Here is a 54,955-nt window from a genome sequence, read left to right as displayed (position 1 = left end):
CATGTAATCGTATTATCGCAACTCAACTTTCGATCAGCCAGAAAACCGTTGAAACCCACCGCCTTAATATGATGAAAAAACTGGATGCACATAAAGTCGCTGAACTGATTCACTGGTCATATCGCTTAGGTTTAAATGAATAATGTCCACGAATTAACTACATGCTCATCTTTGGTCGGAACGCCCAATAAAAACCCCCCTGTTAGTCTCGCTCCAACAGGGGGGTTTTAACTGATAAGTAATTTATGATAGGTAGCTATTTTGGGCTGCTAGCTATTTTTGACAAATAATAAAGGGCTTAACCGCTAGCTTTGAACCGGTATCTGTTTCGGCGCAAACAATGCCTTCTCATAAGCCAGGGCTTTCTTATCATCAAACTGATTTTCCCACTTGGCGATTACCAGCACCGCTAATGCATTCCCTACCACATTCAGTGCGGTACGTGCCATATCCAGAATACGATCAACGCCAGCAATAAAGGCCAAACCTTCCAATGGAATACCGACACTGCCTAATGTCGCGAGTAAGACAACAAAAGAGACGCCCGGAACACCGGCGATGCCCTTTGAGGTCACCATCAAGGTCAACACCAGAATAATCTCTTGCCCAAGGGACAGCTCAATACCGTAAAGTTGGGCAATAAATATCGCCGCAATACTTTGGTATAACGTGGAGCCATCTAGATTAAATGAATAACCGGTCGGTACCACAAAACTGGTAATCGCTTTTGGCGCACCATACGCTTCCATTTTTTCGATAATTCGTGGCAATACAGTCTCAGAACTGGCCGTGGAATAGGCCAGAATCAACTCATCCTTCAGAATTCGAATTAATGTCCAAATGCGCAACTTACATAATCGGGCTACGGTACCTAGCACCACCAATGCAAAGAACAGGATGGCGGCGTAAACCAGAACAACTAACTTGGCGAGTGGAATAAGCGATGCAAAACCAAAGTTGGCGACGGTCACCGAGATCAAACCAAACACCCCGATAGGCGCATAACGCATAATCATGTGTGTGACTTTGAACATGCTTTCAGATACAGCTTTAAACACATTCAACAGTGGTTCTTTGGTTTCTTTTGGCAATGAAGACAGCCCTAAACCAAACAACACTGAGAAGAAAATAATTGGCAACATATCGCCTTTTGCCATAGAGGCAAAGACATTGGCAGGGATCAGCGACAAGATAGTACTAACCAAACTGTGGCTACCACTTTGCACTTGTTCAGTGGTTTTTTCATATTGGGAGATATCAACCACGGTCAACGCAGACATATCAATACCGTGCCCTGGCTGGAACACATTCGCCAAGGTGATCCCGACAATAATAGCAACAGTAGTGATCACTTCGAAATAGATGATGGTTTTTAGGCCAATTCGCCCAAGCTTCTTCGCATCACCAACACCTGCGATGCCCACTATCAAGGTTGAAATAACAATCGGCACTACAATCATTTTAATTAAGCGGATAAAAATATCGCCCGCTGGACTTAAAATATTACTAACTAACCACTCTCTTGATTCAATTTGGCTATGCAGAATTGCACCAACCAAAATACCCAACACCAGTGCAATGAGTATTTGCCAGGCCAGACTTATTTTTAAACTTTTCATACCCTAAAAATTCCTCAAAGCATTCAATAAAAGGCAAGTTACCAAGCACCTCAAATAGAATACTTAATCATTAAATACGGGGCTATAGTTGATGAAACCTGTGGTTCAGCCTCCCGCCAGCCGTCCACGTTATAAATCAGTATCATTTCTAGGCACTCCTCTGCAAGCCTTGTTTACACTAAGCCTACATCAGACCTGCGCCGAGTTTCGGTGAAAATAATCATTAATTCCCAGTAAATATTTGTTATTTAAAAAGTAAAATTCATCAATAGCAAATAACAGCTTAACTGGGTAGTAGGAAAAATGAGCGAAATTAAATTACTGTATAATCCATTATTATGTTTGGTTTTATGCTTTATTTTGTTTGTATTTTGTTAAAACCGATTGCAGTAATTCTCCGCCTATTTGGGATATTACACAACCAAATCTGGCTGTTATTAAGAAAATTCTCAAAAGAGAATTAGAAAAATAAAGATATTAAAATGCATATTTATGCCATTCATAATTTTATTTTTAATGGCATATTTCAATCTGAAATATATATAATTTTTTAATTACAGAAAAGTATTAGAATAATATTTCTCATTCAGATGTAAATTAATACATTATTTTCTAGTTAACCATTAATACCATATCGTGTTAATCACGCTGCGTTAATATCCCTGATCAGGTAAGCCTATCAATATCCCCTTTTCATACTGAAAATGAGCCGATGAGCACATTTTCTTTCCTTTATAGCATGTCCAGATAGTGCCTCTTCTATCATTAAGATATCGATTCACCACTCAGCGCATTAAGTAAGTCTCTAAATCAACATCTTTTATGCGTGATCTGCCGCCCAAAAAAGAAACAAAACATCTATTCACACTATAACTAACTATTTATTGACATATTATTAACAATCTCAAGGAGAATGATAATGAGCCAAATACATAAACACCCTATTCCAGCTGCAATTGCAGAGCATGCCCTGATAAATCCAGAACAATATCATCAATACTATCAACAATCAGTGCAGAACCCAGATCAATTCTGGGGTGAACATGGCAAGATTATTGATTGGATTAAACCGTATAAAACGGTGAAGAATACCTCTTTTGACCCCGGTCATGTCAGTATCCGCTGGTTTGAAGACGGCACATTGAACCTTGCGGCAAACTGTCTAGACCGCCACTTGGCAGAGCGCGGTGATCAGACCGCGATTATCTGGGAAGGCGATGATCCTAATCAGTCTAAAACCGTTACCTACAAACAACTTCACCATGATGTTTGCCAGTTCGCCAATGTGCTGAAAAAGCTGGGAATCAAAAAAGGTGATGTTGTCGCTATCTATATGCCAATGGTGCCAGAAGCTGCTGTTGCGATGCTGGCTTGTGCTCGTATTGGTGCCGTTCACTCAGTGATTTTTGGTGGGTTCTCACCTGATGCTGTCGCTGGCCGTATTATCGACTCTAACTCAAAACTGGTGATTACTGCCGATGAAGGCATCCGTGCTGGCCGTGCAATTCCACTGAAAAAAAATGTCGATGAAGCACTGAAAAACCCTGCCATTACCAGTATCAAGAATGTTGTTGTATTCCAACGTACCGGTAATACCGGTTATTGGAAAGATGGACGAGACCTATGGTGGCATGACCTGATTAAAGACGCCTCGCCCGACTGCCCGCCTGAAGAAATGAATGCAGAAGATCCGCTGTTCATCCTTTATACCTCCGGGTCAACCGGTAAACCGAAAGGGGTATTACATACCACTGGCGGTTATTTGGTTTACGCCGCACTCACTTTTAAATACGTTTTTGATTATCACCCTGGCGATATCTACTGGTGTACCGCAGACGTTGGCTGGGTTACTGGCCATAGCTATTTACTGTATGGCCCACTGGCCTGTGGTGCTATTACCTTAATGTTTGAAGGTGTACCGAACTATCCCGGTGTCAACCGCTTGGGTCAGGTCATTGATAAACATCAAGTTAATATTCTGTATACCGCACCAACCGCTATCCGCGCTTTAATGGCCGAAGGTGACAAAGCCATCGAGGGGACTAAACGTACTTCGCTGCGCATCATGGGGTCAGTTGGCGAGCCTATCAACCCAGAAGCATGGGAATGGTATTACAACAAAATCGGTAACAGCAAATGCCCGATAGTTGATACCTGGTGGCAGACTGAAACCGGTGGTTTCATGATAACGCCGCTCCCCGGTGCTACGGAGCTGAAAGCAGGTTCCGCTACTCGCCCATTCTTTGGGGTTCAACCGGCGCTGGTAGACAATTTGGGTAATCCACAAGAAGGTGCAGCCGAAGGTAATTTGGTCATCACCGACTCGTGGCCGGGCCAGGCCCGAACTTTGTTTGGCGATCATGACCGCTTTGAACAAACCTACTTTTCAACCTTCAAAGGCATGTATTTCAGTGGTGATGGCGCGCGTCGTGATGAAGATGGCTATTACTGGATAACTGGCCGGGTTGATGATGTTCTGAACGTTTCAGGCCACCGTCTGGGCACCGCCGAAATTGAATCAGCGCTAGTTTCGCACCCAAAAATTGCCGAAGCCGCTGTTGTGGGTGTTCCGCACAATATTAAGGGACAGGCAATTTATGCCTATATCACCTTGAATCATGGCGAAGAACCCACGCCAGAGCTGTATACCGAGGTACGCAATTGGGTGCGGAAAGAAATTGGCCCAATCGCCACACCTGATATCTTGCACTGGACTGACTCACTGCCAAAAACGCGTTCGGGAAAAATCATGCGCCGGATTCTGCGCAAAATCGCGGCTGGCGATACCAGCAACTTAGGGGATACCTCAACGCTCGCCGATCCGGGTGTCGTAGAAAAATTACTGGAAGAAAAACAATCAATGCAAGCACCGTCGTAAATTATGCCGCCTGCGGGCGGCACCTTATTTAATGCCTCAAAGGAGAGACTCTGATGAATGACAACATTTATCAAGAGATTGAAAATAACCCGCGTTTCAAAGAGTTGGTGCACAAGCGCAGCCGCTTTGCCTGGCTACTGTCGCTGATTACCTTGGCGCTGTATGTCGGTTTCATTTTCCTTATAGCTTTCGAACCACAATGGCTCGGCACCCCGCTATATGCAGGTGCGACCATTACTCGCGGTATTCCTGTGGGCGTGGGCTTGATTATTATTTCTTTTGTTCTTACAGGTATTTACGTTATTCGTGCTAATGGCGAGTTTGACCGTCTGACGGCAGAAATTCTTCGTGAGGTGAAGCAATGAAGACTCGCCATTGGTCCGTACTTTCCCTATTAGCTCTGCCAGCGCTGTCACAGGCAGAGGCAATTACCGGCGAAGTTCAACGCCAACCACTTAATATTGAAGCAATTGTGATGTTCGTGCTGTTTGTCGGCGCAACACTCTATATCACCTACTGGGCATCAAAACGCACCCGTTCACGTGGCGATTATTACACTGCGGGTGGGCGTATAACGGGTTTCCAAAATGGTTTGGCGATTGCCGGTGACTTTATGTCTGCGGCCTCATTCCTCGGTATTTCCGCATTGGTCTATACCTCCGGTTACGATGGTCTGATTTACTCCATCGGGTTCCTCATCGGGTGGCCAATCATTCTATTTCTAATCGCTGAACGCCTGCGTAACCTGGGCCGCTATACTTTTGCCGACGTAGCATCTTACCGGTTAAAACAAAGACCTATCCGGACATTATCTGCCTGTGGCTCATTAGTCGTCGTGGCTTTATACCTGATCGCACAAATGGTTGGCGCAGGTAAGTTAATTGAGTTGCTATTTGGTTTGAACTATCACGTAGCCGTAGTGTTGGTGGGCCTGCTGATGGTGCTGTACGTCCTGTTTGGTGGCATGCTGGCCACAACATGGGTACAGATAATCAAAGCGGTATTGCTACTGGCTGGTGCATCATTTATGGCTATCATGGTCATGAAATCGGTTAACTTTAACTTCAATACATTATTCAGCGAAGCCGTTAAAGTTCACCCTAAAGGTCTATCAATCATGAGCCCTGGGGGATTGGTATCTGACCCGATATCGGCCTTGTCCCTTGGACTGGCATTGATGTTTGGTACTGCCGGTTTACCACATATTTTGATGAGATTCTTCACCGTAAGTGATGCCAAAGAGGCCCGTAAAAGTGTGTTCTATGCAACAGGCTTTATCGGTTACTTCTACATATTGACCTTCATTATTGGTTTTGGCGCAATCCTGTTAGTCGGCCCAAATCCAGCCTTTAAAGATGCCGCTGGCGCATTGTTGGGCGGCAACAATATGGCCGCAGTTCATCTGGCTGATGCTGTAGGCGGTAGCTTCTTCTTAGGCTTTATCTCAGCAGTGGCTTTTGCAACTATCCTGGCAGTCGTCGCCGGCCTGACATTGGCGGGTGCATCTGCGGTTTCTCATGACCTTTATGCCAGCGTCATCAAGAAAGGCAAAGCAAATGAGCGCGATGAGTTGAAAGTGTCTAAAATCACCGTCGTGGTTTTAGGGCTTGTCGCAATCGGCTTAGGCATTCTGTTTGAAAAACAAAATATTGCCTTCATGGTCGGTTTGGCATTCTCCATTGCAGCCAGCTGTAACTTCCCCATTATTTTCATTTCGATGTATTGGGAAAAACTGACTACGCGCGGCGCAATGATTGGAGGCTGGTTAGGGTTATTGACTGCGGTGATCCTGATGATTTTAGGCCCAACTATCTGGGTCAAGATCTTAGGGCATGCAGAACCAATCTATCCATATGAATACCCAGCATTATTCTCAATGATAGTGGCATTTGTCGGGATCTGGTTCTTCTCCATCACAGATAACTCAGTTGAGGGCCAGCAAGAGCGCCTGCGCTTCAAAGCCCAGTTTGTACGGTCACAAACTGGCTTGGGCGCCTCTCAGAGTAGTTCTCACTAATCCTCATTATTCACAAAAGGCCCTAAGGGGCCTTTTTTATGGTTTTAGCCAGCAGTCCAACCATAATAAATCATATTTTTCTATTCTCGGTAAAAGGCATGCCCCAATACCAGGCAAGTCGGATATCCAACTGTGACTCTGCATTTTGTGAGCGACAAGCATGTACTTGGTTACCCAAGTATTCTGTCAGCTTAGTGATAAGCTATGGCTGAATCCCGGTATAAGTGATTCATATTTCATTAAATCGCGACCAACTTTCCGATATAAAAAAAGCCCTCTGCGCAGCAGAAGGCTTTTCTCTTTTTCTTTTCCACATAGCAAAAACCCCACGCTTTTGGCATGGGGTTTCGGCTTTATTTGATGCCTGGCAGTGTCCTACTCTCGCATGGGGAGACCCCACACTACCATCGGCGCTACGGCGTTTCACTTCTGAGTTCGGCATGGAATCAGGTGGGTCCACCGCGCTATGGCCGCCAGGCAAATTCTGTTTCAATTAACCCGCTATGTAATATCACACAGCCAGCCAATCCAATCTCGGAACTTCGCTGAAAATCTTAATTTCTCTCAAATCACCAAAACACCTTTGGTGTTGTAAGGTTAAGCCTCACGGATCATTAGTACTGGTTAGCTCAATGCATCGCTGCACTTACACACCCAGCCTATCAACGTCATAGTCTTTAACGTTCCTTCAGGGGGCTTAAAGCCCCAGGGAAGACTCATCTCGAGGCAAGTTTCCCGCTTAGATGCTTTCAGCGGTTATCTCTTCCGAATTTAGCTACCGGGCAATGCCATTGGCATGACAACCCGAACACCAGTGATTCGTCCACTCCGGTCCTCTCGTACTAGGAGCAGCCCCTCTCAATCTTCCAACGCCCACGGCAGATAGGGACCGAACTGTCTCACGACGTTCTAAACCCAGCTCGCGTACCACTTTAAATGGCGAACAGCCATACCCTTGGGACCTACTTCAGCCCCAGGATGTGATGAGCCGACATCGAGGTGCCAAACACCGCCGTCGATATGAACTCTTGGGCGGTATCAGCCTGTTATCCCCGGAGTACCTTTTATCCGTTGAGCGATGGCCCTTCCATTCAGAACCACCGGATCACTAAGACCTACTTTCGTACCTGCTCGAGCCGTCACTCTCGCAGTCAAGCTAGCTTATGCCTTTGCACTAACCTCACGATGTCCGACCGTGATTAGCTAACCTTCGTGCTCCTCCGTTACTCTTTGGGAGGAGACCGCCCCAGTCAAACTACCCACCAGACACTGTCCTCACCCCGGATTACGGGGCCGAGTTAGAACATCAAACATTAAAGGGTGGTATTTCAAGGTTGGCTCCATGCAGACTGGCGTCCACACTTCGATGCCTCCCACCTATCCTACACATCAAGGCTCAATGTTCAGTGTCAAGCTATAGTAAAGGTTCACGGGGTCTTTCCGTCTTGCCGCGGGTACACTGCATCTTCACAGCGAGTTCAATTTCACTGAGTCTCGGGTGGAGACAGCCTGGCCATCATTACGCCATTCGTGCAGGTCGGAACTTACCCGACAAGGAATTTCGCTACCTTAGGACCGTTATAGTTACGGCCGCCGTTTACTGGGGCTTCGATCAAGAGCTTCGCCTTGCGGCTGACCCCATCAATTAACCTTCCAGCACCGGGCAGGCGTCACACCGTATACGTCCACTTTCGTGTTTGCACAGTGCTGTGTTTTTATTAAACAGTTGCAGCCAGCTGGTATCTGCGACTGGCTTCGGCGCCGGGAGCAAGTCCCTTTACCTAATGCCAGCGTGCCTTCTCCCGAAGTTACGGCACCATTTTGCCTAGTTCCTTCACCCGAGTTCTCTCAAGCGCCTGAGTATTCTCTACCTGACCACCTGTGTCGGTTTGGGGTACGATTTAATGTTACCTGATGCTTAGAGGCTTTTCCTGGAAGCTTGGCATCAACTACTTCATCACCGTAGTGACTCGTCATCACACCTCAGCGTTGATAAGCAACCGGATTTACCAAGTCGCTCCGCCTACATGCTTAAACCGGGACAACCGTCGCCCGGCTAGCCTAGCCTTCTCCGTCCCCCCTTCGCAGTAACACCAAGTACAGGAATATTAACCTGTTTCCCATCGACTACGCTTTTCAGCCTCGCCTTAGGGGTCGACTCACCCTGCCCCGATTAACGTTGGACAGGAACCCTTGGTCTTCCGGCGTGCGGGTTTTTCACCCGCATTATCGTTACTTATGTCAGCATTCGCACTTCTGATACCTCCAGCAACCCTCACAGGTCACCTTCAACGGCTTACAGAACGCTCCCCTACCCAACAACACCTAAGTGTCGCTGCCGCAGCTTCGGTGCATGGTTTAGCCCCGTTACATCTTCCGCGCAGGCCGACTCGACCAGTGAGCTATTACGCTTTCTTTAAATGATGGCTGCTTCTAAGCCAACATCCTGGCTGTCTATGCCTTCCCACATCGTTTCCCACTTAACCATGACTTTGGGACCTTAGCTGGCGGTCTGGGTTGTTTCCCTCTTCACGACGGACGTTAGCACCCGCCGTGTGTCTCCCGTGATAACATTCTTCGGTATTCGGAGTTTGCATCGGTTTGGTAAGCCGGGATGGCCCCCTAGCCGAAACAGTGCTCTACCCCCGAAGATGAGTTCACGAGGCGCTACCTAAATAGCTTTCGGGGAGAACCAGCTATCTCCCGGTTTGATTGGCCTTTCACCCCCAGCCACAAGTCATCCGCTAATTTTTCAACATTAGTCGGTTCGGTCCTCCAGTTAGTGTTACCCAACCTTCAACCTGCCCATGGCTAGATCACCGGGTTTCGGGTCTATACCTTGCAACTAGACGCCCAGTTAAGACTCGGTTTCCCTACGGCTCCCCTATTCGGTTAACCTTGCTACAAAATATAAGTCGCTGACCCATTATACAAAAGGTACGCAGTCACACCACGAAGGTGCTCCCACTGCTTGTACGTACACGGTTTCAGGTTCTATTTCACTCCCCTCGCCGGGGTTCTTTTCGCCTTTCCCTCACGGTACTGGTTCACTATCGGTCAGTCAGGAGTATTTAGCCTTGGAGGATGGTCCCCCCATATTCAGACAGGATGTCACGTGTCCCGCCCTACTCATCGAGTTCACAGCAAGTGTGTTTTTGTGTACGGGAGTATCACCCTGTACCCTGCGACTTTCCAGACGCTTCCACTAACACACAAACTGATTCAGACTCTGGGCTCCTCCCCGTTCGCTCGCCGCTACTAGGGGAATCTCGGTTGATTTCTTTTCCTCGGGGTACTTAGATGTTTCAGTTCCCCCGGTTCGCCTTGCATGGCTATGTATTCACCATGCAATAGTGCAACGAATTGCACTGGGTTTCCCCATTCGGGTATCGTCGGTTATAACGGTTCATATCACCTTACCGACGCTTTTCGCAGATTAGCACGCCCTTCATCGCCTCTGACTGCCTAGGCATCCACCGTGTACGCTTAGTCGCTTAACCTCACAACCCGAAGGTGTCTTTGCAGACAACTTGTGTTGCGATTATTTGAGAGACTCTAATACAGGTTAATCCTTATCTCAGTACATCTACGGAGAGATAAGTTTCAGCTGTATTGTTTCAATTTTCAGCTTGTTCCAGATTGTTAAAGAGCAATATCTTAAACACGACTTGGTAAAGTCATCTTTAAGATATTCAGTTGATAATGTCTTTCACACATTATCGGATTGGCGTCCCCAAGGGGATTCGAACCCCTGTTACAGCCGTGAAAGGGCAGTGTCCTAGGCCTCTAGACGATGGGGACACGAAGTTCCGATTAAACCGAAATCTAACCGTTTCGCATCAGCATGAGTCGAAACTCACGACATCAACAGGTGCTCTTGCTCATTTACATTCATCAGACAATCTGTGTGGACACTACGCAATGCGTATCGTTAGGTAAGGAGGTGATCCAACCGCAGGTTCCCCTACGGTTACCTTGTTACGACTTCACCCCAGTCATGAATCACAAAGTGGTAAGCGCCCTCCCGAAGGTTAAGCTACCTACTTCTTTTGCAACCCACTCCCATGGTGTGACGGGCGGTGTGTACAAGGCCCGGGAACGTATTCACCGTAGCATTCTGATCTACGATTACTAGCGATTCCGACTTCATGGAGTCGAGTTGCAGACTCCAATCCGGACTACGACAGACTTTATGTGGTCCGCTTGCTCTCGCGAGTTCGCTTCACTTTGTATCTGCCATTGTAGCACGTGTGTAGCCCTACTCGTAAGGGCCATGATGACTTGACGTCATCCCCACCTTCCTCCGGTTTGTCACCGGCAGTCTCCCTTGAGTTCCCACCATTACGTGCTGGCAACAAAGGATAAGGGTTGCGCTCGTTGCGGGACTTAACCCAACATTTCACAACACGAGCTGACGACAGCCATGCAGCACCTGTCTCACAGTTCCCGAAGGCACCGAAGCATCTCTGCTAAGTTCTGTGGATGTCAAGAGTAGGTAAGGTTCTTCGCGTTGCATCGAATTAAACCACATGCTCCACCGCTTGTGCGGGCCCCCGTCAATTCATTTGAGTTTTAACCTTGCGGCCGTACTCCCCAGGCGGTCGACTTAACGCGTTAGCTCCGGAAGCCACGCCTCAAGGGCACAACCTCCAAGTCGACATCGTTTACAGCGTGGACTACCAGGGTATCTAATCCTGTTTGCTCCCCACGCTTTCGCACCTGAGCGTCAGTCTTTGTCCAGGGGGCCGCCTTCGCCACCGGTATTCCTCCAGATCTCTACGCATTTCACCGCTACACCTGGAATTCTACCCCCCTCTACAAGACTCTAGCTTGCCAGTTTCAAATGCAGTTCCCACGTTAAGCGCGGGGATTTCACATCTGACTTAACAAACCGCCTGCGTGCGCTTTACGCCCAGTAATTCCGATTAACGCTTGCACCCTCCGTATTACCGCGGCTGCTGGCACGGAGTTAGCCGGTGCTTCTTCTGCGAGTAACGTCAATCAATCGTGCTATTAACACGACTGCCTTCCTCCTCGCTGAAAGTGCTTTACAACCCGAAGGCCTTCTTCACACACGCGGCATGGCTGCATCAGGCTTGCGCCCATTGTGCAATATTCCCCACTGCTGCCTCCCGTAGGAGTCTGGACCGTGTCTCAGTTCCAGTGTGGCTGGTCATCCTCTCAGACCAGCTAGGGATCGTCGCCTAGGTGAGCCATTACCCCACCTACTAGCTAATCCCATCTGGGCACATCCGATGGCGTGAGGCCCGAAGGTCCCCCACTTTGCTCTTGCGAGGTCATGCGGTATTAGCTACCGTTTCCAGTAGTTATCCCCCTCCATCAGGCAGTTTCCCAGACATTACTCACCCGTCCGCCGCTCGCCGGCAAAGTAGTAAACTACTTCCCGCTGCCGCTCGACTTGCATGTGTTAGGCCTGCCGCCAGCGTTCAATCTGAGCCATGATCAAACTCTTCAATTTAAGATTTGTTTGATTTGCTATGAGTTAACATAGCGATGCTCAAAGATTACTTTCTGCAAATATGCATTCGAACCGAAGTTCAAATGTGTACTGCTTTGGTCACTCTTCAAGACTTTGATATTTCTTCTGCCTGCCGAAACAGGCTTCGATATCGTCTTGCGAGTGCCCACACAGATTGTCTGATAAATTGTTAAAGAGCAGTGCGTTAGCAACCCGTGGTTGGTAACGCGAGGTGCGCATATTACGCTTTCCTCATTCAGAGTCAACTACTAATTTCGTTGATTTTCTCTGTTCTCTTCGCCGGTCACTCAACTACTTGATTCGTTGTGTGCCGTCTCGATGGATGCGCATTATAGGGAGTCGAATTTTTTGCACAACACTTTTTTCGCGTTTTTCTTCTGTTTGAATACTTTTCACTCCTTACGTGCAGATCTTGGTCGATCCGCTGTGTTTTCATGGCGATCCCCACCGCCGATTGGTTGTAATTCCACCAGCAAAGGCTAGTATTGCCGGTAAAGTACTTTCTTATAAAGAGGCTATTATTATGTCTGATGCTATTCGCCCTTATCTTCATTACTTACCTACGCTAGGTGAACGCGTCATGATCGATAGATCCAGTGTGATCATTGGTAATGTTATTTTGGGTGATGATGTCAGTGTCTGGCCGTTAGTTGCCATTCGTGGTGATGTTAATCAGGTTAGCATTGGCGCACGTTCTAATATTCAAGACGGTAGCGTGTTACATGTTACCCATCACTCAGAACATAATCCCAAGGGGAACCCGCTGATTATTGGCGAAGATGTGACTGTCGGGCATAAAGCCATGCTCCACGGTTGTACCATTGGCAATCGGGTATTAGTGGGAATGGGCTCCATCGTATTAGATGGTGCTATTGTAGAAGATGATGTGATGATTGGAGCGGGTAGTTTAGTTTCTCCTGGAAAAAAACTGGTTAGCGGCCACCTTTATATGGGCAGCCCAGCCAGACAAGTCCGCCCTTTAACGCCCGCTGAATTAGAAGGCCTACTTTATTCTGCGGGTAACTATGTGCGCTGGAAAGATGACTATCTGGCAGAAACCAAATAGAGATTAATTTCTGATGCAGGGAATTAACCATATCTTCCCTGCATTACTCAGTGACTTTCTATTTACCTAACTCATCACGCAGCTGATTTAATACAGGGGTAACTTCAGGTATCACACCATGCCATAACTGAAAAGCATGCGCTGCCTGCCCCACCAGCATGCCCAAACCATCGGCATAGTTCGTCACCCCCAAGCGCGTACTCCAGGTTAAAAATGGCGTAATATCAGCCTGATAGAACATGTCGTAACAACGGGTTTGTGGGCTAATAATATCTATAGGCAGGTTTGGTACTTCACCATGAATGCCTGAAGCTGTCGCATTGATGATTAAATCAAACTGCTGCCCACTCAGATCTTGCATCTCGATAGCATCTATATCCCCTAAATGATGGAATACTTCTGCAAGTTGCTGCGCGCGAGCATAAGTCCGGTTAGTGATAACAACCTTACAACCATAGGAAAGTAAAGGAAGGATAACACCCCGAGCCGCCCCACCAGCCCCCACCAATAGGATACGGTCGGTTGCTTGGATCAGACCCTGTCGCTCAAGATCACTGAGCAAACCAATGCCATCGGTGTTATCACCCAACAAGCGCCCATCTTTTAATTGCTTAATAGTATTGACGGCACCGGCCAGTGACGCACGATCGGTCAATTCGTCACACTTTGCATGAGCACGTTCTTTAAACGGTGTCGTTATGTTCGCGCCTATCGCTCCGCCCGCAAAAAAAGATGTTAATGTCTCTTCAAAAGTTTCATTAGGAGCCAAAACCATACCGTAACGATGTTCAATGCCCGTTTGCTCAGCAAAGAGCGCATGGATCCTTGGTGACTTACTGTGCCCAATTGGGTTACCAAACACTGCAAACTTCTGATCCATGCTATTTCCTATCCTTGACGAAATTGTTTACCGGTTAAAGCATCTCTAATCTCAGATGGATTCAAACGCCCGCCAACTAAACCAGTGAATACGGGCAGTGAAACACCAAACTGTATTCTGACTTCTTCAGTTGTACGGCAAGGTTCTTGGCCACTTAAGTTGGCGCTGGTTGAAACCAACGGTTTGCCATACTGCGAGCAAAGCTGCTGTACAAGTGGGTGGTCACTGACTCTCACGGCTAATGAATCAAAGCTGCCCGTTAGCCAGCGCGGTGTTTCAGGACGGGCAGGAATAACCCAAGTTACCGGCCCTGGCCAACAGGAAAAAATAGCCTCTCGCTGGGCGTCACTTAGTGCCGCGTCATTCACATACGGTTTTAACTGTTCATAATTGGCGGCAATTAGAATCAGCCCTTTCTGCCATGGCCGCTGTTTTAATGCTAATAATGCATTAACAGCCTTTTCACTATCAGGATCACAGCCCAGCCCGAACACAGCCTCTGTCGGGTAGGCGATAACCTCTTCTTGTTGCAATGCCCGCAACACATCCGCCAAAACGGCACTATTCTCTGGCTTACTCACGTTGTTATTACTCACTGACTACTGCCTTCCCGCATAACTTGCTGGCGCAAAAACGTTTTACGCCTTGTGCTGTTTTCTTTTCCATTAACAATGGATAGTGGCAATAAACACACTCTCCAGTAATGGGTTGCTGATTAATTGTAAACTGGCAATCGGGATAACGATTGCAAGCATGGAAGACTTTTCCAAACCGAGATTTGCGCTGTAGCAATTTTCCTTGCCCACATTGTGGACAGTCTATTGATGTTTCATCCGGTTTATCAATAACTTCAGTATGATCGCATTGCGGATATTGGCTACAACCAATAAACATACCAAAACGCCCTTGCCGCAACACCATTTCTGAACCGCATTCAGGGCAATGTTGCCCTTCCAGAACTTTCACGATATGGCCGTCAGATTGCGCTTTCAGCGGGCGCATGTACTGGCAACCTGGATAATGTGAGCAACCAAGGAATGGGCCATGACCGCCGCTGCGAATGACTAACGCCGCTCCGCATTCCGGACACGACCCATTATCCTTAGCAGTAACTGTTTTTGTCATAACGCCTTCTATATAAAGTTATTTGCCAGTGATATTACCACTTAGTGCAAATAACCTTCATTGACTTCAAAAAGTAACTCTTCCATCTGCTGATAGGCGCTTTCATAACCCGGAATGTTAAACAGCACCATTAACACAACCCATTTGAGATCCTCTAGGTCAATCTCATTCGAGTCCAATGCCATAATACGGTCGATAACCATCTCACGGGTATCAAGGTGTAATACCTGAATTTGTTCAAGAAACAGGATAAAACCACGGCAAGTGGCATCCAGACGTTGACACTCTTCCGCCGTATAAATACGCAGTGCTTGCGGATCAGCAGCATAGAGATAAGGTGCTTTCTGCCCCTCTTGTAGGTCGGCGAGAGCCTCTAACCAGTTCAGGGCGTTGTTGATATCCTCACGATAGAAACCTGCTTGTGCAAGATCATCAGTAATCCTGTCTTGATCAACAAGCATTTCCGACTCGTTATGCATATAAGTTTCAAATAAGTAAATTAGAACGTCGAACATGGCCTGCCCTCCTTAATCGGACATAGCCGCCGGGTACAGCTGCGATCCACCCTGCTAACTCCAGTTCGAGCAATTTGCTAACGATATCTGGCACAGGTTGGCCGGCACGTTCGGCGACGACATCAACGGGTGTCACCTCATCTCCTACGTTAGCCAACACATCGGCAAATGGCAATTCAACTTGCCCCTCAGATGAAGAAATAATTACTTTGTCGGGCAATGATATCCATTGCAGCGAACCGCCAACCTGTTCGGCAACCTCATGAGCAGATTTGGCCAAGTATGCCCCCTGCTGAATTAGCCAGTGAACCCCCTCACTGGTTGCGCTGCCGAGTGGCCCCGGAAGTGCAAAAACATCTCGGCCTTGATCCATAGCATAGCGGGCAGTAATTAAAGAGCCACTTTTCATTGTTGCTTCAACAACTAACACTGCGGAACTTAATCCGCTGATAATACGGTTTCTTCGAGGAAAATGAGCGGCGATAGGTAATGCTGTTGTCAGAAACTCGGAGACTAAAGCCCCACCTTGATACTCAATTTCGCGCGCTAATTGACTGTGACGACGTGGGTATATGTGCTCCAATCCACTACCTAATACAGCAATGGTTTTTCCTTTAGCATTCAGGGCCGCCTTATGGCAGATTCCGTCAATCCCCACAGCCAGACCACTGGTAATGACTAACCCAGTTTGAGCCAATTCTGAAGCGAAATATCGCCCCCACTGTTCGCCATAATGGCTAAAATGGCGACTGCCCACCATGGCAATTTGTGGCCGATAAAGGGCATCAAGTTCACCGGAAACAAAAATCATCAGGGGAGCAGTAGAAATATGAGCTAAACGCGGTGGATAGCCAGGCTCGCCGTATGTGAATAAGTAATGCGAGGGGTGATCCAGCCAGGTCAGGGTGGCGTCAATATAATGGGGATCGACCTGAGTAAATTGCTGACATTGCTGGGGATCTAACCCATAGGCGGCTAACCTCCCAAGGTGAACATCACCGCTGGCCAGTAACCGCCTTACCAATGCGCTGCTTTTTATTGCCCCGAGCCCTTTGACGTAGCTCATCCTGAGCCATAATTCTGCCGCTAGCATATCGCCTCCCTGGCATATTTCCTAAACTGACGCCGATTTGTTCAATTGGTAGACGATGCTGTCAATCATGGCCGGAAATGTCTAGAATAGAGATTGAATATCATTCACTACTCGGACGCAGATCTAGATATTTATGTCAGTATTACAAGTATTACATTACCCAGACGAGCGGCTGCGCAAAATTGCAGCGCCGGTAAAAGAAGTCAATGGTGAAATCCAGCGTATCGTGGACGACATGTTCGAAACCATGTACGCAGAGGAAGGTATTGGCCTTGCTGCAACACAAGTGGATGTTCACCTGCAAATTATCGTCATCGATGTCTCGGAAAATCGTGACCAACGTTTAGTGTTGATTAACCCTGAACTGTTGGAAAAAAGCGGTGAAACCGGTATTGAAGAAGGTTGCTTATCCATTCCAGAGCAACGCGCGTTAGTTCCTCGGGCTGAAAAAGTCAAAATCAGGGCGCTGGATCGTGACGGTAAACCGTTCGAGCTAGAAGCTGATGACTTATTGGCGATTTGTATCCAGCATGAAATGGATCATTTGGTGGGCAAACTGTTTGTGGATTATTTATCTCCACTGAAACGTCAGCGTATCCGCCAGAAGCTGGAGAAAATGGCCAAGCTAAATGCTCGAGCCGACTAACTGACTCTAATACAGGAAACCTATTAATTGCAGGAAACCAATGTGTCTGACTCTTTGCGGATTATTTTTGCCGGAACTCCTGACTTTGCAGCGCGCCATTTAGGCGCGTTGTTGTCTTCTCAACATCAGATTGTGGGGGTTTTCACACAACCTGACCGCCCAGCAGGCCGAGGAAATAAGCTTACCCCAAGCCCGGTGAAGGTATTAGCTGAACAACACAACATTCCCGTTTTTCAGCCAAAATCATTACGCCCGGAAGAAAATCAGCACTTAGTTGCCGATCTTAACGCGGATATTATGGTGGTGGTTGCTTATGGCTTGATTCTGCCGGCATCTGTTTTAACCATGCCGCGATTAGGCTGTATTAATGTCCATGGTTCCCTGTTGCCGCGCTGGCGTGGTGCTGCTCCGATCCAACGCTCATTATGGGCTGGCGATGCAAAAACCGGTGTGACTATCATGCAGATGGATGTCGGGCTAGATACCGGCGATATGTTGCATAAGATTGAGTGTGATATTCAGCCAGAAGACACCAGTGCGACACTGTACGATAAATTGGCGCAACTTGGCCCTCAGGGCTTATTAGTCACACTGCAACAGTTGGCCGAAGGCCGTGCACAGCCCGAAGTACAGGACGAAGCGCAAGTTACCTATGCAGAAAAACTGAGCAAAGAGGAAGCCAAACTAGATTGGTCACTTTCTGCTGTTCAGTTAGAGCGTTGTATTCGCGCCTTCAATCCTTGGCCAGTCAGCTATTTCGTTGTTGATGCGCAGCCGATCAAAGTTTGGCAAGCACAAGTGCTCGCGACTATTGACAATGCCGCACCTGGAACAATCATTCAGGCCGATAAGCATGGCATTCAAATTGCCACCGCTGATGGTGTTTTGAATATCACGCAACTGCAACCGGCTGGAAAGAAAGCGATGTCAGCAGCAGATTTGTTAAATTCGCGGCGCGAATGGTTTACTCCCGGTAACCAGTTAGCATAAAAGATCTATTTAATCATATACCCAACGGGTATAAGTTTCATCGCCCGATACTTCATCATCGGGCTACTTTCCCTTTATTTGCTGACGTTTGTCGGCTTTTTTGGTTATGAAAAACACATATAATCTCCGCAGCATCGCTGCCAAAGCAATTAGCCAGGTATTGGATCAGGGGCAATCGCTCAGTACCGTTTTACCTGGGCTACATAAAAATATTTCCGATAAAGATCGCGCATTGCTGCAGGAGTTGTGTTTTGGCACTTTGCGTGTTTTACCGCAGCTCGAATGGTGTATCAAGCAATTAATGGCACGCCCGATGACGGGCAAACAGCGCGTTTTTCATTATTTGATTATGGTTGGACTTTATCAGCTGATATACACGCGCATTCCCCCTCATGCAGCGCTGGCGGAAACAGTTGAGGGGGCTACCGCACTGAAACGCCCCCAATTAAAAGGGTTAATTAATGGGGTACTGCGCCAATTCCAGCGCCAGCAAGTGGAATTATTAGAGCGAGCTGCAAATAACGAGAGTCACTACCTGCATCCAAGCTGGCTACTGGCGCGGATTAAACACGCCTATCCGGATCAATGGCAGCAGATTTTGGACGCAAATAATCAAAAACCGCCAATGTGGCTGCGCGTAAGCCGGCTACATCATTCACGTAGTGAATACCTTGAGCTGTTGAAGCAAGCTAATATTGATGCTCTACCTCATGATCTTTATCCTGATGCTGTTCGCCTTATTACACCTTGTGCTGTCGGTGCTCTCCCCGGTTTTGAACTCGGCTGGGTAACAGTGCAAGATGCATCCGCACAAGGCTGTGTTGATCTGCTTGATCCCCAAAATGGTGAACAGATCCTCGATTTGTGTGCCGCTCCAGGGGGTAAAACAACTCATATATTGGAAGCAGCGCCAAAGGCCCATGTATTAGCTATCGATATAGATGAACAGCGTCTCAGCCGAGTTAAAGAGAACTTACAACGTCTGAAATTACATGCGGACGTGCGAGTCGGTGATGGCCGAACCCCGGATGAATGGTGCGGTGATCAGCAATTCGACCGAATTCTATTAGATGCCCCTTGCTCTGCAACCGGGGTTATTCGCCGGCATCCCGATATCAAATGGTTGCGCCGAGACAGCGATATTGCCGACCTGGCCCAACTTCAATCTGAGATACTTGAAGCTATCTGGCCTAAACTAAAACAAGGTGGCGTAATGGTTTATGCTACCTGCTCTATATTGCCAGAAGAGAATCAGCAGCAGATAGCCGCTTTCCTGCAACGGCACAGTGAAGCAGAATTGGTCGAAACCGGTACAACTTCAGCACCCGGTAGACAAAACCTGCCACATCCTGAGGATGGCGATGGTTTTTATTATGCAAAGTTGATCAAAAGATAGTCGTGGCCTTTGCTGCCTCAAACCTAATTTCAGTGTGAAACAGAGAGCGCTATGAAAATAATTATTCTTGGGGCGGGGCAAGTCGGCGGTACCCTGGCAGAAAATCTGGTAGGTGAGAACAATGACATCACGGTCGTTGATGTCGACTCTGGTCGGCTACGCCAGCTACAAGATAAATTTGATCTTCGAGTCGTGCAAGGGCATGGGTCGCACCCGCGTATTTTGCGGGAAGCTGGGGCAGAAGATGCCGATATGTTGGTAGCAGTGACTAACTCCGATGAAACTAATATGGTTGCCTGCCAAATAGCTTACTCGCTATTTAACACACCAAATCGTATCGCTCGCATTCGTTCGGCTGAATATATTCGTGAAGCAGATAAACTATTTCTACCGGAAGCGGTTCCTATTGACCATTTAATCTCACCGGAACAGTTAGTTATAGATTACATCTATAAACTTATCGAATATCCGGGTGCTTTGCAGGTGGTGAATTTTGCTGAAGGTAAAGTCAGCATTGCGGCGGTCAAAGCCTATTATGGCGGGCCATTAGTCGGGAATGCATTATCATCTTTACGTGAACATATGCCGCATATTGATACCCGAGTCGCGGCGATATTTCGTCAAGACCGGCCAATTCGCCCGCAGGGTTCGACAATTATTGAAGCGGGTGATGAAGTCTTCTTTGTTGCTGCCTCTCAGCATATCCGGGCCGTAATGAGTGAATTGCAACGGCTGGAAAAACCCTATAAGCGCATCATGATTGTTGGTGGTGGGAATGTAGGAGCGGGTTTAGCGTTACGATTGGAAAAAGATTACAGCGTAAAGTTAATCGAACGCGACCAGCAGCGAGCGGCCGAATTAGCAGAAATGCTGCATGATACTATTGTATTTTATGGCGATGCATCAGATCAGGAATTGTTAGCAGAAGAACATATTGAACAGGTTGATGTTTTTATCGCCATTACCAATGATGATGAAGCAAATATTATGTCAGCTATGTTGGCAAAACGTATGGGCGCTAAAAAGGCAATGGTATTAATCCAGCGCAGTGCCTATGTCGACCTGGTTCAGGGAAGTGTTATTGATATTGTTATATCGCCACAACAAGCTACTATTTCCGCATTATTAGGCCATGTCCGCAAAGCCGATATTGTCAGTGTCTCGTCATTAAGACGAGGTGTTGCTGAAGCAATAGAAGCTATTGCCCACGGTGATGAAACAACATCAAAAGTGGTAGGCCGAATGGTTGAAGATATAAAGCTGCCGCCGGGTACAACTATTGGGGCAATTGTTCGTGGTGACGAAGTTATTATTGCGAATGGTAACTCCGTTATTAAGCAGGGCGATCATGTAATAATGTTTATTACTCACAAAAAATTCGTCCCTGATGTGGAGCGGCTGTTCCAGCCAAGTCCGTTCTTCTTGTAATTAATGATGATTAAATTAAAACTATTCCCATTGAGAATGGAAAAATTTTCCTATAATTATGGCTGTATCCAGTTTTATTTAGCTAAGATTAAGTAGTTCATTTTAAAGGGGGGTGTTAGTTATGAGTTTTATGAAGGAATTTCGTGAATTTGCCATGCGTGGCAATGTGGTCGACTTGGCTGTCGGGGTAATTATTGGAGCTGCATTTGGCAGAATTGTCTCCTCACTTGTTGCCGATATCATTATGCCACCATTAGGTTTATTGCTCGGTGGGGTCGATTTCAAACAATTCCATTTCGTATTACGTGCCGCCGAAGGAACTATACCTGCTGTTGTAATGAATTATGGTAGTTTTATTCAAAGCGTTTTTGATTTCGTCATTGTCGCACTCGCTATTTTCTCAGCCGTTAAACTAATGAATAAACTACGTCGCGAAAAAGCGGAAGAACCTGCAGCGCCGCCAGCACCAACAACAGAAGAAAAACTGCTTGCTGAAATTCGTGACCTACTGAAAGCGCAACAACCAAAATAATTTCAGCTTTATTCAATGTAGAAAGCCATCAATATTGATGGCTTTTTTATTGCTTTCAAATCAGGAGGCCAGTGGTAATAAATCTATTGATTGCTTACCACTGGCCTCCCAGTTACCGCCTTTACCGTGTTTTTCTTTACGCTGGTAGCTTCCTTTGCCTTTAGCATTCTTCTCAATACGTTGCCTAAATAGTGGATCATGGAGCAGGGCTTCCAGCGCATTGTCTTTAATTTTTCCTTTAGTATGCCGATATGTCGTCATAGTAGTACCTCACCAATGAAATATTGATCAAAAAACACACGAATAATACTGCCTATAAATACGGATTAAAACCCATCCTCTAAAAAAATTTAGTCTCTAGCTAACTCTTCAGTTGCCCCTTGCTCCAGTGCCTCCAAAATTGAGCAATAAGTCGTGGCGTGCGTACTACCACAACACGCATTACTAAGCCGTTTTAAAGACTCCCGCATCTTTTTCAACTCTATGATCTTGCTTTCCACATCATGTAGCCGAGAATCTACAATCGCCTTAGACTCTTGGCAGGTGTGATGTTCCGGATCAACACGGATCGACAATAACTCAGCAATTGTTTCTAATGTAAAACCAAGCTGCTTTGCATAACGAATGAAACGTAAACGCTGCAAATCTTGTTCAGTGTAAAGTCTGTAGCCACCTTCCGTACGTTCGCCATGCTCCATCATGCCTTGCTTTTCGTAATAGCGAATAGTATCTGGCGTGACATCTGCAAGTTTAGCGAGTTGCCCAATCTTTAGCATGCATTACTCCTCTTTGGACAGCTTATCTGCCACTTTGTGCTGATACTCTTTGTGTAAAAAGTCCGTGCTAAACCCCGCTTGCTTTAATCTTAGTTCCAGTAGAACCAGTCTTTTATGCAAGTTAGGGTAATCTTGGTGTTGTTTATCCAGTTGCGATAATAAATCAGTGATAGTCAGTGCTTCCTGACGATCCTGCAATTCAGGAGGAAGATATCCGGCATTCTTCAATAATCTATAGCCAGCTCTTAGTTCAGGAGGAACAAGGCGGTCATCATCAAGCAACAAGGGTTTGCCATTTCCCGAAAGATTATCCAGCTCTCCATTCTCTTGAGCATTAATAATGTGTCTTTCAGCCCATTCATCGACTAATCCCATATATCCTCCAATCAGCCCCATAAAATGGAGTGCTAGCTAAGATTAATGGATTGGCAGATAAATAATAAGTGGCACGGTGTAAAGAGATGAAGAATGGAAACCATGTTGCTGAATTCTGGACGTAAAAAAACCGGGCAAGCCCGGTTTTTTTACGCGTTTACAGATTACTCTGCAGCAACTACTTCTGCTTGCGATGCAGCACGATCAACTAACTCGATGTAAGCCATCGGTGCGTTGTCGCCTGCACGGAAGCCACACTTCAGAATGCGAGTGTAACCACCGGCGCGGCTCGCGAAACGCGGGCCTAGCTCGTTAAACAGTTTTGCCACGATCTCGTTATCACGAGTGCGGGCGAATGCCAGACGACGATTAGCTACGCTGTCGGTCTTGGCAAGAGTAATCAGCGGCTCAACAACGCGACGCAGCTCTTTCGCTTTCGGCAGGGTCGTCTTGATTATCTCATGACGAACCAAAGAGCCGGCCATGTTACGGAACATAGCCTGGCGATGGCTGCTGTTACGGTTCAGTTGACGACCACTCTTACGATGGCGCATGACCTTATCCTTCTCAGTAAAACCTTAACCTGTGATCCGGTTACTCGTTATCAGCAATGCTAGCCGGCGGCCAATTTTCTAGGCGCATGCCTAAAGAAAGACCACGTGATGCAAGCACGTCTTTAATCTCAGTAAGAGATTTTTTACCCAGGTTAGGCGTTTTCAGCAACTCAACCTCGGTACGCTGTACCAGATCACCGATGTAGTGGATAGCTTCTGCCTTGAGGCAGTTAGCAGAGCGGACAGTCAATTCCAGATCGTCAACAGGGCGCAGCAGGATCGGATCAAACTCTGGCTTCTCTTCTTTAACTTCCGGCTGACGTACATCACGTAGGTCAACGAAAGCTTCAAGCTGTTCAGCCAAGATAGTTGCCGCACGGCGGATCGCCTCTTCAGGATCGATCGTACCATTGGTTTCCATCTCGATAACCAACTTGTCCAGGTCGGTACGCTGTTCTACACGCGCTGCTTCAACATTGTAGGCAATTCGCTCTACAGGGCTATAGCATGCGTCTACTAACAGACGACCAATCGGGCGCTCATCTTCTTCCGAATGAATTCGGGCAGAAGCCGGCACATAACCACGACCACGTTGAACTTTGATACGCATACTAATAGATGCGTTTTCATCGGTCAGGTGGCAGATAACGTGCTGCGGCTTGACGATTTCGACATCACCATCATGGGTGATATCGGCTGCAGTCACAGGGCCAATGCCAGACTTATTCAGGGTAAGAATAACTTCATCTTTGCCCTGAACTCTCACCGCCAGCCCTTTCAGGTTGAGCAGGATCTCCAGGATATCTTCCTGTACGCCTTCTTTGGTGCTGTACTCATGTAGTACACCATCAATCTCAACCTCGGTCACAGCGCAACCCGGCATAGATGAAAGCAGAATACGGCGCAGTGCGTTGCCGAGAGTATGGCCAAAGCCACGCTCTAACGGCTCAAGGGTCACCTTGGCATGCGTCGAACTCACTTGCTCGATATCTACCAGGCGCGGTTTTAGAAACTCTGTCACAGAACCCTGCATTGTGTCCTCTCTTTGGTACTAAGCTTTACTTGGAGTAAAGCTCGACGATCAGGTGTTCGTTAATGTCCGCAGACAGATCAGTACGTTCAGGAATACGTTTGAACACACCTTCCATCTTGACAGCATCAACTTCCAGCCAAGTCGGCTTTTCACGCTGCTCAGCCAGCTCCAAAGCTGCCTTAACACGAGACTGCTTTTTAGCTTTCTCACGGATGCTGACTACGTCATTCGGAGATACCTGATAAGAAGCGATGTTAACAACGCGACCATTTACCATGATAGCTTTATGACTAACCAGCTGACGTGATTCAGCACGAGTTGCGCCAAAGCCCATACGGTAAACTACGTTATCCAGACGGCCTTCCAGCAATTGCAACAGGTTTGCACCGGTGTTGCCTTTCAGACGTGCTGCTTCTTTATAGTAGTTACGGAATTGACGTTCTAGAACACCATAGATACGGCGAACTTTTTGTTTTTCACGTAACTGCACACCGTAGTCAGACAGACGCGGTTTACGCGCACCGTGCTGGCCAGGTGGTTGTTCAATCTTACACTTGGTGTCAATCGCGCGAACGCCAGACTTAAGGAACAGGTCTGTGCCCTCACGACGGCTCAGCTTGAGCTTAGGACCCAAATATCTTGCCATTTTCTCTCTCCAACAAACCTAAAAGCAGCGTTATACGCGGCGCTTTTTCGGCGGACGACAACCGTTATGAGGGATCGGAGTCACATCAGTAATATTAGTGATGCGAAAACCAGCCGCGTTTAACGCACGGATAGTAGACTCACGGCCCGGACCAGGTCCTTTAACCATAACTTCCAGATTCTTGATACCGTATTCTTTCACTGCGTCAGCGCAGCGCTCTGCTGCAACTTGCGCTGCAAACGGAGTAGACTTACGAGATCCACGGAAACCGGAACCACCTGCTGTTGCCCAACCCAATGCGTTACCTTGACGATCTGTAATGGTAACGATGGTGTTGTTGAAAGAAGCATGGATATGAGCCACACCGTCAGAGACTGTCTTTCTTACACGCTTGCGTGCACGAATAGGTGCCTTTGCCATTATTCAATCACCCCGATTATTTCTTGATCGGTTTACGCGGACCCTTACGGGTACGTGCGTTGGTCTTAGTACGCTGACCGCGAACTGGTAGACCACGACGATGACGCAAACCACGATAAGTCCCAAGGTCCATCAGACGCTTGATGCTCAGGGTCACCTCACGACGCAGATCACCTTCTACAACGTACTTGGCAACTTCGTCACGCAGCTTCTCGATTTGCTCTTCAGACAGCTCACTGATCTTAACATTTTCAGCAATACCCGCAGCAACACAGATAGCCTGTGAACGGGTCTTACCGATGCCGAAGATCGCTGTTAAAGCGATAACGGTATGTTTCTGATCAGGAATGTTAATGCCTGCTATACGGGCCACTATGCACTCCTACTATTTTATACAGCAATACCATTCTGAAAAGCCCGTTTTCAGGATACTCAAATAGCATTGCAGTCACATACAAAAGATTGGCTGGCTAATCTAGCCAGCTCAACCCAACTTTGCAAGAAAAATATGCAAGATAAATCAGCCTTGACGCTGTTTATGCTTTGGTTCGGCACTGCAGATTACGCGAACGACACCGTTACGCTTAACAATTTTGCAGTTACGACATAATTTCTTGACGGAAGCACGAACTTTCATTTTTACTCTCCGTAACTTCTCAAACATCCCTGAATTAGCGGTTATAGCCTTTCAGGTTTGCTTTCTTCAATGCAGACTCGTACTGACTAGACATCATCAGAGTTTGCACTTGAGCCATAAAGTCCATGATGACCACCACTACGATAAGTAGGGAGGTACCACCAAAGTAAAATGGTACTTTCATCGCGTCACGCATGAACTCCGGGATCAGGCAGATGAAAGTAATATACATCGCACCAATTAAGGTTAGACGCGTCATTACTTTATCGATGTACTTCGCCGTTTGCTCTCCCGGACGAATTCCTGGCACGAATGCACCGGACTTCTTCAGGTTATCTGCTGTTTCACGTGGGTTAAACACCAACGCCGTGTAGAAGAAACAGAAGAAGATGATTGCAGACGCATAGAGTAACACATAAAGCGGCTGTCCTGGCTGCAAATACATCGAAATAGTCGTCAGCCAGTTCCAACCTGTTCCGCCCCCGAACCATGATGCAATCGTGGCAGGGAACAGAATTATGCTGGAAGCAAAGATTGCAGGGATAACCCCGGCCATATTCACTTTCAACGGTAAATGTGTGCTCTGTGCTGCATAAACACGACGACCTTGTTGACGTTTAGCATAGTTAACGACGATACGACGTTGACCACGTTCAATGAAAACAACGAAGAAGGTTACTGCAAACACTAATACTGCAACCAACAGCAACAGGAGGAAGTGCAGGTCGCCTTGCCGAGCTTGCTCGATGGTATGGGCTATTGCAGGTGGAAGACCGGCAACAATACCAGCAAAGATTATGATTGAAATACCGTTACCGATACCACGCTCAGTAATCTGTTCGCCAAGCCACATTAGGAACATCGTCCCTGTGACCAAGCTAACAACAGCGGTAAAATAGAAAGCAAAGCCTGGATTGATTACCAGACCTTGCATCCCAGGCATATTCGGCAGACCGGTAGCAATACCGATCGATTGGAATATAGCCAATACCAACGTGCCATAGCGGGTGTACTGACTAATCTTACGACGGCCAGCTTCCCCTTCTTTCTTTATTTCTGCCAACGCTGGATGAACCACAGTTAGCAGTTGGATAATAATCGATGCCGAAATATACGGCATGATACCCAAGGCAAAGATAGAAGCACGACTGAGAGCACCACCAGAGAACATGTTAAACATTTCAATGATGGTCCCTCTCTGCTGCTCGAGCAATTTAGCAAGCACAGTGGCATCGATACCAGGAATCGGAATAAAAGAGCCGATACGGAAAACAATAAGCGCACCGATAACAAACAAAAGTCTGCGCTTCAGTTCGCCTAATCCGCCTTTAGCACTTTGAAAATCTAATCCTGGTTGCTTAGCCATCTGCTACTTATTCCTCAATTTTACCGCCAGCAGCTTCGATAGCAGCACGAGCGCCTTTGGTGACACGCAGACCACGCAGAGTTACCGCACGAGTGATTTCGCCTGAAAGCATAACTTTCGCGAACTCAATCTGGGTACCAACAACGTTAGCGGCTTTCAGCGTGTTCAGGTCGATTACGTCGCCTTCCACTAAAGCCAGTTCAGACAGACGAACTTCTGCCGTGATCATAGCTTTGCGAGAGGTGAAGCCGAATTTCGGCAAACGACGATATAAAGGCATCTGACCACCTTCAAAACCACGACGTACGCCACCACCAGAACGTGAGTTCTGACCTTTGTGACCACGACCAGCGGTTTTACCCAGGCCAGAACCGATACCACGACCTACACGCTTCGGCGCATGCTTGGCACCTTCAGCCGGAGACAGAGTATTTAAACGCATCTGTTACTCCTCAACTTTAACCATGTAGGAAACCAAGTTGACCATACCACGCACAGCAGGAGTATCCTCACGCTCTACAGTATGACCAATACGACGCAGACCTAAACCGATCAGAGTTGCCTTGTGTTTCGGCAAACGACCGATACTGCTTTTTGTTTGAGTTACTTTAATAGTCTTTGCCATGGTTATTTCCCTAGAATTTCTTCGACGGACTTACCACGCTTAGCAGCGACCATTTCTGGGGATTTCATATCTTCTAAAGCTGCGATAGTTGCACGAACCACGTTAATCGGGTTAGTAGAACCATATGCTTTAGCTAAAACGTTATGAACCCCTGCAACTTCCAAGACGGCGCGCATTGCACCACCGGCGATGATACCGGTACCTTCAGAAGCTGGTTGCATGAATACACGGGAACCTGTGTGAGCACCTTTAACAGGGTGCTGCAGAGTGCCGTTATTCAAAGCAACATTAATCATAGCGCGACGGGCTTTTTCCATCGCTTTTTGGATCGCTGCCGGAACTTCGCGTGCTTTGCCGTAGCCAAAACCAACGCGACCGTTACCATCACCAACTACTGTCAGTGCGGTAAAGCTGAAAATACGGCCACCTTTTACGGTTTTAGATACGCGGTTTACCGCGATCAGCTTTTCCTGCAGTTCGCCAGCTTGTTTTTCGATGTGAGACATCTTACACCTCTACCTTAGAACTGAAGGCCAGCTTCACGGGCAGCATCTGCCAGTGCCTGGACTCGACCATGATATTGGAAACCGGAACGGTCAAAGGATACTTTCGTGATCCCTTTTTCCAATGCGCGCTCTGCAACAGCTTTACCTACAGCTGCGGCGGCATCTTTGTTGCCGGCGTACTTCAATTGCTCATTGATAGCTTTTTCTACAGTAGAAGCTGCTACCAAAATTTCAGAACCGTTTGGTGCAATAACCTGCGCGTAAATATGGCGTGGGGTACGATGTACCACTAGGCGAGTCGCACCCAGTTCTTTGAGCTTGCGGCGTGCGCGGGTCGCACGACGGATACGAGCTGCTTTCTTATCCATAGTGTTACCTTACTTCTTCTTAGCCTCTTTGGTACGCACGACTTCGTCGGCGTAACGGACACCCTTGCCTTTATAAGGCTCAGGACGACGGTAGGCACGTAAATCTGCTGCAACCTGACCAATCACCTGCTTATCAGCGCCTTTCAGCACGATTTCAGTTTGGGTCGGGCATTCAGCAGTAATGCCAGCCGGCAATTCATGGTCAACTGGATGAGAGAAGCCTAAAGCTAAATTCACCACGTTGCCTTTAACTGCGGCACGGTAACCTACACCTACCAATTGAAGCTTCTTAGTGAAGCCTTCGGTAACACCAACGACCATTGCATTAAGCAGTGCACGAGTGGTACCCGCTTGGGCCCAACCGTCTACAGCGCCTTCGCGTGGAGCGAAAGTCAATGTATTTTCTTCTTGCTTAACTTCAACAGCGCTATGGACGGTACGAGTCAGCTCGCCGTTCTTACCCTTTATCGAAATAACCTGACCGTTGAGTTTTACCTCTACGCCGGCAGGAATGACGACGGGTGCTTTTGCAACACGAGACATTCTTTCCTCCCGAATTAAGCTACGTAGCAGATAATCTCGCCACCAAGACCAGCTTGGCGAGCTGCACGATCGGTCATAACACCTTTAGAGGTAGAAATAACAGCGATACCCAAACCGGCCATAACTTTTGGCAGCTCATCTTTTTTCTTATAGATGCGCAGACCTGGACGGCTGATACGTTGAATGCTTTCTACCACTGCCTTACCCTGGAAATACTTAAGTGCTAATTCCAGAACAGGCTTGGTGTCGCCTTCGATTTTAAAATCTTCAATAAAACCTTCTTCCTTCAGAACGTTGGCAATTGCCACTTTCAGCTTGGAGGAAGGCATGGTGACCGCGACTTTGTTTGCGGATTGACCGTTACGGATACGGGTCAGCATATCCGCGATCGGATCTTGCATGCTCATCTGTCTTTACTCCCGTGATTCAATTGGTGACAATTACCAGCTAGCCTTTTTAAGGCCCGGGATTTCACCGCGCATTGCGGTTTCACGGACTTTAATACGGCTCAACCCGAACTTCCGCAGGAAACCATGCGGACGACCAGTTTGGTTGCAGCGGTTACGCTGACGGGACGGGCTGGAATCACGCGGCAGAGACTGCAGCTTCAGAACAGCATTCCAACGATCTTCGTCGGATGAGTTCACACCAGAGATAATAGCTTTTAATTCCTCGCGTTGAGCGCGGTATTTGTTAGCTAGTTTCACGCGAACGACTTCGCGTGCTTTCATTGATTGCTTAGCCATCAGTAACCCTACCTTACTTGCGGAATGGGAATTTAAAAGCAGCCAACAATGCACGGCCTTCATCATCGGACTTCGCAGTAGTGGTAATGGTAATATCCAAACCACGTACACGATCGACTTTATCGTAGTCGATTTCCGGGAAGATGATCTGCTCGCGCACACCCATGCTGTAGTTACCACGGCCATCGAATGACTTAGCGGACAAGCCACGGAAGTCACGGATACGTGGAACAGCAATGGTAATCAGACGCTCAAAGAATTCCCACATGCGTTCGCCACGCAGGGTTACTTTACAGCCGATCGGATAGCCCTGACGGATTTTGAAGCCTGCAACAGATTTGCGTGCTTTGGTGATAAACGGCTTTTGACCGGAGATTGCTGCCAAGTCAGCTGCTGCATTATCCAGCAGTTTCTTGTCAGCGATCGCTTCACCAACACCCATGTTCAGGGTGATCTTCTCGACCCGAGGGACTTGCATGACAGAGTTGTAGCCAAACTGAGACATCAGTTGTTTGACTACCTCGTCTTTGTAGTAATCATGCAGTTTCGCCATCGTATTACTCCAAATTACTTGATAGTTACGCTATTAGATTTAAAGAAACGGACTTTTTTGCCGTCTTCGAATCTAAAGCCTACACGGTCAGCCTTACCAGTTGCCGCGTTGAACAGCGCAATGTTGGAAACTTGAATTGCAGCTTCTTTTTCAACAATGCCACCTGGTTGGTTCAGGGCCGGAACCGGCTTCTGATGTTTTTTAACCAGGTTGATACCTTCAACAATGACCTTACTAGCAGACAGGACATTCTTTACTTTACCGCGCTTACCTTTGTCTTTCCCGGTTAGCACGATAACTTCGTCATCACGACGGATTTTCGCTGCCATGGTTCGCTCCTTAGAGTACTTCTGGTGCCAGAGAGATAATTTTCATGAACTTCTCATTACGCAGTTCACGAGTTACCGGCCCAAAAATACGCGTGCCGATTGGCTGCTCGCTGTTATTATTTAAAATAACACAAGCGTTACCATCGAAGCGAATGACAGAACCGTCCGGGCGACGTACACCCTTCTTGGTGCGCACCACTACCGCCTTCAGAACATCGCCTTTCTTCACCTTGCCACGAGGAATTGCTTCCTTGATGGTGATCTTGATGATGTCGCCGATGCCTGCGTAGCGACGGTGCGAGCCACCTAGAACCTTGATACACATTACGCGACGTGCACCGGAGTTGTCGGCCACGTTCAGCATAGTCTGTTCTTGGATCATGTTAGTGCTCCGCTAATGTCAACTACTACTTTAGGACCCAGAATAGGTCGTTTAAAAGCCCCACTAATGAGGGCGCGGCATTATAACACCGGTTCCACATCCTTTGATAGGAAAAAGTGGGTAGAAAAAATAAGCGGCCCATTTTCAGAGCCGCTTATTATGTTCGAGTCGGCTACTCTATTACAGAATCGCTTTCTCTACAACGCGAACAAGTGTCCAAGACTTAGTCTTTGACAATGGACGGCATTCGCGGATTTCTACCACGTCACCGATTCCACATTCATTGTTCTCGTCATGTACATGCAATTTCGTCGTACGACGGATGAATTTCCCATAAATTGGGTGCTTCACCACACGTTCGATAGCAACAACCATGGATTTCTCCATTTTGTCACTAACTACGCGACCTTGCAGAGTACGGATTTGGTCAGTCATTACGCACCCGCCTTCTCAGTCAGTAAAGTCTTAACACGTGCGATATTACGGCGCACTTGTTTCGACAGGTGAGTTTGTTGCAGCTGGCCACTAGCCGCCTGCATGCGCAAATTAAATTGCTCACGCAGCAGGTTGAGCAGCTCAGTGTTCAGCTCTTCAACGCTTTTTTCACGCAGCTCTTGTGCTTTCATTACATCACCGTCTTAGTTACAAAGGTGGTTCCTACAGGCAGTTTCGCTGCAGCAAGCTTAAATGCTTCGCGAGCAGTTTCTTCCGGTACACCAGCCATTTCAAATAAAACTTTTCCTGGCTGGATCAGGGCAACCCAATACTCTACGTTACCCTTACCTTTACCCATACGCACTTCGAGCGGCTTCTCAGTGATCGGCTTGTCCGGGAATACACGGATCCAGACCTTACCTTGACGCTTAATTGCACGTGTCATCGCACGACGGGCTGCTTCGATTTGACGAGCCGTCAGGCGGCAACGGCCACAAGCTTTCAGGCCGAACTCACCGAAGCTAACATCCGTACCTTGCGCAAGGCCACGGTTACGGCCTTTGTGCATCTTACGGAATTTTGTACGCTTTGGTTGTAACATCAGCGATTCTCCTTACTTGCGGCCTTTACGCTGCTGCTTTTTAGGTTGAGCAGCCGGTTCCGGTTGTTCAACAGCAGCCATACCACCCAAGATCTCACCTTTGAAGATCCATACCTTAACGCCGATTACACCATAAGTGGTGTGCGCTTCAGATGTGTTGTAATCGATATCCGCACGCAGTGTATGCAACGGAACACGACCTTCACGGTACCATTCGGTACGCGCGATTTCAGCACCGCCAAGGCGGCCGCTTACTTCAACTTTGATACCTTTAGCGCCAAGACGCATTGCGTTCTGTACAGCACGCTTCATAGCACGACGGAACATAACGCGACGTTCCAGCTGTGAAGTGATGCTGTCAGCAACCAATTTTGCGTCCAGTTCCGGTTTACGGACTTCGGCGATATTAATCTGTGCAGGAACGCCAGCGATATCCGCTACGACCTTACGCAGTTTTTCGACATCTTCACCTTTCTTGCCGATAACGATGCCAGGACGAGCGGTGTGAATAGTCACACGGATGCTCTTCGCTGGACGCTCGATAACGATGCGAGAAACGGAAGCTTTCGCTAATTCTTTAGTCAAGAATTGGCGAACTTTAAAGTCGCTGTCCAGGTTGTCAGCGAATTCTTTGGTATTTGCGTACCAGGTAGAGTTCCAAGCTTTGACAATACCTAGTCGAATACCATTAGGATGTACTTTCTGACCCATTGCTAGTCTCCAGAGTCTCAGCGATCGGACACAACCACAGTAATGTGGCTGGTGCGCTTCAGGATGCGATCTGCACGACCTTTTGCACGAGGCATAATGCGCTTCATGCTAGGGCCTTCGTCTACGAAGATCTTCGTGACTTTCAGATCATCGATGTCAGCGCCATCGTTGTGTTCTGCGTTAGCAATGGCAGACTCCAGTACCTTCTTAACCAAACCAGCAGCTTTCTTGTTGGTATAGGCCAGAGTTTCCAGAGCTTGCGACACTTTCTTACCGCGAATCAGGTCCGCTACCAAGCGAACCTTCTGAGCAGAAGAACGAGCGTGGCGATGTTTAGCGATAGTTTCCATCTCTTCCTCCTACCTTAGCGCTTTTTAGCCTTTTTATCGGCCGCATGGCCGCGATAAGTACGGGTCGGCGCGAATTCACCCAGTTTGTGACCGACCATTTCATCGGAAACAAAAACGGGAACGTGCTGACGACCATTATGGACAGCGATGGTCAAACCGATCATATTTGGAAAGACCGTTGAACGACGGGACCAAGTCCGAATTGGCTTCTTGTCTCCGCTTTCCACCGCTTTCTCTACCTTCTTCAGCAAGTGCAGGTCAATGAAGGGACCTTTCTTGAGAGAACGTGGCATGGCTTATCCTCTAATTATTTTTTACTACGGCGACGTACGATGAACTTATCAGTACGCTTGTTGCTACGGGTCTTCTTACCTTTGGTTTGAACGCCCCACGGGGTTACCGGGTGCTTACCAAAGTTACGACCTTCACCACCACCGTGTGGGTGATCGACTGGGTTCATCGCCGTACCGCGAACGGTAGGACGAATACCACGCCAACGACTAGCACCTGCTTTACCCAGCACACGCAGCATGTGTTCAGCGTTACCGACTTCACCTAAGGTGGCGCGGCAATCAGCTAGAACTTTGCGCATTTCGCCGGAGCGCAGACGCAGGGTCACGTAGGAACCGTCACGAGCAACGATCTGAACGTATGCACCAGCAGAACGAGCCAATTGGCCGCCTTTACCTGGTTTCATTTCTACGTTATGAACCGTTGAACCAACTGGGATGTTACGCATAGGCAGGGTGTTACCTGCTTTAATTGCAGCATCAACGCCAGATTGAATCTGGTCACCAGCTTTCAGGCCTTTTGGCGCTAGGATATAACGGCGTTCGCCGTCTTTGTACAGAACCAGTGCGATATTCGCAGAACGGTTCGGATCGTACTCCAGACGCTCAACCACAGCAGGGATACCATCTTTGTTGCGTTTGAAGTCAACCAGACGATAATGTTGCTTGTGGCCACCACCGATATGACGGGTAGTGATACGGCCATTGTTGTTACGGCCACCGCTTTTGCTTAATTTCTCAAGCAACGGGGCATAAGGCTTACCCTTATGCAACTCCTGGTTAACCACTTTAACAACGTGGCGACGACCCGGAGACGTAGGTTTACATTTAACAATTGCCATTGTTTACTCCTCCGACTTACTCTGCGCCGCCGATGAAGTCCAGATTCTGGCCTTCTTTCAGGGTGACGTAAGCTTTTTTCCAGTCGCTACGACGACCAACACGCTGACCGTGACGCTTACTCTTGCCTTTAACCAGCAAGGTGTTAACGTCTTCGACTTCGACTTCAAACAGTTTCTGCACTGCAGCTTTAATTTCTGCTTTGGTCGCGTCTTTGGCAACTTTGAGAACGATGGTGTTATTCTTTTCCATCGCAGCGGATGCTTTTTCAGATACATGCGGCGCGCGCAGTACTTTCAGCAGACGTTCTTCACGAATCATGCCAGCATCTCCTCAACTTGCTTCACAGCATCAGCAGTCATAACCACTTTGTCGAAGGCGATCAGGCTAACTGGGTCAATACCAGCAACATCACGGACATCAACCTTGTACAGGTTGCGAGCTGCCAAGAACAAGTTCTCATCCAGTTCACCAGTGATGATCAGTACATCTTCCAGAGCCATATCTTTCAGCTTCTGCGCCAGCAACTTAGTTTTAGGTGCTTCAACAGAGAACTTTTCGACAATGATCAGACGATCTTGACGTACCAATTCGGACAGAATGCTTTTCAGCGCGCCGCGGTACATCTTTTTATTTACTTTCTGACTGTGGTCCTGAGGCTTCGCAGCAAAGGTCACACCACCTGAACGCCAGATTGGGCTCTTTACAGAACCTGCACGCGCACGGCCGGTGCCTTTCTGGCGCCACGGTTTTTTACCGGAACCAGTCACTTCGGCGCGGGTCTTCTGAGCACGAGTACCTTGACGGGCACCTGCTGCATAAGCAACAACAACCTGATGTACCAGCGCTTCGTTGAAATCACGACCGAAGGTAGTTTCGGAAACAGTCAGCGCGCCTTGCGCGTCTTTCAATACTAATTCCATTGCTATCCCCTTACGCCTTCACAGCTGGTTTAACGATCAGGTTGCCACCGGTAGCGCCCGGTACAGCACCCTTAACCAGCAGTAGGTTGCGCTCAGCGTCAACACGTACTACGTCCAGGCTTTGAACGGTTACACGCTCGTCACCCAGGTGGCCAGCCATTTTCTTGCCTTTGAACACTTTGCCCGGAGTCTGGTTTTGACCGATAGAACCCGGAACACGGTGAGACAAGGAGTTACCATGGGTAGCATCTTGGGTGCGGAAGTTCCAGCGCTTAACAGTACCGGCAAAACCTTTACCTTTAGACGTACCTGTAACGTCGACTTTCTTAACGTCAGCAAAAATCTCGACGCTAATTTCTTGACCAGCAGTGAACTCTTGACCTTCTGGAAGGCGGAATTCCCACAGACCACGGCCAGCTTCTACGCCAGCTTTAGCGAAATGACCCGCTTCTGGTTTAGTAACGCGGTTAGCTTTTTTAGCACCGGTAGTTACTTGTACAGCACGGTATCCGTCGTTCTCCAGGCTTTTGACCTGAGTTACACGGTTCGCTTCAATTTCGATAACAGTTACTGGGATTGAAACGCCATCTTCTGTGAAGATACGCGTCATGCCCACTTTCTTACCGACTAAACCAATCATTGTTTCAACCTCTCAATCGCTCAATGACCTGATTAACCCAGGCTGATCTGCACGTCTACACCGGCAGCCAGATCCAGACGCATCAGAGCATCAACGGTTTTCTCGGTTGGCTCAACGATGTCAACCAGACGCTTGTGAGTGCGAATCTCGTACTGATCGCGCGCATCTTTATTGACGTGCGGAGAGATCAGAACGGTAAAGCGCTCTTTGCGAGTTGGCAGCGGGATCGGACCACGAACCTGCGCACCAGTGCGCTTGGCAGTCTCGACGATTTCCGCAGTTGATTGATCGATCAAACGATGATCAAACGCTTTCAGGCGGATACGGATTCTTTGGTTCTGCATGAGACCAGAGCTCCAATTATTTATAAACGTAAATGATTACTCCTCGCACCCATTTCGATTGATGGGGGAGTGTAATCGTTCAACATATAACCCCCATATCGGGAGTATTGTTCAGTTCCAACACTAGGCTGTAACCGACAGATTAGTTTCAATCTGACCTATCAAGATTAGGTAGGCCCGCGCATTATACTGAAATACCGACAGGAAGCAAGCCAGTGTTGAAAATCTATGCGAAAACTTACCAGATAACTTAATTTGAGGGGAATAGGTCTATTTTTACAGGTCTGAAAATGAGAAGTAGAGTGAGGCCAAGGAGGTTCTCACTCTTTTGACTGAATATACGATGGTTGAGTAAACGACGGTGCAGTGAGGAAAAAACTAGTCTTTTGCCAATTGAGCCTGGGAGTAGTTCTGTATCCCCAAACGTTCAATGAGGCTCAGCTCTGTTTCCAGCCAGTCTATGTGGCCTTCTTCTTCCGCTAGAATTTCCTTCAACAAATCGCGACTGACATAGTCATGAATAGAATCAGCATAGGCAATGCCTTCGCGCAGATCCTTAGCTCCTGCTAATTCGAGGGCTAAGTCTGACTTCAATATTTCTTCAACGTCTTCACCGATATTCAGCTTACCTAAATCTTGTAAGTTAGGAATACCTTCGAGGAATAAGATGCGCTCGATATATTTATCCGCATGCTTCATTTCGTCGATTGATTCGTGATACTCCTTATCATTAAGGCGCATCAGCCCCCAGTTTTTAAACATTCGGGCGTGGAGAAAATATTGATTGATAGCAACTAACTCGTTTCCGAGTAGTTTATTGAGATGTGCAATTATCTTTTTATCGCCTTTCATAGTTATACCCTCCGCTTCCAGTACTAAAAGTGTAGTACCAGATGGCAAAGTGTGGGGAAAACTTCTCCCTGCTAACGATTAGGCAACATCATTCATTTCTGGAATGTTAGCGCGTTCCTCAATCAAGATTTCTCTGGCCTGTCGAATGCACTTCCCGCAGTCTGTACCAATTGGTACTAATTGGCGCAGTTGTTGAATGGTATGTGGATGGTGCTGACGCACAGCTTTACGGATAACTTTGTCAGATACCGCATTACACAGGCAAACATACATAAAATGACTCACTTCTTAACCAATATCCACAGTGTAAATAAGAATGCGAGTTATTTCAATTAAGATTATTTTCTTTAGGCAATAAAAAAGGGCGCCGAAGCGCCCTCTTACTTGATCAATAACGTAATTAATCAATAAAACAATTAAGCGATAACTTTAGCAACAACACCAGCGCCTACAGTACGGCCGCCTTCACGGATTGCGAAACGCAGGCCGTCGTCCATTGCGATTGGGTGAATCAGAGTAACAACCATGTTGATGTTGTCACCTGGCATCACCATTTCAACGCCTTCTGGCAGTTCGATGGTACCGGTTACGTCAGTTGTACGGAAGTAGAACTGAGGACGGTAGCCTTTGAAGAACGGAGTATGACGGCCGCCTTCGTCTTTGCTCAGAATATAAACTTCTGATTCAAAGGTAGTGTGTGGCTTGATAGAACCTGGTTTAGCAAGAACTTGACCACGTTCGATATCTTCACGTTTGATACCACGCAGCAGAACACCAACGTTCTCACCAGCACGGCCTTCGTCCAGCAGTTTGCGGAACATTTCAACGCCGGTACAAGTAGATTTAACAGTATCTTTGATACCAACGATCTCTACTTCTTCACCAACTTTAACGATACCGCGCTCTACACGACCCGTTACAACAGTACCACGGCCGGAGATAGAGAATACGTCTTCGATTGGCAGCAAGAATGGCTTATCAATAGCACGTTCTGGCAGTGGAATGTAGGTATCCAATGCTTCAGCCAATTCGATGATTTTAGCTTCCCACTCAGGAATGCCTTCCAGTGCTTTCAGAGCTGAGCCCTTGATTACTGGAATGTCGTCGCCTGGGAAATCGTAAGCAGAAAGAAGTTCACGCACTTCCATTTCTACCAGTTCCAGCAACTCTTCATCATCAACCATGTCACATTTGTTCATGAATACGATCATGTATGGAACGCCAACCTGGCGACCCAACAGGATGTGCTCACGAGTCTGTGGCATAGGGCCATCAGTTGCAGCAACAACCAAGATCGCGCCGTCCATCTGAGCAGCACCGGTGATCATGTTTTTAACGTAGTCGGCATGCCCTGGGCAGTCAACGTGCGCATAGTGACGTGCTGGGGTGTCATATTCAACGTGAGAAGTGTTGATAGTGATACCACGTGCTTTTTCTTCTGGTGCGTTATCGATCTGATCGAAAGCACGAGCGCTACCGCCGTAGGTTTTAGCCAGTACGGTGGTGATTGCAGCAGTCAGGGTAGTTTTACCATGGTCAACGTGGCCGATAGTACCGACGTTTACATGGGGTTTGTTACGTTCAAATTTTTCTTTAGACACGACTATATTCCTTACTCTTGTGCTCTCCCACTTATGAGAGAGCACTGGATCATTGTTTTAAACCCGAAAGCTTATTTGCCACGGGCTTCGATAACGGCTTTAGCGACGTTACTAGGTGCTTCAGCATACTCCAGGAATTCCATGGAGTAAGAAGCACGGCCCTGAGTCTGAGAACGCAGGTCAGTAGCATAACCGAACATTTCAGACAACGGAACCTTGACGCGAACGGTTTTACCGGTAGCAGTATCTTCCATACCTTCGATGATACCACGACGACGGTTAAGGTCGCCCATTACGTCACCCATGTAATCTTCAGGGGTTTCGACTTCAACCTTCATGATTGGCTCAAGCAGAACTGGTTTAGCTCGTTTGAACCCTTCTTTAAAGGCGATAGAACCGGCTAATTTAAACGCCAATTCTGAGGAGTCAACGTCATGGTAAGAACCGTAGTGCAGACGGATTTTAACGTCAACAACCGGGTAACCAGCCAGAGGACCGGCTTTCAGTTGTTCCTGGATACCTTTATCAACAGCAGGGATGAACTCTTTAGGAATAGAACCACCAACGATTTCGTTGACGAATTCATACCCAACACCACCCGGTGGCAACGGAGACATGTCGATAACAACATGACCGTACTGACCACGACCGCCTGACTGCTTAGCATGCTTACCTTCCACGTCCTTAACGGTATCGCGGATAGTTTCACGGTATGCAACCTGAGGTTTACCAACGTTTGCTTCCACGTTAAATTCGCGGCGCATACGGTCAACCAGGATATCCAAGTGCAGCTCACCCATACCAGCGATGATAGTCTGACCAGATTCTTCGTCAGTCCAAACGCGGAATGATGGATCTTCTTTCGCCAGACGACCCAGAGCCATACCCATTTTTTCTTGGTCGGCTTTGGTTTTTGGTTCAACGGCAACAGAGATTACTGGCTCTGGGAACTCCATACGTTCCAAGATGATCGGATTAGTTGGATCACACAGAGTGTCACCCGTCGTCACATCTTTCAGACCGATCGCTGCTGCGATGTCGCCTGCACGAACTTCTTTGATCTCTTCACGTTTGTTGGCGTGCATCTGAACGATACGGCCCAGACGTTCACGCTGTGAACGTACTGAGTTCAACACTGTGTCACCGGAGTTAACAACACCAGAGTACACACGGAAGAACGTCAGGTTACCCACAAACGGGTCAGTAGCAATTTTGAATGCTAGTGCAGAGAACGGCTCTTTGTCGTCTGAGTGACGAACAGCCGGAGTATCTTTACCGTCGTCCAAAATACCGTTGATTGCTTCAACGTCAGTTGGTGCTGGCAGATAGTCGATAACTGCATCCAGCATTGCCTGTACGCCTTTGTTCTTAAACGCAGAACCACAGGTAACCAAGATGATTTCGTTGCGCAGAACGCGTTGACGCAAAGCTTTCTTGATTTCTTCCTCAGTCAGCTCTTCGCCGCCCAAGTATTTATCCATCAGCTCGTCAGATGCTTCTGCAGCAGATTCAACCAGATTCTGGTGCCATTCAGCAGCCAGCTCAGCCATATCAGCCGGGATCTCTTCGTATTCGAAGGTCACGCCCTGATCAGCTTCGTTCCAGTTGATCGCTTTCATTTTCACCAGGTCGATAATACCGGTGAATTTCTCTTCCGCGCCGATTGCCAGTTGCAATGGAACTGGATTCGCGCCCAGACGAGATTTAATCTGACCAACAACTTTCAGGAAGTTAGCACCCATGCGGTCCATTTTGTTAACGAACGCAATGCGTGGAACTTTATATTTGTTAGCCTGACGCCATACGGTTTCAGACTGTGGCTGAACACCACCAACTGCACAGTAAACCATTACCGCGCCATCAAGAACACGCATGGAACGTTCTACTTCGATAGTGAAGTCAACGTGCCCTGGGGTGTCAATGATGTTGACGTGATGTGGTTCGTACTGTTTAGCCATACCAGACCAGAAGCAGGTAGTAGCCGCAGAAGTAATGGTAATACCACGCTCCTGCTCCTGTTCCATCCAGTCCATGGTGGCTGCGCCGTCATGAACTTCACCGATCTTGTGGTTTACACCGGTGTAAAACAGGATACGTTCGGTAGTGGTTGTCTTACCGGCGTCGATGTGAGCGCTGATACCGATATTACGATAGCGCTCAATGGGTGTTTTACGAGCCATTTGATTCCTCTATTCCTAGGGCGTTCATTCGGTTAACCCATGCGGGTTGGCTTAAAGCGCCCGCATGGTTAGCATGACTACTGCGTGGTGATTACCAGCGGTAGTGCGCGAACGCCTTGTTAGCTTCGGCCATACGGTGAACGTCTTCACGTTTCTTAACAGCAGAACCTTTGTTCTCTGCTGCGTCAGACAGTTCATTCGCTAAGCGCAAAGCCATGGATTTATCACCGCGTTTACGAGCAGCATCAACGATCCAACGCATTGCCAAGGCATTACGACGAACCGGACGAACTTCAACTGGTACCTGATAAGTAGAACCACCAACGCGGCGAGACTTAACTTCGACAGTCGGGCGCACGTTGTCCAGAGCTACTTCGAAAGCTTCCAGAAAATCTTTACCAGAACGCTGAGCCAGGGTCTCCAGCGCGGTATAGACGATTGCTTCTGCAGTAGATTTCTTACCATCTACCATCAGGATATTTACAAATTTAGCCAGCAATTCAGATCCGAACTTAGGATCTGGTAAAATTTTACGCTGGCCAATTACACGACGACGTGGCATGGAAATACTCCGTTGTTAATTCAGGGTTGTCCAAAACTCTAAGAGTTTATTTTGACATTAATGTGAAAATGTTTGGCCTTACTTAACGGAGAACCATTAAGCCTTTGGCTTCTTCACGCCGTACTTAGAACGTGATTGCTTACGGTCTTTAACACCTGAGCAGTCAAGCGCGCCGCGAACGGTGTGGTAACGCACACCTGGCAAGTCTTTAACACGACCGCCACGGATCAGGATCACGGAGTGTTCCTGAAGGTTATGACCTTCACCGCCGATGTAGGAGGTGACTTCAAAACCGTTAGTTAAACGCACACGACAAACTTTACGCAGTGCGGAGTTAGGTTTTTTCGGGGTGGTTGTATATACGCGGGTACATACACCACGTTTCTGCGGGCATGCTTCCAGCGCAGGAACGTTGCTTTTAGCAACCTTCATGCTGCGTGGCTTGCGAACCAGCTGGTTAATCGTTGCCATTATTAAAAAAGCTCCTGGTTTTTTGCTTCGTAAACACGTGATAAATCCCCCTCGTTTGCACTACTGGCAGAGAACGAGGACGCAGAATTTTATGGCTGACTATCTAAGGTGTCAAGAAATATACAGCATTGACTGCATTACCATGCCAGTTGCTGCTGATGTTTTAGGGTCAAATCCACAAAGCGAGTATAACCGATTAGCATGATTTTGTCTGAAATTTGACCACCCAAGCCACGGGCAATAACGTCATCTTCCAACACAAATAGCGAAGCGGGGTTATTTAACAACAAGTTAAGACTTTCACTATTTTTTAAAACCGCCATCACTCCATTTTGCAGAAATAGAATTTCATCTTCCGATGTGACGAGTTTCAGCAATGCAGATAAATCGCAGTGATAAGGTGAATGACTGACGGTATACAGCATTATGGCTACCCAAATCTCATTAGAAAGTCAGTACAACATCATAATTTGCCAATTGGCGGCGTAAATTTACCGGAGATAACACCGCAACATCAAGTATCCAATCCGTCACTTCACTCAATCCACGCTGCTGTAATGAGGCTTCACAGATATAACAATTCTCAACATCGTACAGAGGTAAGACACCGAAAGTTGCAATATAGTTTCTGGAGAGAATTTTTTCTGGCTGCTGCTGTGGCAAAAGCTGCAAAACACCATCCGAAATAAAGAATACCCCGATGTCTTCACTCAAAGCAGAAGTTGCCAGCAAGGCATCTAACCCTTCCCGTCCCGCTGAATTACCATGCGGGCTTTGGGTGAAAACAAAAGCAACACTATTCTTACCATTCTCTGCCATTAAAATTGCACCATGCGGTCACAGGTTAATGCGGCTTCAGCCAGTGCACCTAGCCCACTCAAGGTAAAACCGGGTTGCAGATTTGCTCCCGCCAAATCGAGTTGGTCAGCTTCATTTTGGTCAGTAACACCACGGCGCAATGCCGCCGCCACACAAACATTTAGCTCAATCGAATGGTTAAGTGCGAGTTGCTGCCACGCCCGTACCAAATCAAATTCATCACTAGCAGGTGCAGTTAATTGGTTAGCATTCAAAACACCTTCGCGGTAGAAGAAAACACTAACCAAATTATGGCCTGAACTTATCAGTGCTTGGGCGAACTGATAGGCGCTGCTGGCCTGCTGGGTGCCATAGGCTGGGCCTGTGACCATCAGACAATATTTCGCCACCTTTGCCCCTGACATTAACGCTCGTGTCCCACGAGATCGCCACTTTTGAACTGGCGAATGTAAAGATAAACCGTGTGTTTGGAAATATTTAGTCGCTCAGCCACCTGATTAATTGCATCTTTGATATCAAAAATACCTTTCTCATACAGATTGAGAACAACCTGGCGGTTCTTCGCATTGTTAGACACATTGCGATCAGCATTAACTTCCTCAATAGTAAATTCCAGTGTTTGCGCCACCAAGTCATCGACCGATGAAGCAAAGTTTACTGAGGAAGCAACCTCCTGAGTTTCCGGCGGCATGAAAGTCTTAATGATTTGCGAGAAAGGCACATCCAGATTTATGTTAATACATAACAGGCCAATAGCGCGCTGGTCGCGGTTACGGATAGCGATAGTGACAGATTTCATCAGCACACCGCTTTTGGCGCGTGTGAAATAGGCTCTTGAAACACTGCTGTCTGCACCCGCCATATCATGCAGCATCCTCAGGGCCAAGTCGGTTATCGGCGAGCCAATTTGCCGGCCGGTGTGTTCGCCATTAGCAATTCTTACCGCAGAGTTTTTCAGGTCTTCCAGTGAATGCAGGACAATTTCACAGTGGTTGCCAATAAGCATCGCCAAGCCATCAACGATAGCTTCGTATGATTTGAGTATTTCATGGTCCGTCTGACTGAACGGACGTTCATCCAGTAAATCCAGTTCACTGGTTTCGCTACTGAGAAGCGAATTAGACATCGAAGACACCATCCTCTACATAAAGCCTGTCTCAATATCGTCGGCAGACTCATAACTCAAATATATCGAATTTTAAGTCTAGCAAATATGCCGAGATAAAATCCTTGCGTTTGCGCGTGATCTTGACGTTAAGCCCACAAACCATAAATCGTCAAGTTATCAACGAGCAGAAGGTAGATATACCGCAAAAAAAACCGCCACGACAATTATCGCGGCGGTTATAGCAGAACCGGGTACTAGGTTACGACAACAAAGGCGCTAAATTATTTTTTAGCTTTTGCGTCCGTAGCAGCAGGTTGTTCTTCTTGAGCGTCAGCTTTAGGTGCCGCTTTAACATCCAACAACTCTACATCAAATACCAGAGTAGAGTTGGCTGGAATGCCTGGGACGCCAGTTTTGCCGTAAGCTAACTCTGGTGGGATAACCAGAGTGACTTTGCCGCCTTTCTTGATTTGCTTCAGGCCTTCGGTCCAACCAGGGATAACACCATCAAGACGGAAAGACAGTGGCTCACCGCGTTTGTAAGAGTTATCAAACTCAGTACCATCGGTCAGAGTCCCTTTGTAGTTAACTACCACGGTATCACTGTCTTTTGGTGCTTCACCGGTACCGGCTTTCTCTACTTTGTACAGCAGGCCAGATTCAGTTTTCTTCACATCTTTTTCTTTAGCAAAAGTTTCGCGGTACTTAGCACCTTTATCGGCGTTTTCTTTAGCATCTTGCTCCATTTTGGCTTGAGCAGAAGCTTTCACGCGCGCTTCAAAACCTTGCAAGGTTTTTTCGATTTCTTCATCAGTCAGTTTACTTTTGCTCGCAAAAGCATCCTGTACGCCGGCGATCAACTGGTCTTTATCCAGTTTGATGCCCAATTTTTCTTGCTCTTTCAGGGAGTTATCCATATAACGCCCTAATGATGCACCTAATGCATATGCAGATTGCTGGTCATCATTCTTAAATGCGCTATTTGTCGTTGCAGCCGCATCAGCAGTTTTGGCTGTTTCAGCAGCAAAAGTCGCAGAAGTATTCAGGGTCAGCGCCATGGTGGTAGCCAGTAGCGTTACTTTAAACAGTGATTTCATCCATTTCTCCATTGGCTTAAGGACACTTACCCCAAGCAACGATTATAAGTGTGTCTTGTACTATAACTGTCTGTGCGAACACAAAACAATCTCTATGCAGATGCTATTAAGTGATATTAAGACTTTTTTTACTACAAGAAGTTTCGTTTTATCGATATCTTGACCCTCTCAGGGCAATCATGGGGTTTTACAGGTAGTATTGCCCGCCCTTGTTTTATGGCCGTCGAGCTGTTTTATGGCCGTCGAACGGAAAGTGATCAGAGGGTATGGTTTGCAGTCATAAGAGGATATTAAGATGGAACAATCCCTGTTTGAGCAACGGCTAGAAACGCTGGAGAGCCGTCTGGCATTTCAGGAAGTGACGATTGAAGAACTCAATTTGATCGTGACGGAGCACCAGATGGAAATAACCAAATTACGCGAACATCTGCGTTTATTGACCGATAAGCTGCGAGAGTCTCAGTCTTCCATGATGGCTTCACCAGCAGAAGAGCCGCCGCCGCCGCACTATTAGTCGCTCGCGTAATTGCAATTCGATTGACATAAATAGCAAAAAGCCAGCCGCAAGGCTGGCTTTTGACTGACCATATCAAATGTGAGTGACAGGTCAGATGTTAGTGACAGCCGCAGCCGCCGCCTTTACCACAACCGCCTTTACCATGTTCGTGACCTTGGTCACTTTCATCATGGCCGTGGCCACCGCAGCAACCGTCACCGTGTTCATGGTGATGATCATGCTCACCATGGACGTGACCATGCTGCAGTTCTTCTTCTGTTGCTTCACGGATAGCAACCACTTCAACGTGGAAGTTCAAATCCTGACCCGCCAGCATATGGTTACCATCAACCACAACGTGCTCGTCTTCAACAGCCGTGATTTCGACTGGCACTGGGCCTTGGTCGGTATCAGCCAGGAAACGCATGCCAACTTCCAACTCGTCAACGCCCATAAAGACGTCTTTCGGTACGCGCTGCACCAGATTCTCATCATAGCTGCCGTAACCTTCGTCGGCGTTTACACGCACGTCAAAGCTGTCGCCCGCTTCGTGGCCTTCGAGCGCTTTTTCCAAACCTGCGATCAGGGAACCGTGGCCGTGCAGGTAGTCCAACGGTGCGCTCACCGGAGACTCATCAACTAACACACCGTCTTCTGTACGCACCTGGTAAGCCAGGCTGACCACCAAGTCTTTTGCTACTTTCATGATATCTCCTACCCTTGGAACAAAAATTGGCACAGATTGTAGCGGAAATCTGCACCGCTGTACTCTTCAGCATAAAAAAACACGAAGAATAACGCTACTCTGGATCGAAAATTCCGATCACTTGTTCATTCTCACGGACATGCTGATTGACCTGTTCATCCGTCTGACGCTGATGGTGACCGCACTTAACACACTCTACCACTTCCACTTGATCTTCACGCCATAAAGCCAGCGTATCCAGTGCCTTACATTGAGGACAAACAGCCCCGGCGATGAATCTTTTACGTGTTGCTGTCTTGTTATTTGGCGGAATTGTTTTGTTATTTAGCGTAATAGACATCATTTTCTCCGGCATTATTCGTATTCATCCCACCCATCTAACTGCCGACTTTCATGCAGCATTTCTCGTTGGAAAATATCTTCCAGCTCACGGCGGGCTTCTTTAATTCTGGAAATTTGCGCGACATCCCCATGATGCTGCGGTACCAGTTCACGCAACATTCGCATGTCGAGACGGCGGAAATGTTGCTGTGCTCGGTAGGCCTGATGCGGATGCATCCCTAATTCCAGCAGTGTTTTTCGCCCCAACTCCAACGCACTGGAGAAAGTCTCGCGCGTAAAATCTTTAACCCCATTTTGCAGCAATTCATGCGCTTCAACACGCCCTCTGGCACGGGCCAGGATGTGCAAGTTGGGGAAATGTTGCTGGCACAAATGCACCAGCGTCATAGTGTCTTCCGGCTCGTTACAGGTGATCACGATAGCTTTGGCTTTTTCCGCTCCGGCAGCCCGCAACAGTTCTAGCTCGGTAGCATCGCCATAGTAAACTTTATAGCCGTATTTGCGCATCACACTGACGGCACTGACATCGCGCTCCAACACGGTAATGCGCATTTTGTTCGCCATCAGTAAGCGCCCAATCACCTGACCAAAACGCCCGAAGCCGACAATAATGACCTGCGGGTCATTATCTTCAACAAACGGCTTCTCGTCGCTCTCTTCCTGCGCGTTGTAACGGCGGATCAAAATGCGGTCAATCCCCTGCATCAAAAGCGGCGTGGTCATCATTGAAAGAGTGACCACCACCAGCAGCAATGCCAGTTGTTCAGCATCCAACACGTGCTGAGAGAATGCTGCGGAGAATAACACGAAAGCAAATTCGCCCCCTTGACTTAGCACTCCAGCAAATTGCAGCCGCACCGAACGGCGCAAGCCAAATGTCCGCGCCAAACCATATAGCACTGCGCCTTTGATGAAGACTAAGGCCAGAACCCCCAGCAGCACATCCAACAAGTGAGTAAACAAGACGCCGAGGTTCAAAGCCATCCCGACAGAGATGAAAAATAGCCCGAGCAGCAGCCCTTTAAAGGGTTCGATGGCAATTTCCAGCTCATGCTGGAATTCACTTTCAGCCAGTAATATCCCAGCGATAAAAGTCCCTAGCGCCATTGATAGGCCCAGAGCATCCATAAACAGCGCCGACCCCAATACCACCAGCAAAGCCGCAGCAGTGAAAACTTCCCGCACACCAGAGGCCACAATGTAGCGGAATAATGGGCGCAGCAAATAGCGGCCGCCAATCAGCATGCCAGCAAAAGCCGCGATTTTGATGCCAATCTTGACCCAATCATTCGCCGCCCCGCCGCCACCGGCCAAAATAGGAATCAGCGCCAAGGCGGGGATCACCGCCATATCCTGAAACAGCAAAACCGAGAAACCGAGCTGGCCGCCTTCATTGCGGTTCATGCCCTTTTCCCGCATCAGCTGCAATGCCATCGCGGTTGAAGACATCGCCAAACCGACACCGCCAATCACCGCCGCCTGCCAGGCAAAATGGCTAAAGTAGAGCAATGCCCCCAGCACCGCTGCGGTTATCACCACCTGACCCGCACCAACGCCAAAAATAGAGCGCCGCAACTGCCAAAGCTTGGCCGGATTCAATTCCAAGCCAATGATAAACATCAGGAAAACAACACCCAACTCGGAGAAATGGAGTATTTCGTCGACATCACGAATAAAGCCCAATCCCCAAGGGCCAATGGCGATACCCGCAATCAAATAGCCCAAAACCGCCCCAATACCGAGGCGCTGGGCAATGGGAACCGCCACCACAGCGGCAAATAAAAATAATAAAATCGCGGTCAGTAGCGCCGAGCTTTCCATATTCAAAGCCCTCCGGTCGGTAGCGGTGACTGCAACCACTGCCCATAAGCTTGCGCATGACTGGCCAGGACTTCCGGCTTCTGCCGCCGTGCCCAGTAAATAATCATCGGATTCATCCAATGCATATGGCACATAGCTGCCGTCAATTCGAAAGGCCGCAAAATATCTTCCATCGGGTAGCGGTTATAGCCGCCAACGCGATAGGCTCCTTCTGGCTCGCCGGTGGTTATCACCGAACGCCAGTATTTACCGGTCAAAGCATGCCCCCCGACCCCATTAGCAAAGCCACGCGCCAGCACCCGATCCAGCCACTCTTTCAGTAACGCCGGGCAACTGTAAGTATAAAGAGGATGTTGAAAGACAATAATTTGATGCTCACGTAGCAATTGCTGCTCATGGTGAATATCAATAAAGAAATCCGGATAATGTGCATATAAATCGTGCACAGTGACATGCTCTAGCTGCTGCACCGGTTGCAGTAAAACCCGGTTAGCCACCGAGTCCTGTGATTCCGGATGGGCATACAGCAGCAAAACCTTGGGTGGCTGCGACATCATTCCCCTCCAAAGCGTCGTCAGGGTCCGGTTTTTCCGTTACCATGCTTCGCAAAGACCAAAAAATAGGGCGCTAAACACCCTGTTCAACCTCACATAATGACAATTTAACATACGGCACTCTATGATTGTTTTTTCCTCACTACAAATTCGACGTGGTACTCGTGTCTTGCTGGACAACGCAACAGCAACGATTAACCCTGGGCAAAAGGTCGGGCTGGTCGGCAAAAACGGCTGTGGTAAATCCACTCTGCTGGCGTTGCTCAAAGGCGAACTCAGCGCCGATGGGGGCAATGCCACTTTTCCCAGTAACTGGGCGCTGGCTTGGGTCAATCAAGAGACCCCCGCTCTGGATGTGCCGGCGATAGAGTATGTTATCGACGGCGATCGCGAATATCGTCAGTTAGAGGCCGAACTTCAGGCCGCCAATGAAAAAAATGACGGCCATGCCATTGCTACCGTGCATGGCAAACTCGATGCCATTGACGCCTGGACCATTCAGTCGCGTGCAGCCAGTTTGCTGCACGGGCTGGGCTTTTCTCAAGAGCAATTACAGCAGCCGGTGCGTTCATTTTCCGGCGGCTGGCGGATGCGCCTTAACTTGGCGCAAGCACTGGTTTGCCGCTCTGATTTGCTGTTGCTGGATGAACCGACCAACCATTTAGATTTGGATGCAGTGATCTGGCTGGAAAAATGGCTGAAAAGCTACCCTGGCACACTGGTGCTGATTTCCCATGACCGCGATTTCCTTGATCCTATTATTGATAAAATTCTGCATATTGAACAGCAGACTCTGAATGAATACACCGGTAACTATTCATCTTTCGAACGCCAGCGCGCCACCAAGCTGTCGCAGCAACAATCGATGTATCAGAATCAGCAAGAAAAAGTCGCGCATCTGAAAAGTTATATTGACCGTTTTCGTGCCCAAGCGACCAAAGCCAAGCAAGCCCAAAGCCGTATTAAAATGCTTGAGCGGATGGAGCTGATTGCACCGGCCCATGTGGATAATCCATTCCACTTCAGTTTCCGCACACCGGAAAGCTTGCCAGACCCCCTGTTGCGGATGGACAAAGTCAGCGCCGGTTATGGCGACCGCACTATTTTAGAATCCATCAAGCTCAATCTGGTGCCGGGCTCGCGCATCGGCCTGCTAGGCCGCAATGGTGCGGGTAAATCTACTTTAATCAAACTGTTAGCAGGGACACTGGAACCACAAAGTGGTGAAATCGGTCTGTCCAAAGGGATTAAACTGGGTTACTTCGCCCAGCATCAGCTTGAATTCTTACGAGCAGATGAATCTCCGCTGCAACATATGAGCCGCCTGGCCCCTAAGGAGCCGGAGCAGCAGTTGCGCGATTATCTCGGTGGCTACGGTTTTCAGGGGGATCAGGTTACCGACCCTACCGCTCGCTTCTCCGGTGGTGAAAAAGCGCGGCTGGTATTGGCGCTGATTATCTGGCAGCGCCCTAACCTGTTGCTGCTGGATGAACCGACTAACCATCTGGATCTTGATATGCGCCAGGCATTGACCGAAGCCTTAATTGATTTCGAAGGCGCATTGGTGGTGGTGTCCCATGATCGTCACTTATTAAGGTCTACTACTGATGACCTTTACCTGGTACACGATGGTAAAGTGGAGCAGTTCGACGGCGATCTGGAGGATTATCAACAGTTTCTGGTGGATGTACAGCGCCAGCAAAACCAGCAAGATAACCCCGGCAAAGAGTTATCCGGCAACAGCGCACAACAACGCAAAGACCAAAAACGCCGCGATGCTGAGTTCCGCAGCCAAACCCAGCCTTTGCGTAAGCAAATTATGATGCTGGAAAAACAGATGGATAAACTCAGTACCGAATTAGCAGCAGTTGAGGAGCAACTCGCTGATTCCGCGCTGTACGACATAGCTCGCAAGAGCGATCTCACCCAATGCTTACAACAGCAGACGCAGGTGAAATCCAAGCTGGAAGAAACTGAGATGCATTGGTTGGATGCACAAGAGCAGTTGGAGAATATCACCAAGCAATTTGAAGCGGGGTAACCCGCTTTTCAAAAAAGACCTATATTAAGGATAATAAGGTTATGAATAAAAAGGATATTACCGTCATAGTGCCGGTATTTAATTGTATGCCGTACCTCAAGGAGCTGCTCGACTCATTATGGAATCAGTTTTGTCCATCATTAGAGATTATTCTTGGGGTCAGGTACTGAGTGGTAAACAATGGATTATTGGGAGTGTTGAGCGCAATGAGTGGCTACATACATTATGTCTGGCTGCAACTGATTCGCCGTGATCTTATTCAAACCCATCAGCTCGCACCAATCCCAGTTCAATCACTCACTCCCATTCAACTCAAGATCTCTTGCTTCGGGCGAACAGCTATATCAATATTATCAAAGGATTAGTTGATATCGCTGACGCGGCAGAGCCAAACTTACGCCGTGCTTTGCTCCGCCATGCTAACCAAGAGAGCGGCCATTTTTTAGGGCTGATGCGCAAAAGATTGCCCACCTCACCGGAACGCAGCGTACTCGCCACCAAGTTCTGTCAATTGAAGTTACACTCAGCCCTGTTCCGTGGCATTGGTAACAAACATGAGTTCTGGCGGGCACTACGTTGCACACTGACTATCACGCGTTATGCATGGCAAAAACATTCATTACATAAATAGATATTAAATTGATGTTTATTTTTGTTATTGCTCAGAGGATTTTAATGTCTAATAAGGCATAAAACTATTTCTGGGGAAAGTATCAATGCAGCGCATTTTGGTCATCCGAATTGATTTCCTTGGCGATATGATCTGCACCACTGCTTTTTTACATGCACTAAAACAGCGGTGGCCTGCAGCTGAGATTCATGTCTTAGCGAACAAATACAACCGGGCAGCACTGGCACGCAACCCTGATGTCAGTGCAGTACACACTTACGTTTACAGCAAACAATGTGAACGAAATCAGCAGCCTGGCAGACTTAAAAGCCTTCTTGATCGCTTGGCCTTGATTTGGCAATTACGGCGTTTGCGTTTTGATTTGCTGGTAATTCCTAATGGCGGCATGAATAAAAATAGTATTCAGTTCGCCAAGCAACTTAATGTGGCCGATAGCCGCTGGCATACTCCTGTCAGTGAGTTTGATGACCGCAATCCTGACCATGTTGTTAACCGGCCGATACGCCACGAAGCACTCTCCGGTTTCGCACTGGTGCCAGAATTAGAGCAAATTGATACTGAAGCAGTGAAACTGCATATCTATCCTGATCCTGAATTGCAGGCGAAATGGCAGACAGAACTCGGTGAAAAAAAGCGGCCACGGGTCGGTTTTTTTGTTTCTAACAAAGCCCCGCAACGGCGTTGGAGTTGGGAGAAGTGGCAACAGTTGGCGCTGAAACTCAGTGATCAGGCTGATATCATCATTCTTTATGACCCTCAAGAGCCACCGAGTGAGCAACAGTTGGCAAGTATCGCAGCTCGCCCTTTGTTAACCCCTTCGGTTGATGAGTTTGTGGCCGCAGCCAGCCAGTTGGATGTGGTGATTTCCGCCGACAGTGCGCCGGTACATATCAGTTCAGCACTGCAAATCCCGGTGGTGGCTTTGTTTGAATCCCGACCAGAGAAATATCTGCGTTGGTATCCGCTAACCCGCCACATATTGCTGCACGCCGGCCCGCAGGTCGAAGACATCACCGTCGATGCCGTCGAAACTGCCGCTCGCACCCTGTTGGTTGACGCGCCGTCACTGCTGGAACCTACTGAGGCCGGAACACCGGCTTATCCCCGAGAATCGTCGCTCGGTGCATAATCCGCCGCTGTGGTAAATAATCCGCATTGGCATAGTGTTGGGTGACGCGGTTATCCCAGATAGCCACGTCATCCTGCTGCCAGCGCCAGCGCACCTGAAACTCGGGTTTTGTGGTGTGGGCAAACAGAAAACGCAGTAGCGCATCACTCTCTTTATCACTCAAATCAATAATTCGGGTAGTGAATCCTTCATTGACGAATAATGCCTGACGCCCACTCACCGGATGGGTGCGCACCACCGGATGGAGCAACGGCGGATTTTTCTCTTTTGCCAACAACCAGCGCTGATGATCTTCCGGCGTAGCGCGGTGTTTGTGCTCCGGAAAAGAATGAGTGAAATCATGCTCCGCCTGTAACCCCGCCAATAGCTGCTTAAACGGCGCGGAAAGGGCTTCATAAGCCGCAATCCCACTGCTCCATAACGTATCGCCGCCGGTTGTCGGCAACTGCTTGGCCGCCAGAATCGCGCCCAATGGCGGATTTTCGATAAACGTCACGTCAGTGTGCCAGTTGTCATTATCCGGTGGGTTATCATCGTGCGTGTCCAACACAATGATTTCTTCACACTCTTTAGCATGAGGGTAAACCGGGTGAATATGTAAATCGCCAAAGCGCCCGGCTAACTCGCGTTGCTGTAGAGGGGTAATCGGCTGATTGCGGAAAAACAGCACTTGATGCTTGAGCAAAGCATGATAAAGCTGCTCAAACTGGCTGTCTCCCAATGGGCGGGCGATATTAATATTCTCAACCAACGCCCCAATATATGGCCCCAACGGGGTCACGACCAAACGTTCATTCATTGCTGTGCTCCATACCAAGGCGTTAACCGGCGCTGAATCGCCCGCAAACTTAATTCCATCCCAAAGGCGATAATAGCAATCACACTGATGCCGGCAATCACCACGTCAGTCGCAAGAAACTCACCGGCGGATTGCACCATAAAGCCCAAACCCCGGGTGGCGGCGATTAACTCGGCGGCCACTAATGTTGACCAACCGACCCCCAAACCAATGCGGATACCGGTTAGGATTTCCGGTAATGCGCTGGGCAAGATAACAAACCATAAAACCTGCCAGCGGCTGGCTCCTAGTGCGCGGGCGGCTCTTACGCGCACCTGCGCTACACTGCGCACCCCGGCCACGGCGGCCAAGGTGATCGGCGCGAAGATAGCCAGATAAATCAGCAGGATTTTTGAAGTCTCGCCAATACCAAACCAAATCACCATCAGCGGCAAATAGGCTAACGGCGGCACTGGGCGATAAATCTCAATCAGCGGGTCCAGCACCGCGCGCACCCGAGTGCTGAGGCCCATGGCGATCCCCGTCGGCACCCCCAGCGCCACGGCGGCGAACAGGGCAATTAAAATGCGCCCCAAACTAGCCGCCAAATGCTGCCATAGCGTGGCATCCATAAACCCCTGCGGGCTGGCAATCACTAATAATTGATGCAAAACCTGCTGCGGCGCGGGCAAAAACAGTGGGCTGATAAGCCCAAGCGCGGTGACTGCCCACCACAGCGCCACCACACTCGCCAACGTCGCGATACTGAGCCACACCCCTTTATTACCCGGTAAAAAACTACCCAGTAAAAAACTGCCCGGTAAAAAACTGCCAGGGAAACGGCGGGTGGGTTTTTGAGTGGGCAAAGATACTGGGCGCAAATTGGCTTCGCGCACTGTACTGTCGCGTATGGTGCTGTCGCGTATGGTATTGTGCAGACTCATATCAGGGCCTCCCGCTGTTGGAAGACTTTACCTAGCACGTATTCACGGCGGGCGATAAATTCAGGATCAGATTTAATGCTGCGGCAAGCTTCACCGTCGGCATAGCGCTGACCAAAGTTCAGTGATAACCGCCCGACCACCTGCC

69 protein-coding genes, 1 tRNA gene, 3 rRNA genes and 1 pseudogene (2 of these 74 running past the window's edge) are annotated in these 54,955 nt (G+C 48.1%); 14 read left to right on the top strand and 60 right to left on the bottom strand.

Annotated features, from left to right (window positions below):
• A protein-coding gene (locus tag OP863_RS01500; RefSeq protein ID WP_038637077.1) for a two component system response regulator crosses the window boundary here: on the top strand, positions 1 to 143 show its 3' end. 490 nt of this gene lie to the left of the window's left edge; 143 of the gene's 633 nt are visible here — the last part of the coding sequence; its start codon lies off the left edge, out of view; the stop codon is at positions 141 to 143.
• Between the two features lie 162 nt (positions 144 to 305).
• Here the strand turns inward: OP863_RS01500 and gltP are convergent, their stop codons facing one another.
• On the bottom strand, positions 306 to 1,619 hold the full coding sequence (gene gltP, locus OP863_RS01495; RefSeq protein WP_038637080.1) for a glutamate/aspartate:proton symporter GltP: 1,314 nt from the start codon (positions 1,617 to 1,619) through the stop codon (positions 306 to 308).
• Positions 1,620 to 2,538: 919 nt separating this feature from the next.
• Here gltP and acs point away from each other — a divergent pair.
• From acs to actP, 3 genes are read left to right on the top strand one after another with little or no spacing between them, the layout of a single operon-like run.
• Positions 2,539 to 4,497 (top strand): acetate--CoA ligase, encoded by a 1,959-nt coding sequence (gene acs, locus OP863_RS01490; protein ID WP_038637082.1) that lies wholly within the window; start codon positions 2,539 to 2,541, stop codon positions 4,495 to 4,497.
• A gap of 53 nt (positions 4,498 to 4,550) precedes the next feature.
• Complete coding sequence (locus OP863_RS01485; protein ID WP_004391748.1) at positions 4,551 to 4,862, top strand: DUF485 domain-containing protein; 312 nt, start codon at positions 4,551 to 4,553, stop codon at positions 4,860 to 4,862.
• Complete coding sequence (actP, locus tag OP863_RS01480) at positions 4,859 to 6,514, top strand: cation/acetate symporter ActP (RefSeq protein WP_038637084.1); 1,656 nt, start codon at positions 4,859 to 4,861, stop codon at positions 6,512 to 6,514. Before OP863_RS01485 ends, actP begins: the two co-directional genes overlap by 4 nt.
• 362 nt (positions 6,515 to 6,876) lie before the next feature.
• Here the strand turns inward: actP and rrf are convergent.
• From rrf to OP863_RS01455, 5 genes are all read right to left on the bottom strand, one after another.
• Positions 6,877 to 6,992, bottom strand: a 5S ribosomal RNA gene (rrf, locus tag OP863_RS01475).
• Between the two features lie 115 nt (positions 6,993 to 7,107).
• Positions 7,108 to 10,014: ribosomal RNA gene (locus OP863_RS01470) — 23S ribosomal RNA — on the bottom strand.
• A 225-nt stretch (positions 10,015 to 10,239) separates the two neighbouring features.
• Positions 10,240 to 10,315 (bottom strand) — tRNA-Glu (locus OP863_RS01465).
• 135 nt (positions 10,316 to 10,450) lie between these two features.
• A 16S ribosomal RNA gene (locus tag OP863_RS01460) occupies positions 10,451 to 11,993 on the bottom strand.
• The 16S, 23S and 5S rRNA genes sit together here with 1 tRNA gene alongside, the layout of an rRNA operon.
• 99 nt (positions 11,994 to 12,092) lie before the next feature.
• Positions 12,093 to 12,233 (bottom strand): hypothetical protein, encoded by a 141-nt coding sequence (locus tag OP863_RS01455; RefSeq protein ID WP_162928760.1) that lies wholly within the window; start codon positions 12,231 to 12,233, stop codon positions 12,093 to 12,095.
• 304 nt (positions 12,234 to 12,537) lie between these two features.
• Between OP863_RS01455 and OP863_RS01450 the strand changes: the two genes are divergently transcribed.
• Complete coding sequence (locus tag OP863_RS01450; RefSeq protein WP_145587953.1) at positions 12,538 to 13,080, top strand: gamma carbonic anhydrase family protein; 543 nt, start codon at positions 12,538 to 12,540, stop codon at positions 13,078 to 13,080.
• A 58-nt stretch (positions 13,081 to 13,138) separates the two neighbouring features.
• Here the strand turns inward: OP863_RS01450 and aroE are convergent, their stop codons facing one another.
• From aroE to dprA, 5 genes are read right to left on the bottom strand one after another with little or no spacing between them, the layout of a single operon-like run.
• Entirely contained in the window at positions 13,139 to 13,960 is an 822-nt protein-coding gene (gene aroE / locus OP863_RS01445) for a shikimate dehydrogenase (RefSeq protein WP_265525802.1), read from the bottom strand.
• Positions 13,961 to 13,968: 8 nt separating this feature from the next.
• Positions 13,969 to 14,541 carry an L-threonylcarbamoyladenylate synthase type 1 TsaC gene (gene tsaC / locus OP863_RS01440; RefSeq protein ID WP_038639902.1) on the bottom strand — a complete coding sequence of 191 codons (573 nt, stop codon included), beginning with the start codon at positions 14,539 to 14,541 and terminating at the stop codon, positions 13,969 to 13,971.
• A 7-nt stretch (positions 14,542 to 14,548) separates the two neighbouring features.
• Entirely contained in the window at positions 14,549 to 15,085 is a 537-nt protein-coding gene (locus tag OP863_RS01435; RefSeq protein WP_038637090.1) for a type I DNA topoisomerase, read from the bottom strand.
• A 41-nt stretch (positions 15,086 to 15,126) separates the two neighbouring features.
• Positions 15,127 to 15,600, bottom strand: a complete 474-nt coding sequence (locus OP863_RS01430; RefSeq protein ID WP_038637092.1) for a DUF494 family protein — start codon at positions 15,598 to 15,600, stop codon at positions 15,127 to 15,129.
• Entirely contained in the window at positions 15,572 to 16,693 is a 1,122-nt protein-coding gene (dprA, locus tag OP863_RS01425; RefSeq protein WP_038637094.1) for a DNA-protecting protein DprA, read from the bottom strand. The genes OP863_RS01430 and dprA overlap by 29 nt, the downstream gene beginning before the upstream one ends.
• A gap of 133 nt (positions 16,694 to 16,826) precedes the next feature.
• Here dprA and def point away from each other — a divergent pair, with 133 nt between their 5' ends.
• The 5 genes from def to mscL all read left to right on the top strand — a co-directional run bounded on the left by def (position 16,827) and on the right by mscL (position 21,685).
• Positions 16,827 to 17,339 carry a peptide deformylase gene (def, locus tag OP863_RS01420; protein WP_004391400.1) on the top strand — a complete coding sequence of 171 codons (513 nt, stop codon included), beginning with the start codon at positions 16,827 to 16,829 and terminating at the stop codon, positions 17,337 to 17,339.
• Between the two features lie 42 nt (positions 17,340 to 17,381).
• On the top strand, positions 17,382 to 18,329 hold the full coding sequence (gene fmt, locus OP863_RS01415) for a methionyl-tRNA formyltransferase (RefSeq protein ID WP_145587961.1): 948 nt from the start codon (positions 17,382 to 17,384) through the stop codon (positions 18,327 to 18,329).
• A gap of 106 nt (positions 18,330 to 18,435) precedes the next feature.
• On the top strand, positions 18,436 to 19,725 hold the full coding sequence (gene rsmB, locus OP863_RS01410) for a 16S rRNA (cytosine(967)-C(5))-methyltransferase RsmB (RefSeq protein ID WP_038637096.1): 1,290 nt from the start codon (positions 18,436 to 18,438) through the stop codon (positions 19,723 to 19,725).
• Between the two features lie 51 nt (positions 19,726 to 19,776).
• Positions 19,777 to 21,153: a Trk system potassium transporter TrkA gene (gene trkA, locus OP863_RS01405; protein ID WP_038637098.1), complete on the top strand. Its 1,377-nt coding sequence runs from the start codon at positions 19,777 to 19,779 to the stop codon at positions 21,151 to 21,153.
• A 121-nt stretch (positions 21,154 to 21,274) separates the two neighbouring features.
• Positions 21,275 to 21,685 (top strand): large-conductance mechanosensitive channel protein MscL, encoded by a 411-nt coding sequence (mscL, locus tag OP863_RS01400; protein WP_004391404.1) that lies wholly within the window; start codon positions 21,275 to 21,277, stop codon positions 21,683 to 21,685.
• Positions 21,686 to 21,745: 60 nt separating this feature from the next.
• Here the strand turns inward: mscL and OP863_RS01395 are convergent, their stop codons facing one another.
• The 42 genes from OP863_RS01395 to fkpA form a co-directional block, all read right to left on the bottom strand.
• The gene (locus OP863_RS01395) at positions 21,746 to 21,946 is read right to left on the bottom strand and encodes an alternative ribosome-rescue factor A (RefSeq protein ID WP_038637100.1); all 201 of its coding nucleotides are present in this window, start codon (positions 21,944 to 21,946) and stop codon (positions 21,746 to 21,748) included.
• Positions 21,947 to 22,035: 89 nt separating this feature from the next.
• A complete protein-coding gene (gene zntR, locus OP863_RS01390) occupies positions 22,036 to 22,461 on the bottom strand; it encodes a Zn(2+)-responsive transcriptional regulator (RefSeq protein WP_145591586.1) in 426 nt (141 codons plus the stop codon).
• 3 nt (positions 22,462 to 22,464) lie between these two features.
• A complete protein-coding gene (locus OP863_RS01385) occupies positions 22,465 to 22,836 on the bottom strand; it encodes a DUF1992 domain-containing protein (RefSeq protein ID WP_038637103.1) in 372 nt (123 codons plus the stop codon).
• A gap of 164 nt (positions 22,837 to 23,000) precedes the next feature.
• Positions 23,001 to 23,390 carry a 50S ribosomal protein L17 gene (gene rplQ / locus OP863_RS01380; RefSeq protein ID WP_004391407.1) on the bottom strand — a complete coding sequence of 130 codons (390 nt, stop codon included), beginning with the start codon at positions 23,388 to 23,390 and terminating at the stop codon, positions 23,001 to 23,003.
• A gap of 40 nt (positions 23,391 to 23,430) precedes the next feature.
• Entirely contained in the window at positions 23,431 to 24,423 is a 993-nt protein-coding gene (locus OP863_RS01375; protein ID WP_004709232.1) for a DNA-directed RNA polymerase subunit alpha, read from the bottom strand.
• A 25-nt stretch (positions 24,424 to 24,448) separates the two neighbouring features.
• Positions 24,449 to 25,069, bottom strand: coding sequence for a 30S ribosomal protein S4 (gene rpsD, locus OP863_RS01370; RefSeq protein ID WP_002218949.1), 621 nt, complete (start codon positions 25,067 to 25,069; stop codon positions 24,449 to 24,451).
• Positions 25,070 to 25,099: 30 nt separating this feature from the next.
• The gene (gene rpsK, locus OP863_RS01365; protein WP_004709234.1) at positions 25,100 to 25,489 is read right to left on the bottom strand and encodes a 30S ribosomal protein S11; all 390 of its coding nucleotides are present in this window, start codon (positions 25,487 to 25,489) and stop codon (positions 25,100 to 25,102) included.
• Positions 25,490 to 25,505: 16 nt separating this feature from the next.
• Entirely contained in the window at positions 25,506 to 25,862 is a 357-nt protein-coding gene (rpsM, locus tag OP863_RS01360) for a 30S ribosomal protein S13 (RefSeq protein WP_004391410.1), read from the bottom strand.
• 147 nt (positions 25,863 to 26,009) lie between these two features.
• On the bottom strand, positions 26,010 to 26,126 hold the full coding sequence (rpmJ, locus tag OP863_RS01355) for a 50S ribosomal protein L36 (protein WP_002227352.1): 117 nt from the start codon (positions 26,124 to 26,126) through the stop codon (positions 26,010 to 26,012).
• Positions 26,127 to 26,160: 34 nt separating this feature from the next.
• Positions 26,161 to 27,492: a preprotein translocase subunit SecY gene (gene secY / locus OP863_RS01350; RefSeq protein ID WP_002213344.1), complete on the bottom strand. Its 1,332-nt coding sequence runs from the start codon at positions 27,490 to 27,492 to the stop codon at positions 26,161 to 26,163.
• Positions 27,493 to 27,499: 7 nt separating this feature from the next.
• The gene (gene rplO, locus OP863_RS01345; RefSeq protein ID WP_004391411.1) at positions 27,500 to 27,934 is read right to left on the bottom strand and encodes a 50S ribosomal protein L15; all 435 of its coding nucleotides are present in this window, start codon (positions 27,932 to 27,934) and stop codon (positions 27,500 to 27,502) included.
• Positions 27,935 to 27,937: 3 nt separating this feature from the next.
• On the bottom strand, positions 27,938 to 28,117 hold the full coding sequence (rpmD, locus tag OP863_RS01340; protein WP_002213339.1) for a 50S ribosomal protein L30: 180 nt from the start codon (positions 28,115 to 28,117) through the stop codon (positions 27,938 to 27,940).
• A 2-nt stretch (positions 28,118 to 28,119) separates the two neighbouring features.
• On the bottom strand, positions 28,120 to 28,623 hold the full coding sequence (gene rpsE / locus OP863_RS01335) for a 30S ribosomal protein S5 (protein ID WP_002213337.1): 504 nt from the start codon (positions 28,621 to 28,623) through the stop codon (positions 28,120 to 28,122).
• A gap of 14 nt (positions 28,624 to 28,637) precedes the next feature.
• Positions 28,638 to 28,991, bottom strand: coding sequence for a 50S ribosomal protein L18 (gene rplR, locus OP863_RS01330; RefSeq protein ID WP_004391413.1), 354 nt, complete (start codon positions 28,989 to 28,991; stop codon positions 28,638 to 28,640).
• 9 nt (positions 28,992 to 29,000) lie between these two features.
• Positions 29,001 to 29,534: a 50S ribosomal protein L6 gene (gene rplF, locus OP863_RS01325; RefSeq protein WP_004391415.1), complete on the bottom strand. Its 534-nt coding sequence runs from the start codon at positions 29,532 to 29,534 to the stop codon at positions 29,001 to 29,003.
• Positions 29,535 to 29,548: 14 nt separating this feature from the next.
• Positions 29,549 to 29,941 carry a 30S ribosomal protein S8 gene (gene rpsH, locus OP863_RS01320; protein ID WP_032820216.1) on the bottom strand — a complete coding sequence of 131 codons (393 nt, stop codon included), beginning with the start codon at positions 29,939 to 29,941 and terminating at the stop codon, positions 29,549 to 29,551.
• 33 nt (positions 29,942 to 29,974) lie between these two features.
• Positions 29,975 to 30,280, bottom strand: coding sequence for a 30S ribosomal protein S14 (rpsN, locus tag OP863_RS01315; protein ID WP_004391418.1), 306 nt, complete (start codon positions 30,278 to 30,280; stop codon positions 29,975 to 29,977).
• 13 nt (positions 30,281 to 30,293) lie between these two features.
• A complete protein-coding gene (rplE, locus tag OP863_RS01310) occupies positions 30,294 to 30,833 on the bottom strand; it encodes a 50S ribosomal protein L5 (protein WP_004391419.1) in 540 nt (179 codons plus the stop codon).
• A 14-nt stretch (positions 30,834 to 30,847) separates the two neighbouring features.
• Positions 30,848 to 31,162: a 50S ribosomal protein L24 gene (rplX, locus tag OP863_RS01305; RefSeq protein WP_038637108.1), complete on the bottom strand. Its 315-nt coding sequence runs from the start codon at positions 31,160 to 31,162 to the stop codon at positions 30,848 to 30,850.
• Between the two features lie 10 nt (positions 31,163 to 31,172).
• A complete protein-coding gene (gene rplN, locus OP863_RS01300; RefSeq protein WP_002213325.1) occupies positions 31,173 to 31,544 on the bottom strand; it encodes a 50S ribosomal protein L14 in 372 nt (123 codons plus the stop codon).
• A gap of 180 nt (positions 31,545 to 31,724) precedes the next feature.
• Positions 31,725 to 31,979, bottom strand: a complete 255-nt coding sequence (rpsQ, locus tag OP863_RS01295; RefSeq protein ID WP_002228135.1) for a 30S ribosomal protein S17 — start codon at positions 31,977 to 31,979, stop codon at positions 31,725 to 31,727.
• Complete coding sequence (gene rpmC, locus OP863_RS01290) at positions 31,979 to 32,170, bottom strand: 50S ribosomal protein L29 (protein ID WP_005159843.1); 192 nt, start codon at positions 32,168 to 32,170, stop codon at positions 31,979 to 31,981. The genes rpsQ and rpmC overlap by 1 nt, the downstream gene beginning before the upstream one ends.
• Complete coding sequence (gene rplP / locus OP863_RS01285) at positions 32,170 to 32,580, bottom strand: 50S ribosomal protein L16 (RefSeq protein ID WP_002218940.1); 411 nt, start codon at positions 32,578 to 32,580, stop codon at positions 32,170 to 32,172. Before rplP ends, rpmC begins: the two co-directional genes overlap by 1 nt.
• Before the next feature lie 12 nt (positions 32,581 to 32,592).
• The gene (gene rpsC / locus OP863_RS01280) at positions 32,593 to 33,291 is read right to left on the bottom strand and encodes a 30S ribosomal protein S3 (RefSeq protein WP_002221644.1); all 699 of its coding nucleotides are present in this window, start codon (positions 33,289 to 33,291) and stop codon (positions 32,593 to 32,595) included.
• Between the two features lie 17 nt (positions 33,292 to 33,308).
• Positions 33,309 to 33,641, bottom strand: coding sequence for a 50S ribosomal protein L22 (gene rplV, locus OP863_RS01275; RefSeq protein ID WP_004391423.1), 333 nt, complete (start codon positions 33,639 to 33,641; stop codon positions 33,309 to 33,311).
• Positions 33,642 to 33,655: 14 nt separating this feature from the next.
• On the bottom strand, positions 33,656 to 33,934 hold the full coding sequence (rpsS, locus tag OP863_RS01270) for a 30S ribosomal protein S19 (protein WP_002213430.1): 279 nt from the start codon (positions 33,932 to 33,934) through the stop codon (positions 33,656 to 33,658).
• A 14-nt stretch (positions 33,935 to 33,948) separates the two neighbouring features.
• Positions 33,949 to 34,773, bottom strand: a complete 825-nt coding sequence (gene rplB / locus OP863_RS01265) for a 50S ribosomal protein L2 (RefSeq protein ID WP_004391424.1) — start codon at positions 34,771 to 34,773, stop codon at positions 33,949 to 33,951.
• 16 nt (positions 34,774 to 34,789) lie between these two features.
• Positions 34,790 to 35,092 carry a 50S ribosomal protein L23 gene (rplW, locus tag OP863_RS01260; RefSeq protein WP_005159841.1) on the bottom strand — a complete coding sequence of 101 codons (303 nt, stop codon included), beginning with the start codon at positions 35,090 to 35,092 and terminating at the stop codon, positions 34,790 to 34,792.
• A complete protein-coding gene (rplD, locus tag OP863_RS01255; protein WP_004391426.1) occupies positions 35,089 to 35,694 on the bottom strand; it encodes a 50S ribosomal protein L4 in 606 nt (201 codons plus the stop codon). Before rplD ends, rplW begins: the two co-directional genes overlap by 4 nt.
• Positions 35,695 to 35,704: 10 nt before the next feature.
• Complete coding sequence (gene rplC / locus OP863_RS01250; protein ID WP_004709250.1) at positions 35,705 to 36,334, bottom strand: 50S ribosomal protein L3; 630 nt, start codon at positions 36,332 to 36,334, stop codon at positions 35,705 to 35,707.
• Positions 36,335 to 36,366: 32 nt separating this feature from the next.
• Entirely contained in the window at positions 36,367 to 36,678 is a 312-nt protein-coding gene (rpsJ, locus tag OP863_RS01245; RefSeq protein ID WP_001181005.1) for a 30S ribosomal protein S10, read from the bottom strand.
• A 378-nt stretch (positions 36,679 to 37,056) separates the two neighbouring features.
• A complete protein-coding gene (bfr, locus tag OP863_RS01240; RefSeq protein WP_032820222.1) occupies positions 37,057 to 37,530 on the bottom strand; it encodes a bacterioferritin in 474 nt (157 codons plus the stop codon).
• A 78-nt stretch (positions 37,531 to 37,608) separates the two neighbouring features.
• Positions 37,609 to 37,803 carry a bacterioferritin-associated ferredoxin gene (gene bfd / locus OP863_RS01235; RefSeq protein WP_004391429.1) on the bottom strand — a complete coding sequence of 65 codons (195 nt, stop codon included), beginning with the start codon at positions 37,801 to 37,803 and terminating at the stop codon, positions 37,609 to 37,611.
• A gap of 143 nt (positions 37,804 to 37,946) precedes the next feature.
• Entirely contained in the window at positions 37,947 to 39,131 is a 1,185-nt protein-coding gene (gene tuf / locus OP863_RS01230) for an elongation factor Tu (RefSeq protein WP_038637113.1), read from the bottom strand.
• Positions 39,132 to 39,202: 71 nt separating this feature from the next.
• The gene (fusA, locus tag OP863_RS01225) at positions 39,203 to 41,311 is read right to left on the bottom strand and encodes an elongation factor G (protein WP_038637115.1); all 2,109 of its coding nucleotides are present in this window, start codon (positions 41,309 to 41,311) and stop codon (positions 39,203 to 39,205) included.
• 91 nt (positions 41,312 to 41,402) lie between these two features.
• Positions 41,403 to 41,873, bottom strand: a complete 471-nt coding sequence (rpsG, locus tag OP863_RS01220; protein ID WP_002212324.1) for a 30S ribosomal protein S7 — start codon at positions 41,871 to 41,873, stop codon at positions 41,403 to 41,405.
• A 96-nt stretch (positions 41,874 to 41,969) separates the two neighbouring features.
• Positions 41,970 to 42,344 (bottom strand): 30S ribosomal protein S12, encoded by a 375-nt coding sequence (gene rpsL, locus OP863_RS01215; protein ID WP_002212323.1) that lies wholly within the window; start codon positions 42,342 to 42,344, stop codon positions 41,970 to 41,972.
• 137 nt (positions 42,345 to 42,481) lie between these two features.
• Positions 42,482 to 42,769 (bottom strand): sulfurtransferase complex subunit TusB, encoded by a 288-nt coding sequence (gene tusB / locus OP863_RS01210; RefSeq protein WP_038637117.1) that lies wholly within the window; start codon positions 42,767 to 42,769, stop codon positions 42,482 to 42,484.
• A gap of 19 nt (positions 42,770 to 42,788) precedes the next feature.
• Complete coding sequence (gene tusC / locus OP863_RS01205) at positions 42,789 to 43,163, bottom strand: sulfurtransferase complex subunit TusC (protein ID WP_038637119.1); 375 nt, start codon at positions 43,161 to 43,163, stop codon at positions 42,789 to 42,791.
• On the bottom strand, positions 43,163 to 43,567 hold the full coding sequence (gene tusD / locus OP863_RS01200; RefSeq protein ID WP_038637122.1) for a sulfurtransferase complex subunit TusD: 405 nt from the start codon (positions 43,565 to 43,567) through the stop codon (positions 43,163 to 43,165). Before tusD ends, tusC begins: the two co-directional genes overlap by 1 nt.
• On the bottom strand, positions 43,567 to 44,289 hold the full coding sequence (locus tag OP863_RS01195; protein WP_038637124.1) for a helix-turn-helix transcriptional regulator: 723 nt from the start codon (positions 44,287 to 44,289) through the stop codon (positions 43,567 to 43,569). Before OP863_RS01195 ends, tusD begins: the two co-directional genes overlap by 1 nt.
• A gap of 263 nt (positions 44,290 to 44,552) precedes the next feature.
• Complete coding sequence (gene fkpA / locus OP863_RS01190; protein WP_038637126.1) at positions 44,553 to 45,368, bottom strand: FKBP-type peptidyl-prolyl cis-trans isomerase; 816 nt, start codon at positions 45,366 to 45,368, stop codon at positions 44,553 to 44,555.
• A gap of 295 nt (positions 45,369 to 45,663) precedes the next feature.
• Here fkpA and OP863_RS01185 point away from each other — a divergent pair, with 295 nt between their 5' ends.
• On the top strand, positions 45,664 to 45,882 hold the full coding sequence (locus OP863_RS01185; protein WP_004391440.1) for a SlyX family protein: 219 nt from the start codon (positions 45,664 to 45,666) through the stop codon (positions 45,880 to 45,882).
• 100 nt (positions 45,883 to 45,982) lie between these two features.
• Here OP863_RS01185 and slyD read toward each other — a convergent pair whose 3' ends face one another.
• The 4 genes from slyD to kefG form a co-directional block, all read right to left on the bottom strand.
• On the bottom strand, positions 45,983 to 46,570 hold the full coding sequence (slyD, locus tag OP863_RS01180; RefSeq protein ID WP_038637128.1) for a peptidylprolyl isomerase: 588 nt from the start codon (positions 46,568 to 46,570) through the stop codon (positions 45,983 to 45,985).
• Between the two features lie 94 nt (positions 46,571 to 46,664).
• Entirely contained in the window at positions 46,665 to 46,910 is a 246-nt protein-coding gene (locus OP863_RS01175) for a YheV family putative zinc ribbon protein (protein ID WP_042562659.1), read from the bottom strand.
• A gap of 14 nt (positions 46,911 to 46,924) precedes the next feature.
• A complete protein-coding gene (gene kefB / locus OP863_RS01170) occupies positions 46,925 to 48,733 on the bottom strand; it encodes a glutathione-regulated potassium-efflux system protein KefB (RefSeq protein ID WP_038637131.1) in 1,809 nt (602 codons plus the stop codon).
• Between the two features lie 2 nt (positions 48,734 to 48,735).
• Positions 48,736 to 49,287 (bottom strand): glutathione-regulated potassium-efflux system ancillary protein KefG, encoded by a 552-nt coding sequence (gene kefG, locus OP863_RS01165; RefSeq protein ID WP_038637134.1) that lies wholly within the window; start codon positions 49,285 to 49,287, stop codon positions 48,736 to 48,738.
• A 124-nt stretch (positions 49,288 to 49,411) separates the two neighbouring features.
• Here kefG and OP863_RS01160 point away from each other — a divergent pair, with 124 nt between their 5' ends.
• The 3 genes and pseudogenes from OP863_RS01160 (at position 49,412) to OP863_RS01145 (ending at position 53,088) form a co-directional block, all read left to right on the top strand.
• Complete coding sequence (locus tag OP863_RS01160; RefSeq protein WP_145591582.1) at positions 49,412 to 51,328, top strand: ABC transporter ATP-binding protein; 1,917 nt, start codon at positions 49,412 to 49,414, stop codon at positions 51,326 to 51,328.
• A gap of 154 nt (positions 51,329 to 51,482) precedes the next feature.
• A pseudogene (locus tag OP863_RS19940) lies at positions 51,483 to 51,959 on the top strand (glycosyl transferase); the annotation flags it as partial.
• Between the two features lie 85 nt (positions 51,960 to 52,044).
• On the top strand, positions 52,045 to 53,088 hold the full coding sequence (locus OP863_RS01145) for a glycosyltransferase family 9 protein (protein WP_265525800.1): 1,044 nt from the start codon (positions 52,045 to 52,047) through the stop codon (positions 53,086 to 53,088).
• Here the strand turns inward: OP863_RS01145 and tauD are convergent.
• The 3 genes in view from tauD to tauB are tightly spaced (each overlapping or abutting the next) and all read right to left on the bottom strand, a layout consistent with a single transcriptional unit that may run on beyond the window.
• Positions 53,036 to 53,887, bottom strand: coding sequence for a taurine dioxygenase (gene tauD, locus OP863_RS01140; RefSeq protein WP_145587977.1), 852 nt, complete (start codon positions 53,885 to 53,887; stop codon positions 53,036 to 53,038). The genes OP863_RS01145 and tauD overlap by 53 nt on opposite strands.
• Entirely contained in the window at positions 53,884 to 54,810 is a 927-nt protein-coding gene (tauC, locus tag OP863_RS01135; protein WP_265525799.1) for a taurine ABC transporter permease TauC, read from the bottom strand. The genes tauD and tauC overlap by 4 nt, the downstream gene beginning before the upstream one ends.
• A protein-coding gene (gene tauB, locus OP863_RS01130) for a taurine ABC transporter ATP-binding subunit (protein WP_265525798.1) crosses the window boundary here: on the bottom strand, positions 54,807 to 54,955 show its end. Its footprint extends 619 nt past the window's final position; 149 of the gene's 768 nt are visible here — the last part of the coding sequence; its start codon lies off the right edge, out of view; it ends in the stop codon at positions 54,807 to 54,809. Before tauB ends, tauC begins: the two co-directional genes overlap by 4 nt.

The organism is Yersinia sp. SCPM-O-B-9106 (C-191) (assembly GCF_026183365.1).
Taxonomy (GTDB): domain Bacteria; phylum Pseudomonadota; class Gammaproteobacteria; order Enterobacterales; family Enterobacteriaceae; genus Yersinia; species Yersinia rochesterensis.
Note: the sequence above shows the minus strand (reverse complement) of the source record. Positions and strands in the feature narration are given on the sequence as shown.

Coding starts and splice junctions, on each gene's coding strand:
- gltP (WP_038637080.1), bottom strand. CDS start 1,619: ATGAAAAGTTTAAAAATAAGTCTGGCCTGGCAAATACTCATTGCACTG.
- acs (WP_038637082.1), top strand. CDS start 2,539: ATGAGCCAAATACATAAACACCCTATTCCAGCTGCAATTGCAGAGCAT.
- OP863_RS01485 (WP_004391748.1), top strand. CDS start 4,551: ATGAATGACAACATTTATCAAGAGATTGAAAATAACCCGCGTTTCAAA.
- actP (WP_038637084.1), top strand. CDS start 4,859: ATGAAGACTCGCCATTGGTCCGTACTTTCCCTATTAGCTCTGCCAGCG.
- OP863_RS01455 (WP_162928760.1), bottom strand. CDS start 12,233: ATGCGCACCTCGCGTTACCAACCACGGGTTGCTAACGCACTGCTCTTT.
- OP863_RS01450 (WP_145587953.1), top strand. CDS start 12,538: ATGTCTGATGCTATTCGCCCTTATCTTCATTACTTACCTACGCTAGGT.
- aroE (WP_265525802.1), bottom strand. CDS start 13,960: ATGGATCAGAAGTTTGCAGTGTTTGGTAACCCAATTGGGCACAGTAAG.
- OP863_RS01435 (WP_038637090.1), bottom strand. CDS start 15,085: ATGACAAAAACAGTTACTGCTAAGGATAATGGGTCGTGTCCGGAATGC.
- OP863_RS01430 (WP_038637092.1), bottom strand. CDS start 15,600: ATGTTCGACGTTCTAATTTACTTATTTGAAACTTATATGCATAACGAG.
- dprA (WP_038637094.1), bottom strand. CDS start 16,693: ATGCTAGCGGCAGAATTATGGCTCAGGATGAGCTACGTCAAAGGGCTC.
- def (WP_004391400.1), top strand. CDS start 16,827: ATGTCAGTATTACAAGTATTACATTACCCAGACGAGCGGCTGCGCAAA.
- rsmB (WP_038637096.1), top strand. CDS start 18,436: ATGAAAAACACATATAATCTCCGCAGCATCGCTGCCAAAGCAATTAGC.
- trkA (WP_038637098.1), top strand. CDS start 19,777: ATGAAAATAATTATTCTTGGGGCGGGGCAAGTCGGCGGTACCCTGGCA.
- mscL (WP_004391404.1), top strand. CDS start 21,275: ATGAGTTTTATGAAGGAATTTCGTGAATTTGCCATGCGTGGCAATGTG.
- OP863_RS01395 (WP_038637100.1), bottom strand. CDS start 21,946: ATGACGACATATCGGCATACTAAAGGAAAAATTAAAGACAATGCGCTG.
- zntR (WP_145591586.1), bottom strand. CDS start 22,461: ATGCTAAAGATTGGGCAACTCGCTAAACTTGCAGATGTCACGCCAGAT.
- OP863_RS01385 (WP_038637103.1), bottom strand. CDS start 22,836: ATGGGATTAGTCGATGAATGGGCTGAAAGACACATTATTAATGCTCAA.
- rplQ (WP_004391407.1), bottom strand. CDS start 23,390: ATGCGCCATCGTAAGAGTGGTCGTCAACTGAACCGTAACAGCAGCCAT.
- OP863_RS01375 (WP_004709232.1), bottom strand. CDS start 24,423: ATGCAGGGTTCTGTGACAGAGTTTCTAAAACCGCGCCTGGTAGATATC.
- rpsD (WP_002218949.1), bottom strand. CDS start 25,069: ATGGCAAGATATTTGGGTCCTAAGCTCAAGCTGAGCCGTCGTGAGGGC.
- rpsK (WP_004709234.1), bottom strand. CDS start 25,489: ATGGCAAAGGCACCTATTCGTGCACGCAAGCGTGTAAGAAAGACAGTC.
- rpmJ (WP_002227352.1), bottom strand. CDS start 26,126: ATGAAAGTTCGTGCTTCCGTCAAGAAATTATGTCGTAACTGCAAAATT.
- secY (WP_002213344.1), bottom strand. CDS start 27,492: ATGGCTAAGCAACCAGGATTAGATTTTCAAAGTGCTAAAGGCGGATTA.
- rplO (WP_004391411.1), bottom strand. CDS start 27,934: ATGCGTTTAAATACTCTGTCTCCGGCTGAAGGTGCCAAGCATGCGCCG.
- rpmD (WP_002213339.1), bottom strand. CDS start 28,117: ATGGCAAAGACTATTAAAGTAACTCAAACAAAAAGCAGTATCGGTCGT.
- rpsE (WP_002213337.1), bottom strand. CDS start 28,623: ATGTCTCACATCGAAAAACAAGCTGGCGAACTGCAGGAAAAGCTGATC.
- rplR (WP_004391413.1), bottom strand. CDS start 28,991: ATGGATAAGAAAGCAGCTCGTATCCGTCGTGCGACCCGCGCACGCCGC.
- rplF (WP_004391415.1), bottom strand. CDS start 29,534: ATGTCTCGTGTTGCAAAAGCACCCGTCGTCATTCCTGCCGGCGTAGAG.
- rpsH (WP_032820216.1), bottom strand. CDS start 29,941: ATGAGCATGCAAGATCCGATCGCGGATATGCTGACCCGTATCCGTAAC.
- rpsN (WP_004391418.1), bottom strand. CDS start 30,280: ATGGCTAAGCAATCAATGAAAGCACGCGAAGTCGTTCGCGTGAAACTA.
- rplE (WP_004391419.1), bottom strand. CDS start 30,833: ATGGCGAAACTGCATGATTACTACAAAGACGAGGTAGTCAAACAACTG.
- rplX (WP_038637108.1), bottom strand. CDS start 31,162: ATGGCAGCGAAAATCCGTCGTGATGACGAAGTTATCGTGCTAACCGGG.
- rplN (WP_002213325.1), bottom strand. CDS start 31,544: ATGATCCAAGAACAGACTATGCTGAACGTGGCCGACAACTCCGGTGCA.
- rpsQ (WP_002228135.1), bottom strand. CDS start 31,979: ATGACTGACCAAATCCGTACTCTGCAAGGTCGCGTAGTTAGTGACAAA.
- rpmC (WP_005159843.1), bottom strand. CDS start 32,170: ATGAAAGCACAAGAGCTGCGTGAAAAAAGCGTTGAAGAGCTGAACACT.
- rplP (WP_002218940.1), bottom strand. CDS start 32,580: ATGTTACAACCAAAGCGTACAAAATTCCGTAAGATGCACAAAGGCCGT.
- rpsC (WP_002221644.1), bottom strand. CDS start 33,291: ATGGGTCAGAAAGTACATCCTAATGGTATTCGACTAGGTATTGTCAAA.
- rplV (WP_004391423.1), bottom strand. CDS start 33,641: ATGGAAACTATCGCTAAACATCGCCACGCTCGTTCTTCTGCTCAGAAG.
- rpsS (WP_002213430.1), bottom strand. CDS start 33,934: ATGCCACGTTCTCTCAAGAAAGGTCCCTTCATTGACCTGCACTTGCTG.
- rplB (WP_004391424.1), bottom strand. CDS start 34,773: ATGGCAATTGTTAAATGTAAACCTACGTCTCCGGGTCGTCGCCACGTT.
- rplW (WP_005159841.1), bottom strand. CDS start 35,092: ATGATTCGTGAAGAACGTCTGCTGAAAGTACTGCGCGCGCCGCATGTA.
- rplD (WP_004391426.1), bottom strand. CDS start 35,694: ATGGAATTAGTATTGAAAGACGCGCAAGGCGCGCTGACTGTTTCCGAA.
- rplC (WP_004709250.1), bottom strand. CDS start 36,334: ATGATTGGTTTAGTCGGTAAGAAAGTGGGCATGACGCGTATCTTCACA.
- rpsJ (WP_001181005.1), bottom strand. CDS start 36,678: ATGCAGAACCAAAGAATCCGTATCCGCCTGAAAGCGTTTGATCATCGT.
- bfr (WP_032820222.1), bottom strand. CDS start 37,530: ATGAAAGGCGATAAAAAGATAATTGCACATCTCAATAAACTACTCGGA.
- bfd (WP_004391429.1), bottom strand. CDS start 37,803: ATGTATGTTTGCCTGTGTAATGCGGTATCTGACAAAGTTATCCGTAAA.
- fusA (WP_038637115.1), bottom strand. CDS start 41,311: ATGGCTCGTAAAACACCCATTGAGCGCTATCGTAATATCGGTATCAGC.
- rpsG (WP_002212324.1), bottom strand. CDS start 41,873: ATGCCACGTCGTCGTGTAATTGGCCAGCGTAAAATTTTACCAGATCCT.
- rpsL (WP_002212323.1), bottom strand. CDS start 42,344: ATGGCAACGATTAACCAGCTGGTTCGCAAGCCACGCAGCATGAAGGTT.
- tusB (WP_038637117.1), bottom strand. CDS start 42,769: ATGCTGTATACCGTCAGTCATTCACCTTATCACTGCGATTTATCTGCA.
- tusC (WP_038637119.1), bottom strand. CDS start 43,163: ATGGCAGAGAATGGTAAGAATAGTGTTGCTTTTGTTTTCACCCAAAGC.
- tusD (WP_038637122.1), bottom strand. CDS start 43,567: ATGTCAGGGGCAAAGGTGGCGAAATATTGTCTGATGGTCACAGGCCCA.
- OP863_RS01195 (WP_038637124.1), bottom strand. CDS start 44,289: ATGTCTAATTCGCTTCTCAGTAGCGAAACCAGTGAACTGGATTTACTG.
- fkpA (WP_038637126.1), bottom strand. CDS start 45,368: ATGAAATCACTGTTTAAAGTAACGCTACTGGCTACCACCATGGCGCTG.
- OP863_RS01185 (WP_004391440.1), top strand. CDS start 45,664: ATGGAACAATCCCTGTTTGAGCAACGGCTAGAAACGCTGGAGAGCCGT.
- slyD (WP_038637128.1), bottom strand. CDS start 46,570: ATGAAAGTAGCAAAAGACTTGGTGGTCAGCCTGGCTTACCAGGTGCGT.
- OP863_RS01175 (WP_042562659.1), bottom strand. CDS start 46,910: ATGTCTATTACGCTAAATAACAAAACAATTCCGCCAAATAACAAGACA.
- kefB (WP_038637131.1), bottom strand. CDS start 48,733: ATGGAAAGCTCGGCGCTACTGACCGCGATTTTATTATTTTTATTTGCC.
- kefG (WP_038637134.1), bottom strand. CDS start 49,287: ATGTCGCAGCCACCCAAGGTTTTGCTGCTGTATGCCCATCCGGAATCA.
- OP863_RS01160 (WP_145591582.1), top strand. CDS start 49,412: ATGATTGTTTTTTCCTCACTACAAATTCGACGTGGTACTCGTGTCTTG.
- OP863_RS01145 (WP_265525800.1), top strand. CDS start 52,045: ATGCAGCGCATTTTGGTCATCCGAATTGATTTCCTTGGCGATATGATC.
- tauD (WP_145587977.1), bottom strand. CDS start 53,887: ATGAATGAACGTTTGGTCGTGACCCCGTTGGGGCCATATATTGGGGCG.
- tauC (WP_265525799.1), bottom strand. CDS start 54,810: ATGAGTCTGCACAATACCATACGCGACAGCACCATACGCGACAGTACA.